Raw genomic sequence first — 57,671 nt, forward strand, 5'->3', positions numbered from 1 at the left:
GGGTCATGTTGTCGGGGCGCTCGGACAGGTTCTTCGAGTCGATCTGTGCCTGGGCGAACTGTTCCTGCAAACTCATGGGATGCTCCTTGTATTCTTGTGTGTTGGCTTGCCGGTGCGGCAACGGAGCGGCCATCTTAGCGCAACGGGCGCGCAATTGACGGCAAATTAGAGGAAATGCTCAAAGCATGGCGGCATCGTGGCCGCGTAGGGTGGGCTCTCGAGCCCACGCCGTGGTGCGTCGCGTGTGCCCGCGTGGGCTCGAGAGCCCACCCTACGGCTGCTACTTCTTGGTGTTGTCGCTGTCGCTGCTGCGGAACGGGTAGGTGGCGACATTGACCGCGCCCTTGCCGACCGCAACCCCGGCATCGACCGCGGTGCCGGCGACCGTGACCGCGCCGCCCACCACCGCGCCGCCGACCGCCATTGCCATGCAGCCGCCCAGCGCGGGCAATAAGGCGGCCACAAGCGTCAACCGCAGGAGCGGGCGCATCGTTATACCGCCAGCAGTTCGACGTCGAAGATCAGCGTGGCGTTCGGCGGGATCACGCCGCCCGCGCCGCGCGCGCCGTAACCCAGGCTGGCCGGGATGACCAGGCGGCGCGCACCGCCCACCTTCATGCCCTGCACGCCTTCGTCCCAGCCGCGGATCACGTGGCCGGCGCCGAGCGGAAACTGGAACGGGTCGTTGCGGTCCTTGCTCGAGTCGAATTTGGCGCCGGTGGTGCCATCGTCGTTGCGCAGCCAGCCGGTGTAATGGACGGTGACGAAGTTGCCGGCCTTGGCTTCGGGGCCGTTGCCGACCACGGTGTCTTCGTACTGCAGGCCGGAATTGGTGGTGATCAGGGACATGGTTTTCCTTAGATTGCTGAGGTTCGAACGGCGATTGTAGTGCATGCCCTGCAAGGGGTCCATGGCCGGTTTTTTCATTGTGTTGCGACGGCGCGCCGAATCTGCGTAATGCCAGTCATCGGGCCGTCATTTTCCACGTAGAATATGTGTTCTGTTCCCTCGGGCCAACAAATCTTTATGCTCCGCAGTTTCCGTAAGCTCGTCCTCTCCAGTTTTTGCCTGCTGTCGGCCCTGCCGGCGGCGCATGCGAACGTGGTGGTGATCCTCAATTCGCGCGACGCGACGGTCCAGCTGCTGGACCAGGCCAGCGGCGCCGACCAGGGCACGTTTGCAGTCGGCAAGGAACCGCACCACCTGATGGCCACGCCGGACAACAAGTCGCTGATCGTGGCCAGCTCGGTCGGCAACGAGCTGATCTTCCTGGACCCGCTCACCGGCAAGATCCAGCGCAAGCTGTCGGACGTGCTCGACCCCTACCAGATCGGCTTTTCGCCGAACCAGAAGTGGTTCGTGTCGGCCTCGCTGCGGCTGGACCGCGTGGACATCTACAAGTACGACGGCGCCAACCTGGCGCTGGCCAAGCGCATCCCGCTGCCGCGCCTGCCCAGCCACATCGCCTTCAACGCCGACAGCACGATGGCTTTCGTCACCCAGCAGGGCAGCGACCAGGTCAGCGGCATCGACCTGAACACGCAGACGATCAAGTGGACCATCCCGGTCGGCAAGCTGCCGGCGGGGATCGTGATGACGCCGGATAACAAGTACCTGCTGGTCGGCATCATGGGTTCGGACTATGTCGAGGTGATCGACTGGCGCACCCAGAAGTCGGTCAAGCGCATCAAGGCCGGCGACGGCACCCACAATTTCCGCTCGCTGGGCGACAAGCGCCACGTGTTCGTGTCCAACCGGGTCTCCAACACGATCAACATCATCGACACCGTGACCCTCGAAAACGTGGGCACCATCAACGTGCCGGGCGGCCCGGACTGCATGGAGCTGACCAACGACGGCAAGACCCTGTGGGCGACGCTGCGCTGGATTAAGAAGGTCGCCGTGATCGACGTCCCGTCGCGCAAGGTGATCAAGCTGATCCCGGTCGGCCGCTCGCCGCACGGCGTGTTCTTCGCCAACTCCGCGCCGAGGTCGTGATGCAGGCACGGCGTGCAGTCGCCGCCGTGCTGCTGATGGCGGCGTCAACCAGCGTGGCGCTGGCGGGCACCACGCCGCCGGCCTGCCACGGCACGATTTACCTGACCTTCGACACCGGCAGCCAGTCGCAGGCCGAATTCATCGCGGGCGTGCTCCGCAAGCATGCGATCCGCGCCACCTTTTTCCTGGCCAACGAAGAGACCGTGCGCGGCGACTGGTCGCTCGATCCGTCCTGGGCGCCGTTCTGGAAGCGGCTGGCGGCCGAGGGGCATGCGTTCGGCACCCACACTTTCGACCACGTGTACTGGCAGCGCGACCTGGCCGGCGGCAAGATGGTGGTCAAGCCGCAGTTCGGCGCCCACGCCGGGCAGAAGCTCACCTGGGATGCACAGCAGTACTGCGATGAGCTCAAGCGGGTGGACGCGCGCTTTGCCGAGCTGGCCGGGCGCCACCTCGACCCGCTGTTTCGCGCGCCGGGCGGGCATACCTCGCCCAACTTGCTGGCCGCGGCGCGCGCCTGCGGCTACGCGCACGTGGGCTGGGCCAAGGCCGGTTTCTCGGGCGACGAAACGCCATCCGAGACCTATCCGAACGCCGTGCTGCTCAAGCGCGCACTCGACAACCTGAAGGACGGCGACATCTTCATGGCCCACCTTGGCATCTGGTCGCGCAAGGACCCGTGGGCGAGCGCCGACCTGGAACCGATGATCGAAGGACTGGAGCAGAAGGGCTTCTGCTTCGGCACCATACCCCAACACCCCGCGTACTCAAGCGCTACCAAATGATCCAGCATTTCATCGATTGGTTCGGCGTCGTGCAGGGCTGGCTGTTCCAGGCCGTGGTCGAGCCTTTCCTGTTCGTGACCGGCCTTGGCGAGTACACCGAGGACGCGTTCGAGGGCGTCGAGTGGTTCCTGGCCGGCTTGTGCGAGCTGGTGGTGCTGTTCGCCGTGCTGCGCCCGCTCGAATCCCTGATCCCGGTGCACGAGATCACCGACAAGCGCGCCCGCTGGAACGACTTCATCTACACGATCATCAAGCGCGCCGGCCTGTTCTCGATGGCCGTGTTCTTCACGCTCGACCCGCTGATGGACCACGTGGCCGGCCTGCTGCGCTTCGAGGGCGTGCACCCGTTTAACCTTGAATCCCTGTTCCCGGGCATGCCGCCGGCCGCGAGCTTTTTGCTGTACCTTATGGTGCTGGACTTCTTCGAATACTGGTTCCATCGCGGCCAGCACAAGCTGCGCTGGTGGTGGGGCCTGCACAGCCTGCACCACAGTCAGCGCAACATGAATTTGTGGACCGACGACCGCAACCACCTGCTGGACGACCTGCTGCGCGACGTGTACCTGGCCGCGATCGCGCTGGCGGTGGGCGTGGCGCCGGCGCAGTACGTGCTGCTGGTGTCGGTGTCGCGCGCGCTGCAAAGCCTGCAGCACGCGAACGTGCGCATCCATTTCGGGTGGCTGGGCGAGCGCCTGCTGGTGTCGCCGCGCTTTCACCGCCTGCACCATGCGATCGGCGTGGGCCACGAATCGAAGGGCACGGGCTCGCTGGGCGGCTGCAACTTCGGCGTGCTGCTGCCGTGGTGGGACATGCTGTTCGGGACCGCCCGCTTCACGCCCGAATTCGCCGCCACCGGCGTGCGCGACCAGCTGCCGCGCCAGGACGCCGCCGGCAACCAGGTTCCGGGGCGCGACTACGGCCGCGGCTTCTGGCGCCAGCAGTGGCTTGGCCTGGTGCGCATGGTCGAATTCTCGCGCAGGAAGCCGGCCCGATGAACATGATCGCCCGCGCCTGGAGCCGCGCGCTGCGCTCGCAGTTTTCTGGCCGCATCCTGCTGCTGTCGCTGCTGCCGCTGGCGCTGTCGGTGCTGCTGTGGGGCGGGTTGTTGTGGATGTACCTGCAACCGCTGCTCGACTGGCTGCACGCGCTGTTCGCCGACTATGGCGGGTTCGCGGCGAGCGGCAGCATCCTGTCCATGCTCGGGCTGACCATGCTCAAGGCGATGGTGGTGCCGATCGCGGCGATGCTGCTGCTCCTGCCGCTGATGATCGTCACCTCGCTGCTGTTCATGGGCGTGGTGGCGATGCCGGCCATCGCCCGCCACGTGTCGCGGCGCCAGTATCCGGACCTGGAGGCAAAGCAGGGCGGCAGCATGCTCGGCAGCCTGGGCGTGAACCTGTTCGCGATGGTCGTGTTCATCGCATTGTGGCTGGTGTCGCTGCCGCTGTACGCGGTCCCGCCGCTGGCGCTGGCGGCCCATGCGCTGCTGTGGGGCTGGCTGACGGCGCGCGTGATGGGCTACGACGCGCTCGCTGCCCACGCCAGCGTCGAGGAGCGCCGCGAACTGCTGCGGCGCCACCGCGGCCAGCTGCTGGCGATCGGCACGCTGTCGGGGCTGGCCGGGGCGCTGCCGGGCATCGCGTGGATCGGCGGCGCGGTGCTCTCGGTGGTGCTGTTCCCGCTGCTGGCGATGCTGGCCATCTGGCTCTACATCGTGATCTTCCTGTTCACCGGCTTGTGGTTCCAGTATTTCTGCCTGGAAGCGCTGGCCGCACTGCGGGCGGAGTCCGCGGGTTGACCTTGATCCCTTGACGCCGCGCCAGCCAGCGCGGCCGATTCATGGCAAACTGATTATCCTGTTTGACGTTCTGGAGCGCACATGGCAATTGGCCTCATCATCATCGGTGACGAAATCTTGTCCGGCAAGCGGCGCGACCAGCACTTTCCCAAGGTGGTGGAGTTGCTGGCCGAGCGCGGGCTGCAGCTGGCCTGGGCCGAGTTCGTCGGCGACGACCGCGAACGCATCACCGCTACGCTGCGCCGCACCTTTGCCGGTGGCGACATTGTGTTTTCGTGCGGCGGCATCGGCGCCACGCCGGACGACCACACGCGCCAGTGCGCGGCGGCGGCGCTGGGCCGGCCGCTGGTCATGCACGCCGAGGGTCGCGCCAACATCGAAGAGCGTATCCGCGAGACCGCGCGCGAAGCCGGGGGCGAGGCCGACATGAACGCGCCGGACAACCTGCAGCGCCTGAAGATGGCCGAGTTCCCGGAAGGCGCCAGCCTGATCCCCAATCCGTACAACCGCGTCGCCGGCTTCACGGTCGGCCACCACCATTTCGTGCCGGGCTTCCCGGTCATGGCCTGGCCCATGATCGCCTGGGTGCTCGACACGCATTACGCCCACCTGTTCCACCAGGAGGCGCGCGCCGAACGGGCGCTGCTGGTGTACGGGCAGGCCGAGGCCGCGCTCACGCCGCTGATGGAGCTGCTGCAGGTGAGCTACCCCGGCGTGCGCGTGTTCAGCCTGCCCAGCGTGGGTGACGCCACCACGCGCCGCCACATCGAACTGGGCGTCAAAGGCAACCCCGAACAGGTGGAGCGCGCGTTTGCCGCCATGTGCGCCGAGCTCGACCGTGTAGGCGCGGAATACCAGCGCTTGTAGGTGGAAATGCCGTCGGGTAAACGCAGTCGTTGTTTTTTTGCGAAAATTAAACATCATCAGCGTTTTTGTTGAACAGCGTTTCGTGCGCAACCTGTTGATGTGGTGGAATGGTGTCAAGCGGAACGGCAACTTGTCGCTGTGCAGTACGCCTTTCGCCCTATGAAACAAACGACGCCCTCGAGCAGTCGAACAGACCAGCAGCACTGGACGGCGAGCAGGTCGGTGACGGGTTCGCAGGGTTATTGATTCACACCAGTTGAGCCATCATGGAAAGTATTCGCCGTTCTTTGCGGCCTCTCGTCGAGCGCGCCGCGCGCCTGCTGCGCCCCAGCGCCGTCTTTGTCCACGCCAGCGCCGGCCCGGTGCCGGTGGCGATCATGTCGCAGGGCGCAGTGCCGCAGGAAAAATTTCCCAAGCCCCAGTTGTCGGTGATTCCCGGCGGCCCCGACGCGCCGCCGCCCGATGGCGACGGCCCGCAACCGGGCAAGAAGCGTAAAAAGGGCCGCATCACGCGCATCCTGCTGCTGGCCTTCATGGTCATCTTCGTGGTGTTTGCGTGGCTGGTGTACGAGGAGACGCGCACGTCGGCCCTGCAGGCGAAGTTCTTTGCCGACCTGGTCGGCAAGCTCCATTACCGGGTCGAGCCGGGGCCGAGCGACGCCATCCGCTTCCCGTCCGACAGTCCCTATGACGAGCGGCTGGGCTACGCCAACCTGCCCGACTACCTGGGCAAGCTCAAGACGCGCGACTACGTGGTCGATGCGCAGGCGCGCATCTCGCCCAAGATGGTCGAGATGGCCGACCTGGGCCTGTTCGCGACCTATCCCGAAAAGACGCGCGTGGGCCTGGACATCCTGGACCGCAACGGCCAGATGCTGTTCTCGGCGCGCTACCCCGAGCGCACCTATGCGCGCTTTGACGATGCGCCATCGCTGCTGGTGCAAAGCCTGCTGTTCATCGAGAACCGCGAGCTGCTCGACCCGGCCTACCCCAAGCGCAACCCGGCGATCGAGTGGGACCGCTTCTCCAAGGCGGTGTTCGACAAGACGCTGCATTCGGTAGGCCTGGGCGGCGGCGGGCGCGTGGCCGGCGGCAGCACGCTGGCCACCCAGATCGAAAAGTACCGCCACTCGTCGGAAGGGCGCACGTCTTCGCTCACCGACAAGCTGCGCCAGATGGCATCGGCCACGCTGCGCGCCTACCAGGGCGGCGAGGACACGACCGACGCGCGGCGCCGCATCGTGCTCGAATACCTGAACACCGTGCCGCTGTCGGCCAAGGTCGGCTACGGCGAGGTGAACGGCATCGGCGATGGCATGTGGGTCTGGTACGGCCACGATTTCGCCGAGGTCAACCGCCTGCTCAACGCGCCCAAATGGACGCCTGAAGCCGTGCAGGCCTACAAGGAAGCGCTGTCGCTGATGATCGCGCAGCGCCGCCCGGCCTATTACCTGGGCGCCGGCACGCAAGACCTGCAGGTGCTCACCGACAGCCACCTGCGCGTGCTGGCCCAGGCCGGCGTGATCACGCCGCAGATCCGCGACGCCGCGCTCGCGGTCAAGCTGCACCCGTCCGCCGCGTCGGGCGTGGCGCCGCCGGCCGCCAACGCCTTCGTCTCGCGCAAGGCCGCCAACGCTGTGCGCAACCACCTGGCCACGCTGCTGGGCGACCCGCGCCTGTACAACCTCGACCGCCTCGACCTGTCGGTCAAGACCACGCTCGACGCCGACGCGCAAAAAGCGGTGACGGCGATGCTGCGCAAGCTCTCCAGCGCCGAGGCGGCCGAACAGGCGGGCCTGACCGGCAAGGGCATGCTCGGCAACGGCGACCCGTCCAAGGTGGTGTACAGCTTCACGCTCATGGAGCGTGGCAAGGACATGAACTACCTGCGCGTGCAGACCGATAACTTCGACCAGCCGCTCGATATCAACGAGGGCGCCAAGCTCGACCTGGGATCCACCGCCAAGCTGCGCACGCTGGTCACCTACCTCGACATCATCGACCAGCTGCACGAGCGCTACGGCCAGATGAGCAAGGAGGACCTGGCCCAGGTGCACATCGATCCCAAGGACCACCTGTCGCAGTGGGGCGTGGACTACTTCCGCCAGCTGCCGGCCGGCGCCGACCGCGGCCTGCCCGCGATGCTCGACGCCTCGCTCGAGCGCAAGTACTCGGGCAGCCCGGGCGAAGCCTTCTTCACCGGCGGCGGCGTGCACACCTTCGGCAACTTCAGCAAGCTGGACGACCATCGCATCCTGACCGTGCGCCAGGCGCTGCAGAACTCGACCAACCTGGTGTTCGTGCGCCTGATGCGCGACGTGGTGCGCTACTACATGTTCCAGCTGCCCGGCTCGTCGGCGCAGCTGCTGGCCGACGCCGACGATCCGCGCCGCGCCGAATACCTGGCGCGCTTCGCTGACCGCGAAGGGCAGACCTTCCTTGCCAAGTTCTGGAACAAGTACAAGGGCAAGTCGTTTGCCGAGGCCGAGAGCCTGCTGCTGTCGGGCCTGCACCTGACGCCGGCCCACCTGGCCGCCGTGTACCGCTCGATCCATCCGGACGGCACGCTGGCCCAGTTCGGCGCCTACATCAACGACAACCTGCCGTCCAAGAACGAAGTCGAGGACGACAAGCTGGCCAGGATGTACGAGACCTACGACCCGGCAAACATGTCGCTGGCCGACCGCGGCTACGTCTCGTCGGTACACCCGCTCGAGCTGTGGCTGGTGGACTACCTGCGCACCCACCCGAAGGCGGGCTGGGACGAGGTGGTGAAAGCCTCGGTCAACGAACGCCAGGAGGTCTATTCGTGGCTGTTCAAGACCCACCGCAAGCATGCGCAGGACAAGCGCATTGCCGGCCTGATCGAGGTCGAGGCCTTCCTCAAGATCCACGCCCAGTGGAAGAAGATGGGCTACCCGTTCGATTCGCTGGTGCCGTCGTATGCGACCACGCTGGGCGCGTCGGCCGACCGCCCGGCCGCGCTGGCCGAGCTGATGGGCATCCTGGTCAACGGCGGCGTGAAAAAGCCGGTCGAGCGCATCGACTCGCTGCATTTTGCCGCCTCCACCCCGTACGAGACCCTGGTCAAGCGCGCACCCAAGGTGGAGGGCGAGCGTGTGCTGTCGGCCGACGTGGCGCGCGCCACGCTGGACGCGATCCGCGGCGTGGTAGCCGAGGGTACGGCCAAGCGCGCCAAGAACGCCTTCGTGCAGGCCGACGGCAAGGTGATCGCGGTAGGCGGCAAGACCGGCACCGGCGACCAGCGCTTCGACGTGTTCGCCAAGGGCGGGCGCCTGATCGAGTCGCGCTACGTGAACCGTTCGGCGACCTTCGTCTTTAACATCGGCGAACGCTTCTTCGGCACCATGACCGCCTACGTGCACGGGCCCGAGTCGGCCAACTACGACTTCACCAGCGCGCTGCCGGTGCAGCTGCTAGTGACGCTGGCGCCGAGCCTGATGCCGATGATCGAACCGAACCACGCGGCGCTGCTGGCGGCCAAACAGAAGGCGGCCGAGGCCGCGCAGGCTGCTGCCGAGGCGCCGGACGTGCAGGCCACTGCGGCGCTGGCGCCGGCAGGGCCGGCTGCCCCTGCGGCGGCGCCGGCGGCCGGCCCCAAGGCCAACGTCGTCGAGGTGGACGAGAAATCCGTGGCCGCGGCCGTGGCGGCGAAAAAAGCGGCCGAGACGGCGCGCACGGCCGCCAAGCCTGCGGCGCCGGCTGCAGAAGCGCCCAAGGCCGCAGTGGCCAAGCAGCCGCGCGAAGCCGAGCCGGCTGCCCCCGCCAAGGCGCGCGTGCACGAGGAGCCGGCAGTGGCCAAGGCCCCCGCGAAACCGCGTGCAGCCGATGCAGAGGCACCGCGGCCCGCGGCCAAGCGCCCGGCCAAGGTGCGCGAGGAGCAAGCGCCCGCCAAGCGTGAAAAGCCGGTCGAAGGGAACCCGCTGTTTTGAGTAGCCCGCGTCCATGCAGCCAGTGCGCCGCGTAATGTCGAACGTGCGCAAGTTCAGCACGATCTCGCTGCGCGACATGCTGGTGGCGCTCGGCCCCACCGTGGTGCTGGTGATCGCGGCCTGCGTGGCCGCATGGCTGCTGGTCGATCCCGCGCCGCCGCGCCAGGTGGTGCTCGTCACCGGGCAGGAAAACAGCGCCTACGAGGAGTTCGGCCGCCAGTACGCCCGGCTGCTGGCCAAGAACGGCATCCAGGTCACGCTGCGGCGTTCGCTCGGTTCCCAGCAAAACCTGCAGCAGCTCGTAGAAGGCCGCGCCGACATCGGCTTCGTGCAAAGCGGCTCGACCAACGAGGCGCAGGCCGAGCGGCGCGGTCTGGTCTCGCTGGGCAGCCTGTTCACCGAGCCGGTGTGGCTGTTCCTGCGCGACCCGGTCAAGGTGGACAACCTCACCCAGCTGCGTGGCCTGAGCATCAACGTCGGCCCAGAAGGCACGGGCGTGCCCAACCTGTTCCGCCAGATCCTTTCCGTGAACGGCGTCGAGCCGGGCGAGCTGCGCCTTGGCGCGCTGGAAAACACGCCTGCCACCGTGGAGCTGCTGGCGGGCCGCATCGACGGCCTCGTGTTCAGCTCCGCGCCGGAAGCGCCGCTGATCCAGATGCTGCTGCAAACGCCCGGCATCAAGCTGTTCGACTTTACCCAGGCCGAGGCCTACACGCGGCGCCTGCCGTTCCTCACCCACGTGGTGCTGCCGCGCGGGATCGTGGACCTCGGGCGCGACATCCCGTCCAAGGACTACCAGCTGATCGCGCCCACCGCCACCCTGGTCGCGCGCGAGGGCCTGCATCCTGCACTGATCGACCTGTTCGTGCAGGCCGCCACCGAGATCCACGGCGGCGCCGGCTGGTTCCAGCAGCAGGGCCAGTTCCCGACCCCGCGCTATACCGAGATCCCGGTCGCGCACGAGGCCGCGCGCTTCTACCGCGACGGCCCGCCGCTGCTGCAGCGTTACATGCGCTTCTGGCTGGCCAACCTGTTCGAACGGATGTGGGTGGTGATCGTGCCGCTGCTGGCGCTCCTGATCCCGCTGTCGAAGGTGGTGCCGCCGCTGTACGTGTGGCGCATCCGCTCGCGCGTGTACCGCTGGTACGGGCAGCTGCGCGCGGTCGAGCAGGCGCTGGAGGCGGCGCAGGCAGACAAACGCCCCGAGGCGCTGCCCGACCTGATGCGCCGGCTCGACGACATCGAGCGGCGCGTCAACCAGACCAGCATCCCGCTGGCCTTTGCCGATGCGCTTTATGAGCTGCGCAGCCACATCAACTTCGTGCGGCAGCGGGTGAGGGCGGCGCTGGCCTGATCGCGTAGGGTGGGCTCTCGAGCCCACGCGGTGCATTCGCGGCGTGCGAACGCGTGGGCACAAGCCCTCGGCGGTCCCGCCCACCCTACGTCCACGCAGTGCATCCCTACCCGGCGGCGCGGCCGGCGAACACCAGGCTGGTGAGCTCGCCCTGCGGCAGCAGCTCGGAAAAGCCGCCCGAGAATTCGCGGCACTCCTTGATCAGGTGGCTCTGGTCGTAGTAGCCGCAGGCCGCCGCCAGGTCGGCAACCGAGCTGGCCTGGCCGATTTTTCCCAGCATGCGGTGAAAGCGCGCGAGCCGCGCAAATTTTTTTGGCGAGATGCCGACCGCGCGCGTAAAGCGCCGTTCGAGCTGGCGTTCGCTCACGTGGTGCGCCGCGGCCAGCCGCGCGATCGACACCTCGCCGCCATGCCGTTCGATGACGGCGGCAGCGCGCCGCGCGAGCAGGTCGGCCGCCTGCTCGGTGCGCAGGCGCGTGAGGAAGCGCTCCACAGCGGCCACCTTGGCGCCGTCTTCACGCGCGCGCGACAGCGCCTCTTCGATGCGTTCCTGTTCGCCCGGCGGCAGCAGGTCGGAAAGTTCCACGTTCAGGTGCAGGAGCTCGTGCGCGCCGAGCCGGAAGAACTGACCGACGGCCCCGGCGCGAAAGGTGACCAGCACGATGCCGACCTGGCCGTCGGTGCCATAGGTGCGCGGCGCCGTGTGCATGCCGGTGAGCGCGCTGCCAACCGCGTCGGTCTGGCTGCGGTAGCCCGCCAGCACGCGGCCGCCGTAGTGCAGGCACAGCGAGATGGACAGGGGCGGCAGCATGCGCAAGGGCTGCGCTGCCGTGCCCTTGTCCATTTCGAGCAGGGTGTACGCCTCGACCGCGTCGTCGAGCGCGACGCCCGGCAGGTAACGCCTCACACGCATGGTTTCCCCCTTGTGTGACCAATTGTAGACGTCCTGTGCCGGGCTGTGCAAACAAGCGTCATGGCACGCATTCGGGTGCGCCTTGCATGATCGCGCCCAGGTTGGCAGGGTCGAAGAACTCCGGCACGGTGACCGAACCGGCCATCACGCCGAAAAAGCGCGCCAGCGCCTGCGGCTGGCTTTGCATGGCCAGCGCCAGCGCGCGCATCTCGGGCGGCGGGCTGGTGAGCTGGGCCAGGGTGCAGGTGTAGTCGAACATCGGCGCAATCGTGCGGTTGCGTGCGGCCTCGTAGGTGCCGGCGGCGGCGTTGAGGTTGGCGCCGCTGGTGAGCGAGATCGCGTCGGCCAGCATCTCGGCGTCGCGCAGCGCGTCGGCCATGCCCTGCGCCGTGACAGGGTCCTTGTGGCAGCCCGCGTCGCCGATGAGGGCCCAGCCCGGCCCCGCCGATTGGCGGATGAAGTTCGGGTTCTTCACCAGTCCCTGCAGGCGCGGCTCGCGGGTCGCGCCATCGAGCTTCTCCCACAGGCCGGGCAGGGCGCGCAGCGTGGCCAGGTAGGCGCCTGCGATGTCGCCGCGCAGGCGTTCGTGTTCCTCCTGCGGCCAGGCCACGTTGATGATGGTGGCGCCGTCGTTGGTGGGCGCCGCCACCGCAAAGCGGCGCACGCCGTCGCCGCGCACGTACAGCTCGGCCCTGCCCAGCTCCAGGCCATCCCAGTAGGCGTAGTAATTGCAGGCGTAGCTGGGCCGTTCTTCGACCATGCGCGCGCCGGCCAGGCGCGCCACGGTGGACTGCATGCCGTCGGCGCCCACCACCAGGCGCGCGTTCCATTCGAGCCGCTCGCCTGCGCGCGAGCGCCCGACGACGCCGCGCACGCGCTCCGCGTCGCACAGCAGGCCGTCCACCCGCACGCCCGTGTGCACATGGGCGCCCGCCGCGCGCGCCTGCTCCAGCAGCCAGCTGTCGAACAGGTGGCGGCGCGGGCAGAACGCAAAGCGCTCACCGCTTACTGCCAGTGGCTCGCCCTCCAGCACCACGCCGTCCAGGTCCAGCAGCATGCCCTGCAGGGCGGGCGCACCCAGCGCGGCCAGGCCGTCGCGCAGGCCCCAGCCAGCCAGGCGCGCGACCGCGCACTGGTGCAGGTAATGGCCGGACAAGGTATCGCTGGGGAATTCGTCGCGGTCCAGTACCGCGACGGTCATGCCGCGCCGCGCGAGCAGCAACGCGAGGGCGGCGCCGGCGCAGCGCGCGCCGACGATCACTACGTCATACATCGCTTGTTCTCCTTTATTGTGGAAGCTACATGGACGAGCCGTCGCCCCGGCGAAAGCCGGGGTCCATACTGAGCGTGCGACTCCGGGTGCTCAGCATGGGTCCCGGCCTGCGCCGGGACGACGGCGATGGATGAGATCGTAGTGGCGCAGGGGCCGGCGGTGATTGTAAAAATCCGACGACTTTTGGTGATTGGATTTACACTGGCGACTTTTCTTTTATTAATCAAAGGAAACCATGCCCCGCCTGCCTTCCGTCCTTGCCCTGAGCCTCGCGCTGGCCTTCGGCGTCGTCCATGCGGCCGGCGTCGATGCGGTCCACGCCGATGCTCCCGCCGCCAAGCGCAGCCTGCGCGAGACCTACACCAAGTACGAATTCCGCATCCCGATGCGCGACGGCGTGCGCCTGTTCACGACCGTGTACGTGCCCAAGGATTCCTCGCGCCCGTACCCGTTCCTGATCAACCGCACCCCGTACAGCGCCGGCGTGCAGGCCGAAGGCGAGCTGCATTACGGCGAGGACTGGGTACCGGAAGCGATCGGCCCGTCGAAGGAGTTCGAGGATTCGGGCTACATCTTCGTCAAGCAGGACGTGCGCGGCCGCTACATGTCGGAAGGGAAGTGGCAGGAGATGACGCCGCACGTGAACGCGAAGCTGGCGGCAGGCGAGGGCACCGAAAGCCAGGACATGCACGACACCGTCGAATGGCTGCTCAAGCACGTCCCCAACAACAACGGCAAGGCCGGCATCTACGGCATCAGCTACCCCGGCTTCTACACGGCCGCCAGCATCATCGACTCGCACCCGGCGATCAAGGCGGCCTCGCCGCAGGCGCCGATCGCCGACCTGTACATGGGCGACGACTCGTACCATGGCGGCGCCTTCATGCTTGCCGCGAACTTCGGCTTCTATTCCGCGTTCACGGTCGCGCAGAATCCGACCGCGCTGCCCAAGAAGTGGGAAGGCTTCGACTACGGCCAGGCCGATGGCTACGACTTCTTCCTGCAGCACCTGACGCTGCCGAACATCCTGTCCACCATGACCGACAAGCAGCGCGCGCTGCTGGTGCCGACCATCGAGCACGATACCTACGACGAGTTCTGGAAGATCCGCGCCATCACCCCGCACATGAAGAACGTGAAGGCAGCCGTGCTGTCGGTGGGCGGCTGGTTCGACGCCGAAGACCCCACCGGCCCGTTCAGCATCTACCACGCGGTCAAGAAGTACAACCCGGCCACCTTCAGCGGCCTGGTGGTCGGCCCGTGGGTGCACGGCGGCTGGGCGCGCGGCGAAGGCAAGAGCCTGGGCCACGTGCAGTTCGACAGCAAGACCTCCGAGTACTTCCGCAAGGAGATCCAGTTCCCGTTCTTCGAAGAGCACCTCAAGGGCGCCAAGCCGGCGCGGCCGATCGCCGAAGTGACCGCGTTCGAAACGGGCTCGAACATCTGGCGCCGTTACAGCGCGTGGCCGCCGGTGCAGGCCAAGCCGCGCACGCTGTACTTCGGCGCCGACGGAAAGCTCAGCTGGCAGCAGCCCGCAGCCGGCAGCGCGTACGACGAGTACGTGTCCGACCCGAGGAAACCGGTGCCGTACATCGGCTATGCCACCACCGACGTGCCGCAGGAGTACCCGGTGTCGGACCAGCGCTTCGCCGCGCACCGCCCGGACGTGCTGGTGTACCAGAGCGATGTGCTGGAAGAGGACGTGACCATCGCCGGCCCGGTCAGGCCGCAGCTGTTCGTCTCGACCACCGGCACCGATGCGGACTGGGTGGTCAAGCTGATCGACGTGTATCCGCAGGAGTACCCGGCTTCGGGCGAGCAGCACGGCCGCCGCGGCGATGTGCCGCCGCCGTCAACGACGATGGCCGGCTACCAGATGCTCGTGCGCGGCAATCCGCTGCGCGGCAAATTCCGCCACAGTTTCGAGAAGCCCGAGCCGTTCACGCCGGGTGAAGTGGAGGAAATCAGCTACGACATGGGCAACGTGAACCACACCTTCCGCCGCGGCCACCGCATCATGGTGCAGGTGCAGAGCTCGTGGTTCCCGCTGATCGACCTGAACCCTCAGACCTTCACCTCGATCCCGAAGGCGAAGCCGGAAGACTTCAAGAAAGCGACCCAGCGCGTGTACCACGCACCGGGCACGCCGTCCGGCCTGCAGGTGCTGGTGATGCCCACGCCGTAATCGCCAGGCGGGCCGGCCGGCCCGCCCAGGTGCTCACTGCATCGCGATCCGGATGACGGCGTTGCCCGAGGTCGCGTAGATGGCGCCGGTCTTCCTGTCCACCGCGACACTGGTGACCGGGCCAACGCTGCCCGGCAGCGGGCCCGGCACCACCGTGGCCGAACCGCGCGTGCCGGCGTAGGTCGTGACCACGCCTGCCGGGGTGATTTTCCGGATCAGGTTGTTGAACCTGTCGGCGGCGTAGAGATTGCCCGCGCTGTCGGTGGCGAGCGAGGTGACGCCGTTGAAGCTGGCCGCCGTGCCGGTCCCGTCGGCGTCGCCCGTCTGGCCCGGTGTGCCCGCCACCAGCACCAGCTTGCCGTCAGCGGCGACCTTGCTCACCGCCTGCTGCAGGTCGGCCACATACACCGTGCCGCTGCTGTCCACCGTGATGCCGCGCGCGGGCGGGAACCTGGTTCCGAACACGCCGCTCATCGTGTCCACGCCTTCGATGATGGTGGTGCCCGTCGCGGTGATCCTGCGCGTGCCGATGCCGGTCGTTGCGTACACGTCGCCGTTGGGCGCCACCGCCACCGCTTGCGCCACGAACTGCTGCATGCTGCGGCCGTCGTTGTTGGTGCCAAGCGGGATGGTCGCGATCGTGGTCACCGCGCCCGCCGGGCTCACCTTGCGGACGTGGAGGTAATCGGCCACGAACAGGTTGCCGCCGGCGTCGATCGCCAGCCCGGCCGGCTGCGCGAAACGGGCGGCCGCGCCGATGCCGTCGTCGCTGCCGTATGCGGTTGCGGAGCCCGCCAGCGTCGAGACCTGGCCGGCAGGGGTGATTCTGCGTATCGTATTGTTGTGGGTGTCGGCGACGTAGAGGTTGCCGCCGTCGCCGATGGCGATGCCGGACGGGCCGGCGAAACGGGCGCCGCCGCCGGTGCCGTCCGCGCTCCCGCTTTGGATCGGATCGCCCGCCACCACGGTAATGGCCAGCCGGTGCTCGGGCTCGACGACGGGTGCCGGCTTGCTGTCGCCACCGCCGCCGCAGCCTGCCAGCAGGGCCAGCGCGGTCAATACGAAGGCGCGCCGGCGCGCCAGGCCCGATCGCTCGATGCTTGTGCTGTACATGGGAACTCGCTGTATTCAGGAGTGGCCATGGTAGCAGCGCATGTGCGGGAACTCATCCCCCCGCGATGGGGGCAAGCGATTCAGGCGCCGATCCAGGGCAGCCCGTGCTTGCACCAGCCGCCGACGGTCTTGCGGTGGCCGTCGGCGTCGCGGTCGCCCTCGAAGCCTTCGAGGATGTCGAACGCGTTCGGGTAGCCGATCTCGGTGGCCACGCGCGCGGCGTGGCGCGAGCGCACGCCCGAGCGGCACAGGAACAGCAGCACGTCGTCGTGCCCGGCAACCTGCGCCAGCTGCTGCGCGAACTCGGGGTTGGGCACGCCGCCCGGGTACAGGTTCCACTGCACCGCGGCGTGCTGCGCCTCGGGCACGGCCGGGCGGCCCACCCAGTCGCGCTCGGCATTGGTGCGCACGTCCACCAGCTTGACCTTGGGGTCGGCCTGCAGCAGCGCATACGCCTCGTGCGGCGTGACGGCACCCGCGTAGGGCTGGCCCGGGGCGCGGGTTCGGGCCTCTTCCAGGATGTGTTCGATAGTGCTCATGTCAGGCTCCCTGAGTGGATGCTGCGCGGCAGTGCATGGCGCACCACTTTGGTGCTGCTTCAAGAAATTGCACCAATTCGGTGCATGCACCGCCATGGCGCACGCTTCATTTTGTAAGGTGACGCAAAGATTTTATGGGTAAACTGCACGGTTTCCAAAGACAGATTGCGCATTTATTCATGCGCGATGGCTGGCACGGAACCTGCTTTAGTTCAGGCAGTCAACAGTCGCCCGCTGGACCCCACCTCAGGCTGACACCCGTTTTCACTTAGGAGATACGAATGGCAAAGACCGCCGCAGACGTAATGGACATGGTTAAGGAGCACGAAGTCAAGTTCGTGGATTTCCGTTTCGCGGACACCCGCGGCAAAGAGCAACACGTGACCGTTCCCGTGTCTCACTTCGACCTGGACAAGTTCGAGTCCGGCCACGCCTTCGACGGCTCGTCGATCGCCGGCTGGAAGGGTATCGAAGCATCGGACATGCTGCTGATGCCGGACCCGTCCACCGCCAACATCGACCCGTTCATGGAAGAGACCACCCTCTTCATGCAGTGCGACGTGATCGAACCGTCGGACGGCAAGGGCTACGACCGCGACCCGCGCTCGATCGCCAAGCGCGCCGAAGCCTACCTGAAGTCGTCGGGCGTGGGCGACACCGCCTACTTCGGCCCGGAACCCGAGTTCTTCATCTTTGACTCTGTGCGCTGGAAGATCGACATGTCGGGCTGCTTCGTCAAGATCGATTCGGAAGAGTCGTCGTGGGCCACCGACAAGGAAATCGAAGGCGGCAACAGCGGCCACCGTCCGACCGTCAAGGGCGGCTACTTCCCGGTCCCGCCGGTCGACAGCTTCCAGGACATGCGCTCGGAGATGAGCCTGATCATCGAATCGATGGGCATCCCGGTCGAAGTGCACCACCACGAAGTGGCCGGCGCCGGCCAGAACGAACTGGGCACCAAGTTCTCGACCCTGGTCGAGCGCGCCGACTGGACCCAGACCATGAAGTACGTGATCTGGAACGTGGCCCACAGCTACGGCAAGACCGCCACCTTCATGCCGAAACCTATCGTCGGCGACAACGGCTCGGGCATGCACGTGCACCAGTCGATCTGGAAGGACGGCAAGAACCTGTTCGCCGGTGACGGCTATGCCGGCCTGTCGGAGACCGCGCTGTACTACATCGGCGGCATCATCAAGCACGCCAAGGCCCTGAACGCGATCACCAACCCGGGCACCAACTCGTACAAGCGCCTGGTGCCGGGCTACGAAGCGCCGGTCAAGCTGGCCTACTCGGCCCGCAACCGCTCGGCCTCGATCCGCATCCCGCACGTGGCCAACCCGAAAGGCCGCCGCGTCGAAGTGCGCTTCCCGGACCCGCTGGCCAACGTCTACCTGTGCTTCGCCGCGCTGCTGATGGCGGGCCTGGACGGCATCCAGAACAAGATCCACCCGGGCGAGGCAGCATCGAAGGACCTGTACCACCTGCCGCCGGAAGAAGATGCAAAGATCCCGACCGTGTGCGCATCGCTGGAAGAAGCGCTGGCTGCACTGAACGCGGACCGCGAGTTCCTGACCCGCGGCGGCGTGTTCACCGACTCGATGATCGACGCTTACATCGAGCTCAAGATGCAGGAAGTGCAACGCATGCGCATGACCACGCACCCGGTTGAATTCGACATGTACTACTCGTCGTAATCGATGTTGGGTGGGCGGGTTCCTCGCCCACCCTGCAACATAAAACGGGGAAGGCCGGCAGGCATTCCCCGTTTTTTTTCGTGGATGCGGTATATTCGGGCTGGTTCGAATTCATGCACGGGTTCGCCGTGCCGCTTGACAGATGGGAATGACAACACTGATGCGCCGCCTGCCTGGCGCCGCGCCGCTGCTGGCGGCCGGGCTGTTCGCGCTCGTTCCGGCGCAGGCCCAGTCGACGGTGTACAAGTGCGTCGACGACCGTGGCCGCATCGAGTTCACCGACACGGCCAAGCGCGGCTGCAAGCCGCTCGACCTGCCGGGCTTCATCTCCGCGCCGCCGCTGCGCCAGGCGCCCGCGCGCCAGGCTGGCAACGGCCGTCCGGCGGCACCGCCGCCTGCGGCCAGCAGCCCGGCCAGCTTCCCGCGCGTGAGCAGCTACGAACAAAAGGCGCGCGACGACGACCGCCGCGGCATCCTCAACGAGGAACTGCGCAACGAGGAGAAGAAGCTGGCCGACCTCAAGCGCGACTTCAACAATGGCGAGCCTGAGCGCCAGGGCAACGAGAAGAACTACGCCAAGTACCAGGAGCGCGTGGCCCAGATGCGCGACGACATCGCGCGTTCCGAGCGCAACGTCGAAGCCCTGAAGCGCGAGATCGCCAACATCAAATGATCAATCAATGAGCGCACCCGACCCGGCCCCCGGCCGCTTCAACGGCCTCGAACTGCTGGCCTCCGCCGTGCTGCTGGTGGACGGCGAAGGCGCGGTGCGCTACGCGAACCCTGCCGCCGAAAACCTGATCGAAACATCGCACAAGCAGCTCACGCGCTCGACCCTGCTCACGCTGTTTTCCAACGGCGCCGAGCTGGCCGGCCTGTGCCGCGAGGCGCTGGCGCACCGCTGGTCCGACCGCCGCCAGGACCTCACGCTCGAGCGCACCGGGCGCGAGCCGCTGCACGTGCACACGATCGTCTCGAGCGCGGGCGAGAACGAGGTGGTCATCGAGCTGCGCGAGAACGTGCAGCAGAAGAAGCTCGACCGCGAAGAGCGCATGCTCGACCAGAGCCAGGCCAACAAGGAGCTGATCCGCAACCTGGCGCACGAGATCAAGAACCCGCTGGGCGGCATCCGCGGCGCGGCTCAGCTGCTCGAGCTGGAGCTGCCGCCGGCCCATGCGGCCGAGCTGTCCGAATACACGCAGGTGATCATCAAGGAGGCCGACCGCCTGCAAGTGCTGGTGGACCGCCTGCTGGCGCCGCACCGCCGCCCGCACATCGTGGGCGACGTCAACATCCACGAAGTGTGCGAGCGTGTGAGGAGCCTGATCCAGGCCGAGTTCCCGACCGGCCTGACCATCAAGCGCGACTACGACACCTCGATCCCCGAGTTCCGGGGCGACCGCGAGCAGCTGATCCAGACCGTGCTCAACATCGCGCACAACGCCGCCCAGGCGCTCGCGCCGCGCATTGCGGCCGGCGACGCCGAGATCATCCTGCGCACCCGCGTGGCGCGCCAGGTCACGCTGGCCAAGGTTCGCTACGGGCTGGCATTAGACTTGCATATCATTGACAATGGACCGGGCATCGCACCCGAAATCCGCGACCGCATGTTCTACCCGCTCGTGTCGGGCAGGTCGGGCGGCAGTGGACTGGGGCTGACACTGGCACAGACCTTCGTGCAGCAGCACATGGGCGTGATCGAGTGCGAAAGCCGGCCTGGACTGACGGATTTCCGCATTCTGCTGCCGCTGCCATAAACGCGGCGCGCCGGTGTCCCTGTCCAATGTCGAACCACACAAGCGCGGGAACACGAAACACATGAAACCAATCTGGATTGTCGACGACGACGCATCGATCCGCTGGGTGCTGGAAAAGGCGCTGGCGCGCGATGGGCTGGACACGAAGAGTTTCGCCAGCGCGCGCGAGGCACTGGCCGCGTTCGAGCGCGAGACGCCGCAGGTGCTGGTGTCGGACATTCGCATGCCCGGCGAATCCGGGCTCGACCTGCTGCAGGCGGTCAAGGACAAGCACCCGGGCCTGCCGGTCATCGTGATCACGGCATTCTCGGACCTCGATTCGGCGGTCGCCTCGTTCCAGGGCGGCGCCTTCGACTACCTGGCCAAGCCGTTTGACATCGACAAGGCGGTGGCCCTGATCCGGCGCGCGCTCGAGGAGAGCCTGCGCGAGGAAGCCAGCGTCGAGAACATGCCGGCCGAGACGCCCGAGATCCTCGGCCACGCGCCGGCGATGCAGGAGGTGTTTCGCGCCATCGGCCGGCTGTCGCAGTCGAACGTGACGGTCCTGATCACCGGCGAATCGGGCAGCGGCAAGGAGCTGGTGGCGCGCGCGCTGCACAAGCACAGCCCGCGCGCAAGCGAGCCGTTCGTGGCGATCAACACCGCCGCCATCCCCAAGGACCTGCTCGAATCCGAGCTGTTCGGCCACGAGCGCGGCGCTTTTACCGGCGCGCAGGCGATGCGGCGCGGCCGCTTCGAGCAGGCCGAGGGCGGCACGCTGTTCCTCGACGAGATCGGCGACATGCCGTTCGACCTGCAGACGCGGCTCTTGCGCGTGCTCTCCGACGGCCACTTCTACCGCGTGGGCGGCCACCAGCCGGTCAAGGCCAATGTGCGCGTGATCGCGGCCACCCACCAGAACCTGGAACAGCGCGTGCGCGACGGGCTGTTTCGCGAGGACTTGTACCACCGCCTGAACGTCATCCGCCTGCGCCTGCCGCCGCTGCGCGAGCGACGCGAGGACATTCCGCTGCTGGCGCGCCACTTTTTGGTGCAAAGCGCGCACCAGCTTGGGGTGGAGCCCAAGCGCTTGTCGGACGAAGCGGTGAACTACCTGGCCACGCTGGAACTGCCCGGCAACGTGCGCCAGCTCGAAAACCTGTGCAACTGGATCACGGTGATGGCGCCGGGCCAGATGGTCGAGGTCAAGGACTTGCCGCGCGACCTGGCCAACGAGACGGCGGGGCTGCCGGCCGCCACCACGCAGGCCGCGCCGGCGCAAGCCGAAGCGTTCGCCGCGCCCATGACCGTGCCGCCGGCGCCCGACGGCTGGACCGGGCTGCTGGAGCTGCAGGCGGCCAGCATGCTCAGCGCCGGCAACCACGAGATCATGGACGTGCTGGGGCGGCAGTTCGAGTCGGCGCTGATCAAGGCCGCGCTCAAGTTCACGCACGGGCGCAAGAACGATGCCGCGCAGCGGCTGGGCATCGGGCGCAACACCATCACCCGCAAGATCGCGGAGCTGGGCATCGACGGCGCACGCGACGACGGCTGATCGGTTCACGCAGGCCCGTAGGGTGGGCTCTCGAGCCCACGCGGATGCACGCGCCGTGTGCCCACCCGCGTGGGCTCGAGAGCCCACCCTACGGCAGCCGTGCGGCCGGGCCGGATGGTGTAAGCTCCGCTTATCCGTGTCTGCCCTTCGTCCTCATGCTGATCAACTGCGTCGCCTACCAGGAAGGTAAAAAGCTCTCCGACATCCCGGTCGAGGACATCAGCGACTACCTCGCCAAGCCCGGCTGCTTTGTCTGGGTGGCGCTGCGCGACGCCGACGAGGCCGAGATGGCCAAGATGCAGGAGGAGTTCGGCCTGCACGAACTGGCCGTGGAAGACGCAATGCGCGGCCACCAGCGTCCCAAGATCGAGGAATACGGCGAGTCCGTGTTCGCCGTCATGCATACGGTCGAACTGAAGGACGGCGAGCTGGCGGTGGGCGAGGTCGCGGTCTTTGTCGGGCCCAACTACGTGCTGTCGGCGCGGCGCGATTCGCTGCAGGGCTTCCTGGGCGTGCGCGCGCGCGCAGAGCGCGAGCCGCACCTCTTGAAAAAGGGCTCCGGTTTCGTGCTGTACGCGCTGATGGACGCGGTGGTGGACCGCTACTTCCCGGTCATCGAGGCACTGGAAGAGGAGCTGGAACAGATCGAGGAGCGCATCTTTCGCGGTCGCGCCCAGCGCGAGAACGTGGAGCAGCTGTACGACCTGAAGCGCAAGACGCTCACGCTGCGCCACGCCGTCACGCCGCTGCTCGAGGCGGTCGGGCGCCTGCACGGCGGGCGCGTGCCCACGCTGGCGCTCAAGGTGCAGGACTACTTCCGCGACGTGCAGGATCACCTGCACCGCATCAACGGGCGCCTCGACACGATCCGCGATACGATCAGCATCGCAATCCAGGTGAACCTGTCGCTGGTGACGATCAGCGAGGGCGAGGTGACCAAGCGGCTGGCGTCATGGGCGGCCATCTTTGCCGTGTTCACCGCGTTCGCCGGCCTGTGGGGCATGAACTTCGAATTCATGCCCGAGCTGCACTGGCACTACGGCTACCCGGTCGCGGTGGCGATCATGGTGGTGGTGTGCGGTTACCTGTACTACCGCTTCAGGAAATCCGGTTGGCTGTAGGGTGTGCTCTTGAGCGCACGCGGTTCACGCGGCGCGTACCATCGCGTGGGCACAAGTGCCCACCCTACCGGTGCGCGCCGGTGAAGATCTTCTTCGGACACATCGCGTGCACTCCCACATTGCCGTCCACCAGCTGCGTGATTTCCATGTCCACCGCCGCGCTCGAGAGCATGTAGGCGTCGTCGCGCGACAGGTGCTTTTCCTCCATCAGGAACTTGATCATGTCACGCAGCGCGAGCTCGGTCGCTTCCTTCAGGTCCTTGGAAAAGCCCATCGAGATGTAGTGGGTCGGCGTTTCGGCGCGCGGCCACACCAGGTGGCGGTTCTTGTGCACGACAAAGCGGAAGGTGCCGGACAGGTAGGTCTCCAGCGCCGTGATGTCCACCTCGCCGTTGCCCTGCGCCGCGTGGCCGTCGCCGGCCTCGAACAGCGCGCCCTTCACCGCCACCGGGATGTACAGCGTGGTGCCGGCCACCAGCTCCTTGTTGTCCAGGTTGCCCGCGTGCGCGAACGGCGGCGCGCTGTCGATCTTGCCGCCGGCCGGGGCCACGCCCATGCTGCCGAAGAACGGCTTGAGCGGGATCTCGATGCCGGGACCGAAGTGGCCGATCATGTTCTTGCGATCGAGCGGAATGATCTTCGAGCCGCTGTACGGGTAGTCCATCGGCAGGAAGCCCTTGCCCAGGCCGAAGGCGTTGCAGGCGAAGTCCGCGTCCAGGTCCACCTTCAGGATCTGCACTTCGAGCACGTCGCCCGGCTCGGCCTCGGCAATCGCCACCGGGCCGGTCAGGATGTGGCCGCCCGGCCCCTTGTCCGTCACCTCCTTGTAGATGGCGGCGGTGTAGGGCGGGATCTGCTCGGGCTTCACGCCGCGCTCGATCATGCGCTCGGGCGAGCCGCAGGTGGACAGGGTTTGCATGCGCACCGTGTCGCCCGAATGCACCGTCAGCGCGGGCTTGGCCAGGCCCGAGTAGTAGCCCCATGCCACCGTGGAGGGCGTGGCGGGCAACACGTAGTCGGCGGCAAACAGCGGCGAGCAGGCGAAGGCAAGAAGGGGCAGGGCAAGGCGGCGCATCGGCAAGGCTTTCTTGGACGGGTTGGCAACCGGGCTAGTCTACGCACCGGCCCGGTTGCTGTCCACACGCTCAGGCGTCGCGCGTGCCGGTCCAGGCGCTTGCGCCTGAGGCCAGCATCACCAGCGCGATCGCGAGCCATTGGATGGCGCCCAGGCGCTCGCCCAGCACCGCGAAACCTGCCAGGGCGCTGACCGCCGGCGAGGAGCTGACCATGATGCCGAACACGCGCCGCGGCAGGCGCCGCAGCGCGATCATCTCCAGCGTGTAGGGCAGGGCCGACGACAGCACCGCCACCGCCAGGCCGCCCAGCAGCACGCTTGGGGCCAGCAGGCTCGGTCCGGCATAGTAGGCGCCGACCGGCACGATGAACAGGCTGGCCGCCAGCATGCCCCAGGCCACCACGCCGCCGCCCTGCACGCTGGATGCGCGCTTGCCGAACACGATGTACAGCGCCCAGCACGCCGCCGCGCCGAACGCATACGCGATGCCTTTCGGGTCGAGCTGCGCGGCGCCGGCGTGCAGCGGCAACAGCAGCCACAGGCCGAACGCGGCGCAGGCCAGCCAGCCGAAGTCGCGCGGGCGGCGCGAGGACAGCAGCACCAGCGCCAGCGGCCCGGTCACCTCGATCGCCACCGCGATCCCGATCGGGATCAGCGCGAACGCGCGGTAGATCAGCAGATTCATGCAGCCGAGCGTGACGCCGTATAGCAGCAGCGTGGGCAGCTCGGCGCGCGTTGGCGGCGTTCGCCACGGCCGCAACCAGCCCAGCAGGATCAGCGCGGACAGGCCCACGCGCAGCGCCACCACGCCTTCGCTGCCCACCAGCGGGAACAGGTGCTTGGCGAAGGCCGCGCCGGCGTACTGCGACACCATGGCCGCGGCCACCGCCAGCGCGGGAACGAAGGGATTGCCGGTGGTGCTGGCCACGCCTTACGCGACCATCGAGCGCGCCACCGCTTCGGCCACGCGGATGCCGTCGATGGCGGCCGACATGATGCCGCCCGCGTAGCCCGCGCCCTCGCCGGCCGGGAACAGGCCGTGCGTGTTCAGGCTTTGCAGCGTGTCGTCGTCGCGCTTGATGCGGATCGGCGACGAGGTGCGCGTCTCCACGCCAGTCAGCACCGCGTCCTGCTTGTAGTAGCCCTTGATCTGCTTGTCGAAGGCGACGAAGGCCTCGCGCATGGCGGTGATCGCATACTCGGGCAGGGCGGTGGACAGGTCGGTCAGGTGCACCGCCGGCTTGAACGACGGGATCACCGAGCCGAACTCTTTCGACGGCCGGCCGGCCACGAAATCGCCCATCAGCTGGCCCGGCGCGTCGTAGTTGCCGCCGCCCAGCACAAAGGCGCGCGACTCCAGCTCGCGCTGGAACGCGATGCCTGCCAGCGGGTGGCCCGGATAGTCGGCCGGCGTGATGCCGACCACGATCGCGCTGTTGGCGTTGCGCTCGTTGCGCGAGTACTGGCTCATGCCGTTGGTGACCACGCGGCCTTCCTCCGACGACGCTGCCACCACCGTGCCGCCCGGGCACATGCAGAAGCTGTACACCGAGCGCCCATTGGAGGCGTGGTGCACGATCTTGTAGTCGGCCGCGCCGAGGATCTCGTTGCCCGCGTTCGGGCCGAAACGGCATACGTCGATCAGCGACTGCGGGTGCTCGACCCGGAACCCGATCGAGAACGGCTTGGCCTCGACGTACACGCCGCGCTCGTACAGCATTTCGAAGGTGTCGCGCGCGCTGTGGCCCACCGCCGCGACCAGGTGGCGCGTGGGGATCGTCTCGCCATTGGCCAGCACCACGCCGCGCAGCTGGCGCGCCGCGCCTTCGCCTTCGACCAGGATGTCGGTCACGCGCGTTTCGAAGCGGATTTCGCCGCCCAGGTCGATGATCTTCTGGCGCAGGTGCTCGACCATTTTCACCAGGCGGAAGGTGCCGATGTGCGGCTTACTGACGTACAGGATTTCCTCCGGCGCACCGGCCTCGACGAACTCGGTCAGCACCTTGCGCCCGTAGTGCTTGGGATCCTTGATCTGGGTGTACAGCTTGCCGTCCGAGAAGGTGCCGGCGCCGCCTTCGCCGAACTGCACGTTCGACTCGGTGTTGAGCTTGCGCTGGCGCCAGAAGCCGAAGGTGTCGACCGTGCGCTCGCGCACGATCTTGCCGCGCTCGAGCACGATCGGGCGCATGCCCATCTGGGCCAGGATCAGCGCCGCGAACAGCCCGCACGGGCCCATGCCGATCACCACCGGGCGTTCGCTGCCCGGCGGCAGCATGCTGGCGTTGGCCACGAAGTGGTAGGCCATGTCCGGCGTGACGCCGATGTGCGGGTCGCCGTGGTGGCGTTCCAGCACCGCGTGTTCGTCGGCAACCTCGGCATCGATCGTGTAGATCAGCACGATGGCCGATTTGCGGCGCGCGTCGTAGGCGCGCTTGTGCACGGTGTAGTGGCGCAGCGCTTCCGGGCCGATGCCAAGCCGCTCTGCAATCGCGCGCGGCAGGGCGTCGTCGGCGTGGTCGAGGGGGAGCTTCAGTTCAGTGATTCGCAGCATGTTCGGTTCCTGGGGCAATCCGCTATTTTACCTGCGGCGCCCATACTGCGGAAAACCTTCTCAGCCGCAAAAACGGCGCGGTATGAGAGGTATGTATGTTTCGATAATCAACGGTTTTGGCGTGCAGTTCTTACTTCAAAGTGTTGGTTTTTAATCGTGCATTAATTGTTTCATTGACATTGCGCAATTGATTGTGTTCCCATTCAGCCCTCACGTATGGACAAAATACAGATCCATACCGAGCCGGCACCGGAATGGTCGGGCAACCGGCAGGAAGAGAAAAAACAGCAATCCCAAGCAAATGCCAAGGAGATGTAAATCATGTTGAAAATGAAGTCGATGCCCTTCGCGATCGCGTCCGTGATCGCCAGCGGCGCGCTGTTTGCGACCCCTGCGTTCGCACAGCAAGATGGCCAAAACATCCAGCGCGTGGTCGTGACCGGCTCCCTGATCAGCCGTACCGACACCGAGACCACGGCCCCGGTGCAAGTGCTGACCGCCGCCGACATCCAGAAGAGCGGCAAGACCTCGGTCGCCGAGCTGCTGACCGACCTGGCCGCCAACGGCGCCGGTACCCTGGGCACCGGCTTCGCTGGCGCGTTCGCGAACGGCGCCACCGGCGTGTCGCTGCGCGGCCTGACCGTCGGCGCAACCCTGGTGCTGATCGACGGCCACCGCATGGCCTCGTATCCGCTGTCGGACGACTCCCAGCGTTCCTTCGTGGACGTCTCCTCGATCCCGTTTGACGCGATTGAATCGATCGAAATCCTGAAGAGCGGCGCATCGTCGCTGTACGGTTCGGACGCAATCGCCGGCGTGGTCAACATCAAGCTGAAGAAAAACCTGACCGGCACCCGCCTGGGCGCCGAGACCGGCAACACCCAGCACGGCGGCGGCAAGACCCACCGCGCTTCGTTCAGCACCGGCTTCGGTGACCTGGACACGGACGGCTACAACGCCTACGTGACGGCCGAATGGCGCCGCCAGGGCGGGATCAAGATGTCCGACCGCGAGATGTTCCAGTGGGACAACGCGGACTGGCGTTCGCGCGGCGGTAACAACCTGACCTTGGGCGTGCCGACCAGCCTGAACGGCAAGCTGACCGCGGCCAGCGTTCCGTTCCTGTACAACCCGGCAGGCACCAACCCGGCTGGCGTGGCCAACGTCGACAACCCGGCCAACTACCAGTTCCTGACCTCGGACTGCGATTTCGTCAAGTACCGTGCCGGTGCCTGCGCCGTGCGCAACACCTTCTCGTACATCGCGCCGCCGACCGAGAACGTCAACGTGATGGCCGGCTTCACCAAGAAGCTGGCTGGCGACTGGGAACTGGGCCTGAAGGCCTCGATGTTCCAGCGTAACAGCATCAACAACCGCGGCGCCAACCCGCTGGCCTACAACCCGACCACCTTCGGCGGCACCACTTCGTACTGGAACGGCGTCCTGACCAGCGGTATCGGCCGCGTGGCAAGCACCCTGATCCCGGCCACCGCCTCGTTCAACAAGCTGGGCGCTGCCGCACGTATGTACGGCTACGTCCCGGGCGTGGACCCGACCATCACCCGCGACAACACCTCCAAGAGCACCCGCTTCGCGGCTGACCTGAAGGGTAACGCTTTCGGTTGGGACATCAACGCTGCTGCCGGCCTGACCAAGGTTGCGCTGGACATCGACTACAGCGGTTACCTCGACCGCTCGGCCCTGTACGCCGCCATCAACGCGTACGGCGCGAACCCGAACGATCCGAACGGCTGGAACCCGGCCGGCGGCAACTCGCCGGCCCTGGTCGACAAGATCTCGCCGCGCTTCTCGAACCACATGGAATCGAAGCTGAACTACGTCGACGTGGTCGGTTCGCGCGAGCTGATGCAACTGGGCGCAGGCCCGCTGGCCCTGGCAGTGGGCGCACACTGGCACAAGCGTGAGCAGAACGCGCCGCCGTCGGAGATGTCGCGTATCGGCCGCACCGGCAACACCGACGCCTTCGTGATCGGCAAGGAAACCAACAGCGCGGTCTTCGCCGAGCTGCAGGCCACCCCGATCAAGAACCTGGAACTGGACTTCTCCAGCCGTTACGACCACTACGACACCTACGGCAACTCGTTCACCCCGGCTGCCAAGTTCAAGTGGACCCCGTCGCAGATGATCGGCTTCCGCGGCAGCTACGAGCGCGGCTTCCGTGCCCCGAACCCGGCCGAGACCGGCAATGCCGGTTCGTTCTTCACGTTTAACGTGATCAACGACCCGATCAACTGCAAAGGCGGCAAGAACACCAATGCAGGCAGTGTCGTGACCGGCGCTTGCGCGATCAACCCGACCTACGTGCAGACCACCGGCGGCAACCTCGAGCCGGAGAAGTCGAACTCGTATAACTTCGGCATCATCATCGAGCCGCTGAAGAACCTGAACGCCTCGCTGGACTACTACAACATCCAGGTGAAGAACCAGATCGTGACCGCAGCCGGTAACGACCCGACCTTCTTCCCGGATTTTGCCCGTGGCCCGATCACCCCGGTCGACATCTCGAACGGCGACGGCACCAGCCACGTTGGCCTGCCGGCTGCCGGTCCGATCCTGTACGCGAAGTCGCCGTACATCAACCTGGGCGGCACCAAGACCAGCGGCGTCGAAGCTGACGTGCGCTACCGCTGGAACATGGGCGAGATGGGCACCCTGCGTGCTGGCCTGTCGGTCAACCACGTGTTCAGCTACATCACCGAAGCGGCTGATGGCGTGACCTACCAGCTGGCCGGCACCCACGGCCCGTCGGTCGTCGGTGGCGCCACCGGTAACCCGAAAGACCGCGCCCAGTTCACCCTGGGTTGGACCCGCGGCCCGCTGGACGTGACTGGCACCATGAACTACGTCAGCGACTTCTCGAGCCTGGATCCGTCGGTGGGCGGTACTGACTGCGCATCGACCGCCGGCGACGTGGGCGGCCGTAACTTCTTCCAGAACCTGGTCCAGCCGGGCAACTACTGCCACGTTGCGTCGTTCACCACGACCAACCTGAACGTGCAGTACAAGCTCAGCAAGAACCTGACCCTGAAGGGTTCGATCCTGAACCTGTTCGACCGTCAGCCGCCGATCGACGTGTCGACCTACGGCAACGCTGGCGCGCAGACTGCGTATAACGCATCGCTGCACCAGGCTGGCGCAATCGGCCGCTTCTACAGCCTCGGCCTGAACTACACGTTCTAACCGACGGCAGGCACGGCGGCGCAGCTGCCGCCGTGCACGGGTGGCCCAATGGCGGGCCGGCCCGGTCCTCGTGACCGGCCGGCCCGCCATTTTTCTTTCTGCGGTGACTATTGGTTGCAATCCAATACAATTTCTGTAGCGCGCCCTGATAGACTCGTGGGTTGGCAGGCTTTCCAGCTCGTCGCCCAGATCACCCGATTAACTGAAGGAGTAGAACTTGAGGAAATTGATTTTTGCCGCGGTTGGTGTTGCCGTACTGGCTGGCTGCGCGGCCACCGAAGGCGGCCAGGTGGCCAGCCACGAGGAGACCTATACCCCGCTGGGCACGCATCTGCCGCGCAAGAACACGCGCGCCATGGCCGACGAGCGCAAGTTCGTGGACAAGGAAGACTTCAAGCGCCAGCAGGAGATGATGCCGGAGATGCAAGGCGGCAAGTAAGGCGCCGCGCCAGCCGCCCGGCTGGCCCGCTGCGCCAATCCCGGCGCACCACATCGCCCCGCCAGGGGCGGTTTTCATTTGGGCGGCCGGCGGCGCGCGCGGGGCTGGGGAAGGGCCAAATGTGATGCAATGTCACAAGATTGTCAAACAAATCTTCCCCACAATGTATTTATATTTTTACAATCTGTTGTTTTTAACGGCAGCTACAAATTGTTACTTGATTCGCGATTATTAGCATGTTCACATTGCCGACTTGTTACCGGTCGTGAGGGACACACGCGGCACCGGACGCAATCCGGGCGCCAGGCCGGTAGCGGCTGAACCGGGCCTATGTTGGGCACGGGGCATTACCTAAAGGAAATCAAATGCTAAGAAAAACCGTGTTGGTACATGCTTTGTCGATTGCCTTTGGCGCTGCGGCGCTCAGTGTTGCGGTGGTGGAGCCCGCAATGGCGCAATCGAACGCTTCGGGTAACGTTTACGGTCGTGTCGACGGCGCTGCCGGCGCCACGGTCGTGCTCAGTAACACGGAAACCGGCCTGCGCCGCACCGTGACGCCTGACGCCAGTGGCCGCTACCAGGCCTCTGCCATGCCGCCGGGCCACTACAAGGTCGAGTTGATGCGCGAGGGCAAAGTCGTCAACACCACCGAGGTGGACGTGCTGATCGGCCAGGGCGTGGATGCCTCGTTCAGCAACGTGGCGAAGGTCGAAATCACCGCCCGCCGCAGCCGCATCGACGTCTCGAGCGCCAACAACGGCGCCACCTTCACCGCCAAGGAACTGGCCCAGCTGCCGATCGAACAGAGCGTCTCGGCGATCGTCCAGCTCGCCCCGAACACCACCCGCGCCGACCCGCGCTACGCGGCCGGCGCCTCGTTCGGCGGCGGCGGCGCTTCCGAGAACGCCTACTACATCAACGGTTTCCCGGTCACCAACCCGCTGACCCAGCTGGGCGCGTCCGAGCTGCCGTTTGGCGCGATCGCCCAGGCCCAGGTGCTGACCGGCGGCTTCGGCGCCGAGTTCGGCCGCTCGATCGGCGGCGTGATGAACATCACCACCAAGTCCGGCACCAACAACTGGGAAGCCGGCGCCCAGGCCAGCATCGAGCCGAACGCGCTGCGTTCGAAGGCGCGCAATGTGTACTACGCGCACAACGACCAGGCCACCGACGGCACCCTGTACGCCAAGAACGACCTGACCAGCGACAGCCAGCACCGCGTCGGCGCCTACGTGGGCGGCCCGATCATCGAGGACAAGCTGTTCATGTTCATCGCCGCTGAGCGCACCAACCAGAAGCGCAACGGCGTGGCGCGCACCTCGGACGAAGCCGACACCGACGGCAGCCTCCCGTCGGGCTGGCTGGACCGCAAGAACACCACCACCCGCTACCTGGCCAAGTTCGACTGGAACATCACCGACAACCACCGGCTGGAGTGGACCTCGATCGGCGACAAGCCGGAATCGGACCTGCGCTACTCGGACTTCAACTACAACACCTTCGCGCACACCGGCAAGGTGGTCTCGGGCGGCCATTTCGAGAGCGTGGCCAACATCACGCCGACCATCGGCGCCAAGACCAACATCCTGCGCTACACCGGCAACCTGACCGATGCCCTGACCCTGCAGGTGCTGTACGGCGAGAACAAGACCGACCACGTCAACGACCGCATGGGCTACAACCCGACGGTGCCGGGCATCGCCTTCGACAGCCAGGCCGCCAAGGCCCCGGGCCTGGTCTACAACAACCCGCAGCCGTTCGCGGGCCAACGCATCAACACGGACTACTCGTACGACAAGGTCAAGTCCACCCGCGTGGACCTGGAGTGGAAGCTGGGCGACCACACGCTGCGCGCAGGTATCGACGACAACAAGCTGTCGTCCTACGGCGCGGGCGACGTGACCGCCGGCGGCTTCACTTGGACCTACTTCAAGACCGACACCCCGAACGACCTCCAGTCGCTGACCGGCTACAAGACCAAGGTCAACAACGGTTCCGGCCCGCTGGCTGCGGCCGGCTACTACGTGCGCAAGCAGATCTTCGAAGACGTGACCGCCGCGTTCTCGAACCAGTCGGCGCAGTACCTGGAAGACCGCTGGCAGCTGACCAAGGACCTGCTGGTCACCGGCGGCGTGCGCATCGAGCAGTACAAGAACCTGAACGGCGACCGCCAGCCGTTCCTGAAGATGGACAACCAGATCAACCCGCGCCTGTCGGCGGTCTGGGATGCCTACGGCGACGCCAGCCTGAAGGTGTTCGGCTCGCTGGGCCGCTACTCGATCCAGATCCCGACCCACATCGCGATCCGCGGCGCTTCGCGTTCGACCTACACCCGCACGTTCTACACCTACACGGGCGTGGGCGCGGACGGCCAGCCGACCGGCCTCACCGCGCTGACCCCGCTGGTGTCGCCGGACAACGAGTTTGGCCAGGCCAAGCTGCCCGAGACGGTGGCCGCGCAGAACCTGAAGCCGTCCTACCAGGATGAGTTCACGCTCGGTTTCGAGCGCATGTACTCGCCGGAGATGAACTTCGGCGCCAAGGTCACCTACCGCAAGCTGCGCACCACGATCGACGACTGGTGCGACCAGCGTCCGTTCGACGCCTGGGCGGCCGCGCATAACGTGAACGAGGACAACTGGAACGGCTTCATGTGCGCCTCGATCAACCCGGGCGAGACCAACGACTTCCTGGTCGACTTCTCGGGCACCGGCAAGAACCTGACCCCGGTGACGCTGTCGGCCAAAGACATGGGCTTCGGCAAGCCCGAGCGCACCTACACCGCGCTGGACCTGTTCCTCGAGCACCCGATGCGCAACGGCTGGTACGGCAAGGTGAACTACACCTGGTCGCGCAGCAAGGGCAATACCGAAGGCCAGACCCTGTCCGCGGTGGCCCAGACCGACGTGGCGGCAACCCAGACCTGGGACCACTACGAGATCATGGAGTACGCCAACGGCCTGCTGCCGAACGACCGTACGCACCAGATCAAGGCCTACGGCTACTGGGAAATGACGCCTGAGTGGATCCTGGGCGGCAACTTCCTGGCCGCCTCGGGCATGCCGATCACCTGCCTGGGTACTTACCCGATCGACAAGCAGACCGACGGCTTCCCGGACTACGGCGCGGCCTACCACTACTGCTTCGGCCCGTCCGGCAAGAACCCGCCGTCGCCGCAAGGCTCGGCCGGCCGCCTGCCGTGGGATGTGCGCCTGGATGCGTCGCTCACCTACCGTCCGGCCGCGGTCAAGGGCCTGTCGTTGAAGGTGGACGTGTTCAACGTGCTCAACAAGCAGACGGTGCAGCAGGTCGACCAGCTGTACAACACCGACGACGGCAGCCGCAACGCGACCTGGAATACCCCGGGCGCTTTCGTCGGCTACACCGCGCCGCGTTCGGCCCGCTTCACGGTGGAGTACAACCACCGCTTCTGATCAACCAGCGTCACCGGCAAAGCCGCCCCTCGGGGCGGCTTTTTTTTCGCCTTCAGCGCCCGCGCATGCGGCGCGAATAGTTACTGTTGTTTATATGCATTTCACGGTTGTGCAAAGTTGACACTTGAAGTTTCGATATGTTTCTATGTTTAAGTTCACTTTCTTTGACAAATCGCAAAGAGAATGAATTTTTCACCTTCAGGTGGAAGAGAGAAATAAGTTGGGACAAAAAGCATTACAGGTGATTCAAAACGCATAACCTTCCCGGCGCTGAATAGTGATTTATTCGTCCGGAAAACAAATAGGAAATCACATGTTACGAAAAACTGTTGTAGCTCGCGCTTTGTCGATCGCATTTTCCACGGCCGCGCTGTCGGCCGCGGTGATGCAGCCGGCGGCCGCCCAGTCGAACGCCGCCGGTACCGTGTACGGTAAGGTTGCCCCGGGCGCCGCCACCTCGGTGGTGCTCCGCAACCTGGACACCAACCAGCAACGTACCGTCCAGGTGGACGGCTCCGGTTCGTTCACCGCGTCGGCGCTGGCCATCGGCCGCTACCGCGCCACCCTGCAGGGCGGCAGCATGAACGGCCAGACCTCGGAGGTCGAGGTCATCGCCGGCCAGGGCGTGGAAGCCGTCTTCGTCAGCGGCGGCGTGGCCAAGGTCGAGGTGACCGGCCGCCGCAGCCGCATCGACGTCACCAGCGCCTCCAATGGCGCCACCTTCACCGCCAGGGAACTGGCCAAGCTGCCGGTCGCGCGCAACGTCGATGCGATCATCCAGCTGGCCCCGAACACCACCAAGAGCGACCCGACCTACATCGCCGGCGCCTCGATCGGTGGCGGCGGCCCGTCGGAAAACGCGTACTACATCAACGGTATGCCGGTCACCAACCCGCTGACCCAGCTGGGCGCTTCCGAGCTGCCGTTCGGCGCCATCGCCCAGGCCGAGATCAAGACCGGCGGCTACGGCGCGGAGTTCGGCCGTTCGGTCGGCGGCGTGGTCAACATCACCGGCAAGAGCGGTACCAACAACTGGGAAGTGGGCGCGCTGGCCAGCACCGCCCCGAACCGCCTGCGCAGCAAGCAGAAGGACGCCTACTTCGCCGACACCAGCCCCAACAAGGGCATCTCGCGCACCGACTACCACGTCAACGAGGTCACGACCGACCAGCTCGGCGCGTATGTCGGCGGTCCGATCGTCAAGGACAAGCTGTTCATGTTCGCGGCGGTGGAAAACACCAAGTCCGACCAGCACAGCATCAACCGCAACCAGAACGACTCGGCCAGCCTGCTGGCCAGCCAGGGCTACCGCGACCGCATGGTCAAGACCCTGCGCTACTACACCAAGTTCGACTGGAACATCACCGACGAGCACCGCCTCGAGTTCACCCAGCTGGGCGACCTGCCGACCGTGGACACCTCGTACCGTGCCTATGACTACAAGACGCACACCCCGGGTGGCGTCGTGAAGTCGACGCTGCACGAGGAGTCCCCGGGCACCGCGGCCGCGCCGAACGGCGCCGAAGTGCAGATCCTGCGCTATACCGGCAACCTGACCGACAACCTGACCGTCACCGCGCTGGGCGGCCGCAGCCATACCGAGCACATCACCGAGCCGGGCGGCTATGACCCGACCATGCCGGGCGCGAACGCCTCGCCCGAGTTCCAGGCGCCGGGCCTGAACTACCTCAGCCCGCAGAAATTCACCACCCTGGCCTCATCGCCGTCGTACGACGACGTTGACTTCTTCCGTGCCGACCTCGAATACAAGCTGGGCAGCCACACGCTGCGCGCCGGTATCGACAAGATCAAGGTCTCCTCGCTGGCCGCGGGCACGGTGACTGCCGGTGGCTGGACCTGGACGTACGGCAAGGTGGACGATCCGACCAAGTCCACCCCGGTGCCGGGCGGTAATATCCCCGCGTTCTCCGGCAACGGCCCGCTGGCATCGCAGGGCTACTACGTGGCCAAGACCATCTCGTCCACCGCGTCGGACGCGTTCTCCAAGCAGAGTGCCCAGTACATCGAGGACAACTGGAAGGTGACCAAGGACCTGCTGGTGACGATCGGCGTGCGTAACGAGAGCTTCGAGAACCAGAACTCGGCCCATGTGTCGTACCTGGAGCAGAAGAACATCATCCAGCCGCGCGCCAGCGCCGTGTGGGACGTGAACGGCGACTCGTCGCTGAAGGTGTTCGGCAGCGCCGGCCGCTACACCGTGCAGATGCCGACCGTGGTCGCGCTGCGCGGCGCCAACGGTTCGCAGAACACCAGCCAGTACTACAGCTACACCGGCACCGACAAGAACGGCCAGCCGACCGGCCTGACGCAGTTGACTGTGCCGGTCTCGGCCAACGGCGAATTCGGCCAGCCGAAGGATCCGAAGACGGTCGCTTCGCTCAACCTGAAGCCGTCGCGCCAGGACGAGCTGACCCTCGGCTTCGAGCAGGCCTACTCGCCGTCGCTGAACTGGGGCGCCAAGGTGACCTACCGCACGCTCAAGTCGACCATCGACGACTTCTGCGACGGCCGCCCGTTCCGCCGCTATGCGCTGGCCCACGGCATCAAGATGGCAGGGGAGGCCGACTTCGACCCGGCTGACAACCCGATCTACCCGTACTTCCAGTGCGCGTCGTTCAATCCCGGCGAAGACCAGGACTTCATGATCGACTTCATGCAGAACGGCCAGTACACCAAGGTGCACCTGACCGCCGCCGAGCTGGGCTTCGAGAAACCGAAGCGCGTGTACAAGGCGCTGGACCTGTTCCTGGAGCACCCGTACCGCAACGGCTGGTACGGCAAGGTCAACTACACCCTGTCGCGCAGCACCGGCAACACCGAAGGCCAGACCCTGTCCGACCTGAACACCGGCCAGGGCGACGTGGCGGCGACCACGACCTGGGACTACTCGGGCATCATGCGTTACGCCAACGGCCTGCTGCCGAACGACCGCCTGCACCAGATCAAGGCGTTCGGCTTCTACGACATCACCCAGGAATGGACCGTGGGCGGCAACCTGTCGATCCAGTCGGGCCGTCCGCGCGGCTGCCTGGGCTGGGACCCGAACCCGGCCTCGGATCCGGACTGGCAACAGGTGGGCCAGTCGCCGAACTACGGCGTCGAGCACTTCTGCTTTGGCTCGACCTGGGACAAGAATGTGCCGGCACCGCGTGGCACCATGGGCCGCCTGCCGTGGACCAAGAGCCTGGACCTGAACCTGGTGTACCGTCCGAAGGTCTTCGAGGGCCTGGCCCTGAAGCTGGACGTGTTCAACGTGTTCAACAGCCAGGACGTGGCCAAGTACAACGAGCAGTACAACAGCGGCTCCGGTGGCATCAGCGTGAACTACAACTCGGTGTCGTCGTACACGCCGGCGCGCTCGATGCGCCTGTCGGCCGAGTTCAACCACCGGTTCTGATGAACCAGGCTTGAACGCCAAGACGCCCCGGCTTGCCGGGGCGTTTTTTTTACCGGCCCGGCGTGCCTGTGGCGGATGACATGCCGCCCCACAGCGCGGCCAGCGCCGCCAGCGCCGCCAGCCCCGCCGTCTCGGTGCGCAGCACGCGCGGCCCCATCGACAGCATCAGCGCGCCGCCGGCCACGGCCAGATCCTCTTCCTGCTCGGAGAACCCGCCCTCGGGCCCGATGACGATGCACACGTCCTGCGGCTGGTTGGCCGCCGCCCATGCCGGCAGCGACTGCGACGCGCGCGGCGACAGCAGGATGCGCGGCTGCGCCGCCGGCTGCGCGATCCACTGGCCATATTGCGCCAGCGGCGCGACCCGGGCCAGCCGGTTGCGCCCGCACTGCTCGCTGGCCGCCACCACCACGGCTTGCCAGTGCGCGATACGCTTGTCGGCGCGCTCGCCGGCCAGCTTGACCACCGAGCGCTGCGCCGCCAGCGGCTGCACCGCGGCCACCCCCAGCTCGACCGCCTTCTCGACGATCCAGTCCATCTTTGTACCTTCGGGCAGCCCCTGCGCCAGCGTCACCGCAAACGGCAGCTCGGCCTCGCGCTCATCGAACCCGGTCACGCTGGCTTGCGCGCGCTTCTTGTCGAGGAAGGCGAGGGCGGCGCGCCAGCAGCCACCCTGGCCGTTGAACAATTTGAGCGGGTCGCCCGGCGCCATGCGCAGCACCTGCAGGTGGCGCACCACCGTTTCCGGCAGGTCGACCGTGGTCCCGACGGCGAGGGGCAAAGGGCAGTAAAAGCGGGGCATGCGGCTCCTGGATGACGATTCGACAAAAGCTGCATTTTAATTCGGCAGCACCCTGCTCTGGTAGAATAATGGGTTAAGGCACCGCGCCGCCGCTTTCCAATCCAGACTTACGCATCCATGAAACCTACCCAAACCACCACCCTGATGGCCAATGCGATCCGCGCGCTGGCGATGGACGCTGTCCAGAAGGCCAACTCGGGCCACCCCGGCATGCCGATGGGCATGGCCGAGATCGCGGTTGCGTTGTGGGACGGTCATTACCGCCACAACCCGGCCAACCCGCACTGGGCCAACCGCGACCGCTTCCTGCTGTCCAATGGCCACGGTTCGATGCTGCACTACGCGCTGCTGCACCTGGCCGGCTACGACCTGTCGATGGACGAGATCCGCAACTTCCGCCAACTGCATTCGAAGACCCCGGGTCACCCGGAAGTGGGCATCACCCCGGGCGTGGAAACGACCACCGGCCCGCTGGGGCAGGGCATCTCCAACTCGGTGGGCATGGCACTGGCCGAGTGGCTGCTGGCGTCGGAATTCAACCGTCCGGGCTTTGACATCGTCGACCACCACACCTACGCCTTCCTGGGCGACGGCTGCCTGATGGAAGGCATCTCGCACGAGGTGGCGTCGCTGGCCGGCACCCTGGGCCTGAAAAAGCTGGTCTGGCTGTACGACGACAACGGCATCTCGATCGACGGCAAGGTGGAAGGCTGGTTCACCGACGACACCCCGAAACGCTTCGAGGCCTACGGCTGGAACGTGATCCGCAACGTGGACGGCCATGACGTGGCCGCGCTCGACGCCGCGATCGCCAAGGCCAAGACCTCGGACAAGCCGACCCTGATCTGCTGCAAGACCATCATCGGCAAGGGCTCGCCCAACCTGCAGGGCGGCGACAAGGTGCACGGCGCGCCGCTGGGCGACAAGGAAATCGCGGCCGTGCGCCAGCACCTGATCTGGGACGCGGTCCCGTTCGACATCCCGGCCCCGATCTATGAAGCCTGGGACGCGAAGGCGCGCGGCGCCAAGGTCGAGGCTGAGTGGAACGCGCTGTTCGCCGGCTACCGTGCCCAGTACCCGCAGCTGGCTGCCGAATTCGAGCGCCGCATGAAGGGCGAACTGCCGGGCAACTTCGAGCAAGTGCTGGCCGCCGCGGTCGCGTCCTGCATCGAGAAGAAAGAAAACATCGCCACCCGCAAGGCCAGCCAGAACGCGATCCAGGCGCTGGCCCCGGCGCTGCCGGAATTCTTGGGCGGCTCGGCCGACCTGACCGGCTCGAACCTGACCAACTGGAAAGAATGCAAGGCCGTGCGTTCGGGCGTGCCGGGCAACCACATCAACTACGGCGTGCGCGAGTTCGGCATGGCCGGCATCATGAACGGCGTGGCCCTGCACGGCGGCTTCATCCCGTTCGGCGCGACCTTCCTGACCTTCTCGGACTACAGCCGCAACGCGCTGCGCATGGCCGCGCTGATGAAGATCCGCTCGATCTTCGTGTTCACCCACGACTCGATCGGCCTGGGCGAAGATGGCCCGACCCACCAGTCGATCGAGCACGTCTCGTCGCTGCGCCTGATCCCGAACCTGGACAACTGGCGCCCGGCCGACACCGTGGAGTCGGCGGTGGCATGGGGCGCGGCGGTCAAGCGCCACGACGGCCCCTCGACCCTGATCTTCTCGCGCCAGAACCTGCCGTTCCAGGAGCGCGACGCACAGACCGTGGCCAACATCGCCAAGGGCGGCTATGTGCTGCGCGACGCGGCCGACGCCAAAGCCATCCTGATCGCCACCGGTTCCGAAGTGGAGCTGGCCATCAAGGCGGCGGACGCGCTGGCGGGCGAAGGCATTGCGGTGCGCGTGGTGTCGATGCCGTCCACCGACGTGTTCGAGCGCCAGGATGCGGCCTACAAGGCCAGCGTGTTGACCCGCGGCACGCCTCGGGTTGCCATCGAAGCAGGCGTCACTGATTTCTGGTACAAGTACGTTGGACTCGACGGCGCGGTCGTCGGGATCGACACCTTCGGCGAATCGGCGCCTGCGGGCGTACTGTTCAAGTATTTCGGCTTCACGGTCGAGAACGTGGTCGCCAAGGTCAAGTCGGTTATCGGTTGAATGGTAGGGTGGGCTCTCGAGCCCACGCGCGAGCACGCGGCGCCTGAACACAGCGTGGGCACAAGTGCCCACCCTACGGTTGACGCAGCTGCCCACAGTTTTTTTTAATCAGGAGCTAAGAATGACGATCAAAGTCGCAATCAACGGTTATGGCCGCATCGGCCGCAACATCCTGCGCGCGTTCTACGAAGGCGGCAAGAAGCAAGACATCCAGATCGTGGCGATCAACGACCTGGGCAATGCCGAGCACAACGCCCACCTGACGCGCTATGACACCGCCCACGGCAAGTTCCCGGGTACCGTCGCTGTCGAAGGCGACAACATGATCGTCAACGGCGACAAGATCCGCGTGTTCGCGCAGCGCAACCCGGCTGAAATCCCGTGGGGCGAGCTGGGCGTGGACGTGGTGCTCGAGTGCACCGGCTTCTTCACCAGCAAAGAGAAAGCCTCGGCCCACCTGAAGGGCGGCGCCAAGAAGGTGATCATCTCGGCACCGGGCGGCAAGGACGTCGATGCGACCGTCGTGTACGGCGTGAACCACAACGTGCTCAAGAGCACCGACACCGTGATCTCGAACGCCTCGTGCACCACCAACTGCCTGGCACCGCTGGTCAAGCCGCTGAACGACACCATCGGCCTGGAAACCGGCCTGATGACCACCGTGCACGCCTACACCAACGACCAGGTGCTGACCGACGTGATGCACGAAGACCTGCGCCGCGCCCGTTCGGCCACGATGTCGATGATCCCGACCAAGACCGGCGCCGCCGCCGCGGTCGGCCTGGTGCTGCCTGAGCTGAACGGCAAGCTGGACGGCTACGCAATCCGCGTTCCGACCATCAACGTGTCGATCGTGGACCTGTCGTTCATCGCCAAGCGCGACACCACGGTGGAAGAGATCAACAAGATCATGAAGGACGCTTCGGAAGGCGCATTGAAGGGCATCCTGACCTACAACACCGAGCCGCTGGTGTCGGTGGACTTCAACCACAACCCGGCATCGTCGAACTTCGACGCGACCCTGACCAAGGTGTCGGGCCGCCTGGTGAAGGTGTCGTCGTGGTACGACAACGAGTGGGGCTTCTCGAACCGCATGCTCGACACCACCGTCGCGCTGATGAACGCGAAGTAATCCCGCACCCGCGCGCTTGCGCGCGGTGAAGAAGAGGTGCCAATGGCGACATTGGCGCCTCTTTTTTTTTGCCGCCAGCACCAGAATACCTTTGTATAAATATGTATTGTCAAAACAACAGAAAGTGAAGGATGTCTATACATATGTAAGAAAATGTTTCCGCGATGCAGCTGTCTCTGAGAGACTGGCGGGCGCCGTTGTCATGAGCAACGTGCACCAAGAGCAAAACAACTGACCTCAGAGAGACCAAAAACAGTGGAAATGCAATTCACTTTGAAACGCAGCGTGATCGCGGTCGCGCTGACGCTTGGCGCAGCGCCGCTGGCGTTCGCCCAGACCAGCGACGACAACACGAACAACGGTAGCATGCAGCGCGTTATCGTCACCGGCTCCAACATCAAGCGCATCGACGGCGAAACCGCCTCGCCGGTGCAAGTGCTCAAGCGGGAAGACATCAAGGCGACCGGCGCCAACACCGTGCGCCAGGTGCTCGATACCATCACCGCCTTTGATTCCGGCACCCTCAAGGATGACGGCAGCCAGACCAGCTTTGCCAAGGGCGCATCCGGCGCCTCGATGCGCGGCCTGGGCAAGGCCGCCACGCTGGTCCTGGTGAACGGCCGCCGCGTGTCCAACTACGCCTATGCGGACGGCGGCCAGACCACCTTCGTGAACGTGGATGCGATTCCGGCCGACGCCGTCGAGCGCGTGGAAATCATGAAGGATGGCGCGTCCGCGGTGTACGGTTCGGACGCGATGGCCGGCGTCATCAACATCATCACCCGCAACACCTATGAAGGCGTGCGCGTGTCCGGCAGCGCCGAGCGCAACGAGAGCCACCACTACGGCGGCCAGGACACCGCCGCCATCCTCGGCGGCAAGGGCGACCTCGAGCGCGACGGCTACAACGTGTTCGCCAACCTCGAACTGTACCGCCGCAAGGAAGTGTATGTGTCCGACGTCATGGGCTTTTACCCGGCCTGGTTCCGCCAGTACGTGAGCCCGGCGTTCGGCGACCCGAGCGTGTATTCGTTCCCCGGCAACCTGAACGAGCCGGCCGGCGCCGGCCACGCCGCCGTGCGCACCGCGGTGGCCTCGTGCCCGGCGGCGCAGCGCAACTCCGGCGGCCTGTGCACGAGCGACCTGAACGGCATCAACCCGTGGAGCGACCCGGCCGAGCGCGTGAACTTCTTCAGCCAGGGGCGCCTGAAGATCAACAACGACCTGCGCGCCTTTGCCGAGGTGTCGTACTCGCGCACCAAGACCACCTACCATCCGCTGCCGTACGCGAACTCCGCCGGCAGCCCGAGCACCTGGTTCGACGGCCTGAAGAAGATCTCGCAGTCGGTGGCCAAGCCGAAACTGGGCGTGGGCAACCCGGCCAACCCGTATTCGTTCCCGGTGGGTATCGACTACCGCTTCATGGACAACGTGGGCATGTGGGAAGCCCCGACCACCGCCAACCAGTACCGCGTGATGGCCGGCCTGAATGGCTCGCTGCGCAACGGCTGGGAGTGGGAAGTGGCGGCCGGCCGGATCGGCGCGGACGCCAAGTCGCGCGATCGTGGTCCTGACCGCGATGCGTTCCCGGCGGCCGTGGCCAGCGGCGAGTACAAGATCGGCGGCCCGAACACCCAGGACCTGCTGGACCGTATGTTCCCGACGACCGGTACCGACGGCAAGAGCTCGCAGGACTTCGCGGACGCCAAGATCAGCGGCGAGCTGATGCAGCTGCCGGCCGGCCCGCTGTCGTTCGCCGTGGGCGGCGACTTCCGCCGCGAGCACATGTACGTCAAGTCCACCGACAACGTGGTCAACGCCCAGATCGTCGGCCGCGGCTCGCTGTGGATCGACGGCCAGCGCAACCTGTCGGCCCTGTACGCCGAGCTGAGCGCGCCGGTGACCAAGAAGCTGGAAGCGGAAGCGGCAGTGCGCCTGGACAAGGCGGACGGCTTCGATTCGCACGTGTCGCCGAAGGTTGGCCTGAAGTACGTGGCCACGCCGTCGTTGATGCTGCGCGGCACGATGGCAGGCGGCTTCCGCACCCCGAACATCCCGGAAACGCTGGGCAAGGTGGGCCTGACCGGCTTCTTCAACAGCACCCTGGACCCGAAGCGTTGCGACACCGCGACCGCGATCCGTGACATCCTGAAGGGCGGCAACTCGACCGACAAGAGCGATGCGACCACGGCCTACAACTCGGGCTGCCTGACCTCGATCCCGGCGATGATCTCGGCCAACAAGAACCTGGTGCCGGAAACCTCGCGCAGCCTGACCCTGGGCTTCGTGTTCGAGCCGATCAAGAACACCAACTTCGCGGTGGACTACTGGCGCATCGAACGCCGCAACGAGATTTCGTACCGCGGCCCGTCGTACGTGCTGCAGCGCGAGTCGAACCCGGACTACGCCAAGCTGCTGGTGCGTAACCCGGTGAGCGAGCAGGACATGCGCCTGGCCGCCCGTGCCAACGAGCTCTCGCCGGGCGCCAACCTGGCCTTCACTGCCGGCACCGTGCAGTCGCTGCTGATCCAGTACGAGAACTTCGGCAAGACCGAGACCTCGGGCATCGACTTCGACGCCTCCACGCGTGTGAATTTCGGCAGCTATGGCGTGCTGAACCTGGGCATGACCAATACGCTGAACCTGAGCTATCGCCAGTGGGATCCGGACACGCAGGATTACCGCCCGAACATCATCGGTCTGCGCGGCAGCCCGCGGCTGGTCTCGGTGTTCTCCGCCAACTGGAAAAAGGGCGACCTGTCCACCACGATGCGTGTGAGCCGCAGCTCGGCAACGGCGCTCAACAACGATGAGACCGACGTGACGACCTGGAACGAGGCTGGCTGCACGGCGCGCATCAAGCCGGGCGCCGACTATCCTTGCTACCGTCGTGCGGACGTGCGCACCGACCTGAACTTCGTGTACACCGGGTTCAAGAACCTGCGCCTGACCATGAACATCCGCAATGCGCTGCTGCAGTCGGCCCCGATCGACCTGCGCAGCACGACCTACGCACTGCGTCCGCGTTCGGTGAAGATCGGCGCGGAATACGAGTTCTAAGCTGACGGAAAGCACTCCCCGCGGGGAGTGCGCTCCGGTTCGAGGCCCGCCCTGGCGGGCCTTTTTCTTTCAGTCGCCACCGCCGGCGTCGCCACCGCCGTCGCAGCCGCCGGCGTCGCCGCAGTCGCTGTCGCCGCTGCCCCAATCGATGCCCCAGGCGTCGTCGCCGGTGGCCCCGCCACCCGCTCGCAGGCGCGCGAATATGGCCTTGATCAGGGCGCCCATGAACAAACCGGACACGGTGCCCGCGAGCACGCCCATGCTGGCCGACATGTAGCCGAGTCCCGCGCCAGCCATTCCCATCAACACAAACCACACCATGTGCCGCTCCTGTCGGGGTGAGACATTTTGTTCCTGCTCCGCATGAACGAAGTGTAGCAGGCGCAGGCGGGCGCTGATCAGGACCGGCGGCAAGGCTTCATCGCTGGGGGACGCAGCAAAGAAAAATGCCCGCCGGGCAAAGCCGGGCGGGCATCGGTCAGCTGTTCACTGGAGGGGCCTTGCGGCCCCGCCCGATCAGAACGACTGGTTGTAACGCACGTAGAAGAAGCGGCCCAGCGACTGGTCCGGATCAACCGACGAGCTCGACGACTGGGCGCCGGCCTGGTACACGATGCGCGGCTGCTTGTCGAACAGGTTGTTGATACCGGCCATGATCTTGCCGTTCCACGAGGTCTTGTACGATACGTTCAGGTCGTGGTACATGACGGAACCGATCTTGTTCACGTCGGTGCCCCACGATGCCTTCATGCCCGGGTTGGAGCACTCGATATCGGTATCCCAGCACTGGTCCTTGGTCGGGCTGTAGTAGCGCACGCCCCAGGTGGCGCCCCAGTTGCCCAGGGTCCAGTTCAGTTGGGTGTTCGACTTCACGCGGTTGTAGAAGTACTCGCCGGCGTATTCCTGCCAGTCCGAAGTATCGGTGCTCTTGATCTTGAACGAGTCAACATACGAGGTCTCGTTGTGGATCGTGAACTGGCCGTACTTGGAACGCGGGAAGCGGTAGTCCAGCGACAGGTCCAGGCCCTCGGTTTCCATCTTGCCCAGGTTGGCGTTGCCGCGTGCCAGGGAGGTGATTTCACCGGTGATCGGATCACGCTTGATCGAGCCGCAGAACGTGTTCACACCAGCCACGTAGCACTGGTTGGCGACATAGGTTGCCGACACGCTGGTGATACGGTTGTTGATGTTGATGCGGTACCAGTCCAGCGAGCCCGAGAAGCCCGGCAGCCACGACGGGCTGTACACGAAGCCGACCGTGCGGGTGTAGGCGGTTTCCGGCTGCAGGTTGGCGTTACCGGCGCCGGCCTGGAACGGGTAGGCGCCTTGTGCGCCGCCCGGGTTGGTCAGCGCGGTGCCGGTCTGGGTCAGCTGGCGGAAGTTCGCCGGCACGCCAGCGGCGGCGCAACGCGCGGCCACGGCCGGATCCTTGGCTGCCGAACCGTACTTGGTGTCGCACGGATCCAGGTAGGTGTCGAACGACTGCTGGCCGCCGCCGAAGGTGTCACCCACGTACGGTGCGCGGAAGCCCTGGGCCCAGGTACCGCGGGTCAGCAGGTCCTTGACCGGCTTGTATTCGAAGCTGACTTTGCTGTTGTTGGTCGAGCCGAAGTTCGAGTAGTCCGAGTGGCGGGTAGCCAGGTCGAACACCAGCTTCTCGGCCAGGAACTGCTTGGCCAGCACCGGGATGCGCAGCTCGGCGTAGGCTTCCTTGACGTTGTACTTGCCCGAGGTCGGGTTGCCAGCCAGGTCGGTCGAGTAGCCCGATTGCTCGAACTGGCCCGGACGGTCGTAGCCGGACACCGAACGGTGCTCGTAGCCTGCGGCGAACGACAGCGGGCCAGCCGGCAGGGTGTACAGTTCGCCGCCGATGTTGGCGGTGGCGCTGTTGACGGTGCTGCCGTAGGTAGCCTGGCCGGTCGACATCACGTAGTTCAGCGCAGCCTGGCTCGAGGCCGACGGGCCGCCCAGGATGTTGAACGGTACGCATTCGGTCAGCGAGACCGGCTTGGCCGCGGTGCCGCACTGGACCACGCCCGAAGCGTTCATGAACGACGGGCCGAGGGCCTTCTTCAGGTTGACCAGGTTCAGGTTGCCGGTCGACAGGGTCGAGCCCGTCACGGCGCTGTGGTTGTAGTTCACATCCCAGTTCCACGGCAGGCCGCGCACTGCGAATTCGCCTTCGAAGCCGGCGTCGATGTGCAGCGTGCGGTTTTCGCTTTCGGTGTTACGCGGCACTTCGATGGTACGGCGCCAGAAGTACAGGTCCTGGCCCTTGCCGGCGCCGGCAACCTGGTTGCCGTACGGGTTGAAGTAGCTGTCCTTGTCGACGTAGACCGGGTAGGTGCTCTGCGAGGTCGAGTTCAGCGGGTAGCCGGCCACGGTGGCTTCGGCGGTGCGCTGCGAGAACATCGCGGTGGTGGTGAAGCGCAGGTCGTCGCGCAGGTTGACCACGCCCTTGGTGAAGATGGTGTCCAGGCGGTTAGGCATGTTGAACATCATCTGGCTGGTCGAGTTGAACTTGTCAGCCGCGGCGCCAGTGTACTTGTGGTAGCTGTTCGGGTCGCGCGAGTTCGAGCCGGTGCCCACGCCATCGTAGGTGCCGGTGTGGTTCAGGACCTGGTTGATGACCGAGGTGTCGGCGCCGCCGCTGGCCGAAACGCCGGCGATGCGGCCCCACGGGCCGGTGCCCAGGGCGGCGGTGGCGTGTGCCGGACCGTACGAGGTCGAGGTGATGTCGCGCGAGTTCGCCCACACCACGCCCTGCTCGGTGTGCGACAGGCCGAACATCAGCGAAGCCTTGTCGTTCGAGGCGCCGTAGGTCAGCGAGAAGTCCTTGGCCTTGGCGTCGCCGTGCTTCTGGTTGGCGCCTTCGTAGACCGACAGCTGGCCGCCTTCCATCTTCTTCTTCAGGATGATGTTGACCACGCCGGCGATCGCGTCCGAGCCGTACACGGCCGAAGCGCCGTCTTTCAGCACTTCCATGCGCTCGACCATCGACGACGGGATGGTCGACAGGTCGGTGTAGCCGTCCACGGTCTGGGTCCAGCGCTTGCCGTCCACCAGCACCAGCAGGCGGTTCGAGCCCAGGTTGCGCAGGTTGATGTACTGGCCGCCGTTTTCACGGTTCGACACCAGCGAGCCACCCTTCGAGAAGTCCGGGGCGCCGGCCGACGACAGGTTGTTCAGGATGTCGCCGACGGTGACCAGGCCCGACTTCTGGATCTGTTCCTGGGTCATCACCTGGACCGGCTGCGAGGTCTCGAGGTCCACCGCGCGGATGCGCGAACCGGTCACTTCGACGCGCTGCATCGATTGCGGCTGCGCTTCTTGCGCGTATGCCGCCTGCATGCCGAGGGCCATGCCGCCCAGGCAGATCACGCGGATCGACCGGGACAAGATTTTTTCCATCATTTTGCAAACTCCTAGGTAAAAACGGCGGCAGCCTATGTCAGCCGCCGCATCGGGTCGCTTTTGGCGAGTTGTTTTCGAAGAAATTACTGAATTAGCGTTCAGCAATTTTTTCAAACCAACAATGGAATCACTCGGGGTGGCATGCTGTCAACGGAACTCGCGTGAAAATGCACAACTGTTGCGAATCGGCGTATGTACGTAAATACTCACGGAATTCCACTTGACGAGTCCGGCCGGGAAGGTTCAAACGTGACATCTGCATGACAAAAAATGCCCGCCGGCAGGGCGCCGGCGGGCATTTTCAGGAGGCGTTCGCCAAGCGGGCCGGGTGGCCCGCCGGGATCAGAATGCCTGGTTGTAGCGAACGTAGAAGAAGCGGTCGATTGGACGTTCCGGGTCCACCGAAGCGCCCGACGAGGTGCCGCCCAGGCCGCTTGCAGCGCTGTAGTTCACGCGCGGCTTCTTGTCGAACACGTTGTTCGCGCCGACCAGGAGCTTGCCCTTCCACGGGAACGCGTAGGCCACCGACAGGTCGTTGTAGATCTCGGCACCCAGGTGGTTTACGTTCGGGCCCCAGCTGGCGCGCTCGGTCGGTGCGTTGCACTCGGTGGTCGAATCCCAGCACTGGGCCTTCACGCCGCTGTAGTAGCGGGTAGCCAGCGTGGCGCTCCAGTTGCCCAGGTTCCAGTCGAGCGAGAAGTTGGCTTTCCACTTCGGAATGCCGAATTCGCCCGCGTAGTCAACCCAGTCCGAGGTCGCGGTGCTCTTGATGCTGTAGTTCTTGACGTAGGTGGACTCCGAACGCAGGTTGAACTGGCCGTAGCTGGTGCGCTTGAAGCGGTAGGCGACGGTCAGGTCCACGCCCTTGGTGCCCAGTTCGCCCAGGTTGGCGTTGCCGCGGTTCAGGCTGGTGATCATGCCGGTGACCGGATCACGCTTGAACTTGTCGCAGAACGACTGCACGCCGTTCACGTAGCACTGGTTGACCTCGTAGGTGGCCGAGACGCCGGTGATACGGTTCTTGACGTGGATGTCGTAGTAGTCGACCGAGCCCGAGAAGCCAGGCAGCCACGCCGGGCTGAACACCAGGCCAGCGGTCTTGGTGGTCGCCGTTTCCGGTTCCAGCGCGTCGTTGCCGGCGCCGGTGTTGAACGGGAACGGGGTCTGCGCGCCGGCGCTGGTGATCGGGGTGCCCGACTGGCCCAGCTGGCGGAAGTTGGCCGGCACGCCGGCGGCGCGGCAGCGGGCCAGCACGGCCGGATCGCTGGCGGCGGCGCCGAACTTGGTGTCGCACGGGTCAAGGTAGCTGTCGAACGACTGCGAGCCGCCGCCGAACGTGTCGTTCAGGGTCGGGGCGCGGAAGCCCTGGGCGTAGGTGGCACGCGCCAGCAGGTCCTTGATCGGCTTCCACATCACGCTGGCCTTGCTGTTGGTGGTGGTGCCGAAGTTCGAGTAGTCCGAATGGCGGCTGGCCAGGTCCAGCGACAGCAGCTCGGCGAACGGCACGCCCTTGAGCAGCGGCACGTTGAACTCGAGGTACTCTTCCTTGACGGTGTACTTGCCGGTGGTGGCGTTGCCGGCCAGGTCGGTCGAGTAGCCGGACTGCTCGAACTGGCCCGGACGGTCGTAGCCCTTCTGGGTGCGGTGCTCGACGCCCGCGGCGAAGCCGACGGCGCCGGCCGGCAGGTTGAACAGCTCGCCGGTGATGTCGGCGGTGGCGCTGTCCACGTTGCTGCCGTAGGTGGCCTGGCCGGTGGACATCACGTAGTTCAGCGCTGCCTGGCTCGAGGCCGACGGGCCGCCCAGGATGTCAAACGGGACGCACTCGGTCAGCGACAGCGGGGCGGCCGGGGTGCCGCACTGGACGGTGCCGGCGGCGTTCTTGAACGACGGGCCCAGGGCTTTCTTCAGGGCCAGCAGGTTCAGGTTACCGGTCTGCAACACGTTGCCGGTGATGGCGCTGTGGTTGTAGCCGACGTTCCAGTTGAAGGTCTTGCCCAGGGCGTTGAATTCGCCTTCGAGCACGGCGTCGATGTGCAGGGTCTGGTTCTTGTTGTCGGTCACGCGCGGCACCTCGATGGTGCGGCGGTAGAAGAACAGGTCCTGGCCCTTGCCGGCACCGGCCACCTGGTTGCCGTACGGGTTGTAGTAGCTGTCCTTGTCGATGTAGACCGGGTACTTGCTCTGGGTCATCGAGTTGAGCGGATAGCCGGCGTTCTGGCGCGACGAGCTGCGTTCGGTGTACATCGCCGTGGTGGTCAGGCGCATGCTGTACGGCAGTTCGATCGAGCCCTTGGTGAAGATGCTGTTCAGCTGCGTCGGCATGGTGAACATCATCTCGTCGGTCGAGTTGTAGGTGTCCGCGTCGGCGCCGGTGAAGGTGTGGTAGCTGGCCGGATCGCGCGAATTGGAACCGGTGCCGTCACCCAGCCAGCCGCCGGTGTGGTTCAGGTACATGTTCATGCCGGTGGCGCCGCCGCTGGCGCTGACCGCGCGGATACGGCCCCACGGGCCGGTGCCGCCGGCGCCGGCGGTGTGCGCCGGGCCGTAGCTGGAAGCGGTTTCCGGACGTGCATTGGCCCACACCACGCCCTGTTCGGTGTGCGACAGCGCGAACATGATCGAGGCCTTGTCGCTGCCGGCGCCGTAGGACAGCGCATAGTCGTTGCTCTTGCCGTCGCCTTTTTCGTTGCGGCCCTGGTAGACGGACAGCATGCCGCCTTCCATCGTTTTCTTCAGGATCACGTTCACCACGCCGGCGATCGCGTCCGAACCATAGATCGCCGAGGCGCCGTCTTTCAGGATCTCGATGCGCTCGATCATCGACGCCGGGATGGTCGACATGTCGGTGTAGCCCGCCACGGTCGAGGTCCAGCGCTTGCCGTTGACCAGCACCAGCAGGCGGTTGGCGCCCAGGTTGCGCATGTTGATGTACTGGCCGCCCTGCTCGCGGTTCGAGGTCAGCGTCGAGCCCTTCGAGAACGCCGGGGTGCCGGCCGAGGACAGGTTGTTGACGATGTCGCCGACGGTGATCAGGCCGCTCTTCTGGATCTGTTCCTGGGTCATCACCTGAACCGGCTGGGCGGTTTCCAGGTCCACCTGGCGGATGCGGGAGCCGGTCACTTCGACGCGGGCGACATTGCTGTCGGTTTGCGCGAAGGCGGCCAGGGAGTGCAGTGCGACGGCCACGGCCATTGCGATCTTGGTACGTTGTTGCATGTAATCTCCGGGTTTGTGGTGCGTTCCGGTCGTGCCGGAATGCGTCTTATTGGGTTTGCTACAACACACGCCAAATGACCACCCAAGACGCCGGTGAGGCTTCTTGAGTGGGGGTAAAGACGTGTATGTATCAGATCATCACGTATTGACCCGTGTCAATAAATTGGCAATGCTTGATGGCCGGAAAACAACAGTTCCGGCCGACACATCCCGGAGTGGAGGATTCAGGCGGCAGGTTCGCCCAGGCACTGGCGCCACAGCGCCACCACGGCGGCGGCGTGGCCGGCCACCAGGGACGGCTCGACGCGGGCGTTGTCCTGCCCTTGCAGGCGCACCTGGTGCTGCAGCCGGCGCAGCGCGCGGTAGGCATCGGCACAGGCTGCCGCGAGCGCGGCATCGACCAGGCCGAGCTCGCCGCAAAGGCGCAAAAGCGCGATGTTGCCCGAATTTGCCGTCAGTTGCGGGTGCTGGTGGGCGTGGCGCAGCACCAGGTACTGGACCATGAACTCGATGTCGATCATGCCGCCGGCGTCATGCTTGAGGTCGAACAGGGCGCTGGGGTTGGGGTGGGCGTCGTGGATGCGCTGGCGCATCTTGCGCACTTCGTCGCGCAATTCGGCCTCGCGCGCGCTGCGGTCCTGGCGCAGCACGCTTTCGCGGATCGCCTCGAAGCGCGCGCCGATGGCCGGTTCGCCGGCGCAAAAGCGCGCCCGGGTCAGCGCCTGGTGCTCCCACACCCAGGCCGACTTTTCCTGGTAGCGCTCGAACGCGGCCACCGAGGACACCAGCATGCCGGAGGCGCCGTCCGGGCGCAGCGCGGTGTCGATGTCGAACAGGATGCCGGCCGGGGTGTGGCTGGTCATCCAGGTGATGAAGCGCTGCGCCAGCTTGGCGTAGTTGGCGGGCGCGTCCTGGTCGTCGTCGTCGAACAGGAAGATCACGTCCAGGTCGGACACGTAGCCCAGCTCCTTGCCGCCCAGCTTGCCGTAGGCGATCACGGCAAACGCGGGCTCCTCGCGGTGGCGCGTGGCGATGGTGCGCCAGGCCCATTTGACGACGGCGGCGACGATGGCGTCGGCCAGCGCCGACAGGTGGTCGGCCAGGCGTTCGACCGACAGCTCGCCGGCCAGGTCCAGTGCCAGCAGGCGGAACAGCTGGGCGTGGTGGGTTTCGCGCAGGATGTCGAGCTGGCGCTCGGTGTCGCCCAGCGCGCCTTCCAGCTCGGCGTCCAGGCGCGCGGCCAGGAGCGGGATCTCGTCGGCGGCGCCGCCGCGGTCGTCGAGCAGCTCGTCGAGCAGGATCGGGTGCTGGGTCAGGAAGGTGGCGGCCCAGCCGCTGGCGTTGAACATGCGGATCACGCGCTCGAGCGTGTGCGGGTACTCGGTCAGGAGCGACAGGTAGGCCGAGCGGCGCGCGATGGCCTCGAAGAAGTCGAGCAGGCGGCCGAGGGTGGCGGTGTCAACCCCCACGCCGGCCTCGCGCACCACCGCCACCACCTGGGGCAGGGCGGCGTTGACCAGGCTGGCGAGCCGGTTGCGGCTGGCCTCGGGCAGGGCCTGCAGGCGCGGCGACTGCAGCGTGCCGGCCAGGCGCTGGGCCGCATCCTGCGGCGCGCCAAAGCCGAGCGTGGCCAGGTGCTGCGCGATCGCGTCGCGGTCGGCCGCCTCGCCCATCACCACGGCGGCCTCGGGCGTTTCCGCCGCGCTCGGCTCGGGGTCGGCGAACATGTCGTCGAACTGGGCGGCCACGAACGCGCGCTGGCGTTCCAGCGCATCGAGCAGGGTGGCCACGTCGGGCATGCCCATCATGCGCGCCACCACCATCTGGTCGTCCGGATTCGCGGGCAGGCTGTGGGTCTGGGCGTCTTCCAGGTATTGCAGCCGGTGTTCGAGGTTGCGCAGGAAGGTGTAGGCGGCCAGCAGGCCATCGACCGCTTCCCTGGGCATCAGCTCGCGCTCGGCCAGCAAGCGCAAGGTGGCGCGGGTGGAGCGCTCGCGCAGGGCCGGGTCGCGCCCGCCGCGGATCAGCTGGAACACCTGGGCCAGGAACTCGATCTCGCGGATGCCGCCGCGGCCAAGCTTGACGTTGTTGCTGCGCTCCGGGTGCAGGCGTTCCTGGCGGCCGACCTCGGCGCGGATCTGGGCGTGCATGTTGCGGATCGCGTCGATCACGCCGAAGTCCAGGTAGCGCCGGTAGCAGAACGGGCGCACGATGGCGTCCAGCGCCGCGATGTCGGCAGCGTCGCCGGTGACGGCGCGCGCCTTGACCCAGGCATAGCGTTCCCACTCGCGGCCCTGCACCACCAGGTATTCCTCGACCATGGCCAGGCTGGCCGCCAGCGGCCCGGACTTGCCGTTCGGGCGCAGCGCCATGTCCACCCGGAAGGTGAAGCCATCTTCAAGGATTTCGGACAGCGCCGCGATCAGCTTGCGCCCCAGGCGCACGAAGAACTCGTGGTTGGACAGCTGGCGCTGGCCGGGCCCGGCGGCGGTCTCGCCGTCTTCCGGATAGACGAAGATCAGGTCGATGTCGGACGACACATTGAGCTCGAACCCGCCCTGTTTGCCCATGGCCAGCACCATCATCTGCTGGGCCCGCCCGGATTCCTCGCCAACCGGCTGGCCGTGCGCGGCCACCATGTCGTCCATCAGTTCGGCCAGGTGGGCCTGGATGGCGAAATCGGCAAAGCGGGTGATCGCGGTGACAACTTCGTCCAGGTCGGCCTGGCCCTCCAGGTCGCGCCGGATGATTGCGGAAAGTAACAAATTGCGCAGGCGGCGCATCGCCCGCACCAGCGGCAGGCCGGCCGCAAGATCTGGCTTCAATACCGCGCCGAAATCGAGGGAAGCCAGCGATAATTGGGCCAGCTGAGCGACTTGCGGCCCCCGTGCCGGATCAGCGGCGAGCCAGCGTTGATAAAAGCGCGACGCGCACGCCGGAGATGGAACATTCATGGGTGGGCCTGAAGTGTAAAACAATGCGTTCCGGCAGGCGTGCTATGCGGTAGAATTGCCCGCCATGCTGGCTGGGGTCAGCATGATGGTAAGGTAGACGCCGCGAATGTTGCAAGCGCTCTCTTATTCAGGAATTATTAAACGGCGAGCCTTTTTATTAGCAACCTGATGCACAATCCGGACCCGCAGACAGCGCACGAGCACCTGCCGCTCGCCGAGCGCTGGCGCCGGTTGCGCGCGGCGTACCGCTATGCGAACCGCGCGTCGCACCACGTGCTGGGCTTTACGCTCAAGCTGGTGCTGCTGGTGTACTTCGTGTTCACCGCGCTGTTCCTGTTCCTGCGCTATGCGGTGCTGCCCAACATCGACTATTACAAGCCCGATGTCGAGCGCGCCGCCAGCCGGGTGCTGGGCAACCAGGTCACCATCTCGCGCCTGTATGCATCGTGGCACGGGCTGCATCCGAACCTGTTCCTGGGCGACGTGTCGCTGCATGACCGCCAGGGCCGGCAGCTGCTGGCGCTGCCGTCGGTGTCGGCCACGCTGTCATGGTGGAGTGTGTTCGCGGCCGAACCGCGCTTCGAGTCGCTGGAGCTGATCCGGCCCGAGCTGGACGTGCGGCGCACGCCCGACGGCACGCTGTTCGTGGCCGGGGTGCGCCTGGAGCAGGGCAAGCCGGGCGCGCCAAGCGGGCCGGACTGGCTGTTCCGCCAGCGCGAGATCGTGCTGCGCGAAGGCCGCCTGCACTGGACCGACGAGGCGCGCGGCGCGCCCGAGCTGGCCTTGTCCGGCGTGAGCCTGGTGCTGCAGAACCACTGGAATACCCACCGCTTCGCGCTCAAGGCCACGCCGCCGGCCGCGCTCGGCCAGCCGCTCGACGTGCGTGCGCGCTTCACCCATCCGAGCTTCGGGCGGCCGACCGACATCGCGCGCTGGAAGGGCGAGCTGTACGCCGACATGCGCGAGACCGACCTGGCGGCATGGCAGCAATACGTCGATTACCCGTTCCAGCTGAACCGGGGCCGCGGCTCGGTGCGCGCCTGGATCAACCTCGACCACGCGCGTCTGGCCGGGTTCACCGCCGACGTGGCGCTGGCCGGCGTGTCCACGCGCCTGCGGCCGGACCTGCCGCCGCTGGAGCTGGCGCGCGTGTCCGGCCGCCTGTCCGCCTCCGAAACGCTCAAGCCCGGCGAGGGCGACGGCAAGCCGACCTTTGGCGCCAACGGCCACTCGCTGGCCCTGACCGATTTCACCGTCGCCACCCGCGACGGGGTGCTGCTGCCGCCGGCCACGGTGACGGAAACCTGGCGCCCGGCCGCGCGCGGCAAGCCGGAACAGACCGAGGTGCAGGCGCGCAGGCTCGACCTGGCGGCATTGGCCAAGCTGGCCGCCGACCTGCCGCTGGCGCCGTCGCAGCGCCAGCTGCTGGCCGATTTTGCCCCGCGCGGGCAGTTGCAGGATGTGACGGCGCAGTGGGAGGGGCACTATCCCGACCTGGGCAGCTACCGGGTGCGCGGCAAGGTCGCCAACCTGTCGCTCAAGCCGCAGGCGGCGCGTCCGGCCCAGCCGGCCAGCGGCACGCTGCCCGCGCAGCCGGCGCAACCGGCCCTGCCGGGCTTTGACAACCTGACCGGCAGCATCGACGCCAGCGACCGCGGCGGCAACGTGCAGCTCGATTCGGACAAGCTGGTGCTGTACATGCCGGCCTGGTTTGCCGACCCCGCGATGCCGTTCGATAAAGTGGCGCTGCAGGCGCGCTGGTCGTATCCGCAGCAGGACCAGCTGCTGGTCGAGGTGGACAGCCTGCATGCCGAGCAGGGGCAGCTCAAGGCCACCCTGTCCGGCCACCATGTGCTGCCGCTTGGCGCCGGCAAGGGACCGGGCAGCGCCGATTTCGCCGCCACCGTGGACGGCTTCGAGATCAACCAGGTGGGGCGCTTCCTGCCGCTGGCCACGCCGCCGCACCTGCGCGAGTGGCTGACCGGGGCGCTGCAGGGCGGCACCCTGCAGAACGCGGCGCTGCGCCTGCGCGGCGACCTGTCGCATTTCCCGTTCCGCGCCGACAATGCGGCCGAGCGCGCGGCGGGCGAGTTCCGCGCTGCCGGCCGCATCGAGAACGGTCGGCTCGAATACGCGCCGGGACACCTGGCGGCGGACGGCAAGGCGCCGCTGTGGCCGCTGGCCGAGCAGATCAACGGCAGCATCGTGTTCGACCGGGCGCGCATGGAGATCCGCGGCGACAACCTGCGCACGCTGGGCGTGGCGCTGTCGAACGTGAAGGCGGTGATCCCCGACCTGGGCGCGCCCGAACTGATGCTCGACATCGACGGCAGCGCGGCCGCGCCGCTGCAGGAATTCCTGCGTTACGTGGCGGCCAGCCCGGTGCTCGAATGGATCGGCCACTTCACCGAAGACACGCGCGCGGCCGGCAATGCGCGCCTGGCGCTCAAGCTGCACATGCCGCTCGACCACCTGCCGGAGACGAAGGTGCAGGGCGCGCTGGCGCTGCAGGGCAACGAGGTGACGCTGTTCCCCGAACTGCCGCCCCTGGCCGGCTCGAACGGGAAGATCGAATTCAACGAACGCGGCTTCAACCTCTCCGGCGTGGCCGGTAACTTTTTGGGCGCGCCGCTGGCGGTGTCCGGCGGCACCCAGCGCGACGGCGCGATCGTGGTGCGGCTGGCCGGCACGCTGGCCGGCGAGGGCATGCGCCGCACCGCGCCGGAGCCGGCGCTGCAGCGGCTGGGTCGCCACCTGTCGGGCAGCACGCGCTACACTGGCACGGTGGTGGTCAAGGACCGCCAGCACACGGTCACGCTGGACTCGAACCTGGCCGGGCTGGGCATGGAACTGCCGGCGCCCCTGAACAAGGTGGCGGGCGACGCGCTGCCGCTGCACTTCGTGCTGGCCGGCGGCCCGGCCAACGACGCCGGCGTGGCGCGCGACGAGATCCGCATCGGCCTTGGCAATGGGGTGGCGGCGCGCTACCTGCGCGAAAAGCAGGGGCGCGGCCCGTGGCTGGTCAAGCGCGGCGGCATCGGCGTGAACCTGCCGGCGCCGGAGCCGGACAGCGGCATGATGCTGAACGTGAACATGAAGGCGCTGGACGTGGACCGCTGGGTCGCCCTTGGCAACGAGCTGGCCGGCAGCGACGGCAAGGCCGATGCTTCCGGCACGGCGAGCGCCACGGCCTCGTCGGGCTTTGCCCAGTACGTGGTGCCGGACACGGTCGCGGCGCGCGCCTCGGAGCTGATGTTCGACGAGCGCAAGCTGGTGGACGTGGTGGTCGGCGCCTCGCACCAGAAGGCCAGCTGGCAGGCCAGCATCCACGCGCGCCAGATCGTCGGCTACCTGACCTGGGACGAGTCGCCCACCGGGCAGGGGCTGGGCAAGGTGACCGCGCGCCTGGCCTCGCTGGTGATCCCGGAATCGGCCGCGAACGAGGTCAAGGACCTGCTGGTGCCGGACAAGCCGCACGCCTCGTCGATCCCGGCGCTGGACATCGTGGCCGACCGGTTCGAGCTGTTCAACAAGCAGTTCGGGCGCCTGGAGCTCAACGCCAGCAACGTCGCGGCGGGGGCGGCGGCCGGGCGCGAGTGGCGCATCGACCGGCTGGCGCTGTCCAACCCGGACGGCGTGCTGCGCGCGACCGGGCGCTGGCTCACGCGCGAGGGCAACAGCAACACGGGCATGAACTTCACGCTCGACATCAACGACGCGGGCAAGCTGCTCGACCGGCTCGGCTTTCCCGAGACGCTCAAGCACGGCAAGGGCAAGCTCTCCGGCGACATCGCCTGGAACGGGCTGCCGTACTCGCTCGACATCCCCAGCCTGTCGGGCAAGATCCAGATGAACGTGGAGGACGGCCAGTTCCTCAAGCAGGACCCGGGCGCGGCCAAGCTGCTTGGCGTGCTCAGCCTGCAGGCCCTGCCGCGCCTGCTCAAGCTGGACTTCCACGACGTGTTCGCCGAAG

The 57,671-nt window shown here is 66.5% G+C and carries 36 protein-coding genes (2 of these 36 running past the window's edge); 21 read left to right on the top strand and 15 right to left on the bottom strand.

The window, feature by feature from the left end:
• The 3 genes from NX774_RS20030 to NX774_RS20040 form a co-directional block, all read right to left on the bottom strand.
• Positions 1 to 76, bottom strand: the 5' end (the start) of a protein-coding gene (locus NX774_RS20030; protein ID WP_258824040.1) for an acyl-CoA-binding protein. Its footprint begins 179 nt before the window's first position; only the first 76 of its 255 coding nucleotides appear in the window; its start codon is at positions 74 to 76; the stop codon falls past the left edge of the window.
• Positions 77 to 280: 204 nt separating this feature from the next.
• The gene (locus NX774_RS20035; RefSeq protein ID WP_258824041.1) at positions 281 to 430 is read right to left on the bottom strand and encodes a hypothetical protein; all 150 of its coding nucleotides are present in this window, start codon (positions 428 to 430) and stop codon (positions 281 to 283) included.
• A 62-nt stretch (positions 431 to 492) separates the two neighbouring features.
• Positions 493 to 849, bottom strand: a complete 357-nt coding sequence (locus NX774_RS20040) for an FKBP-type peptidyl-prolyl cis-trans isomerase (RefSeq protein WP_258824042.1) — start codon at positions 847 to 849, stop codon at positions 493 to 495.
• Between the two features lie 177 nt (positions 850 to 1,026).
• Here NX774_RS20040 and NX774_RS20045 point away from each other — a divergent pair, with 177 nt between their 5' ends.
• The 7 genes from NX774_RS20045 (at position 1,027) to NX774_RS20075 (ending at position 10,755) form a co-directional block, all read left to right on the top strand.
• Complete coding sequence (locus NX774_RS20045; protein ID WP_258824043.1) at positions 1,027 to 1,998, top strand: YVTN family beta-propeller repeat protein; 972 nt, start codon at positions 1,027 to 1,029, stop codon at positions 1,996 to 1,998.
• A complete protein-coding gene (locus NX774_RS20050) occupies positions 1,998 to 2,783 on the top strand; it encodes a polysaccharide deacetylase family protein (protein ID WP_370660456.1) in 786 nt (261 codons plus the stop codon). Before NX774_RS20045 ends, NX774_RS20050 begins: the two co-directional genes overlap by 1 nt.
• A complete protein-coding gene (locus tag NX774_RS20055; protein WP_258824044.1) occupies positions 2,780 to 3,778 on the top strand; it encodes a sterol desaturase family protein in 999 nt (332 codons plus the stop codon). Before NX774_RS20050 ends, NX774_RS20055 begins: the two co-directional genes overlap by 4 nt.
• Positions 3,775 to 4,581, top strand: coding sequence for an EI24 domain-containing protein (locus NX774_RS20060; protein ID WP_258824045.1), 807 nt, complete (start codon positions 3,775 to 3,777; stop codon positions 4,579 to 4,581). Before NX774_RS20055 ends, NX774_RS20060 begins: the two co-directional genes overlap by 4 nt.
• Before the next feature lie 81 nt (positions 4,582 to 4,662).
• A complete protein-coding gene (locus NX774_RS20065) occupies positions 4,663 to 5,448 on the top strand; it encodes a competence/damage-inducible protein A (protein WP_258824046.1) in 786 nt (261 codons plus the stop codon).
• Positions 5,449 to 5,981: 533 nt separating this feature from the next.
• A complete protein-coding gene (locus NX774_RS20070) occupies positions 5,982 to 9,401 on the top strand; it encodes a transglycosylase domain-containing protein (RefSeq protein WP_258824083.1) in 3,420 nt (1,139 codons plus the stop codon).
• Between the two features lie 34 nt (positions 9,402 to 9,435).
• Positions 9,436 to 10,755: a TAXI family TRAP transporter solute-binding subunit gene (locus NX774_RS20075; RefSeq protein WP_370660460.1), complete on the top strand. Its 1,320-nt coding sequence runs from the start codon at positions 9,436 to 9,438 to the stop codon at positions 10,753 to 10,755.
• Positions 10,756 to 10,861: 106 nt separating this feature from the next.
• On the opposite strand, the gene NX774_RS20080 is transcribed toward NX774_RS20075, so the two are convergent.
• Together NX774_RS20080 and NX774_RS20085 are read right to left on the bottom strand one after the other, a co-directional pair.
• Positions 10,862 to 11,668 carry a helix-turn-helix domain-containing protein gene (locus tag NX774_RS20080; protein ID WP_258824048.1) on the bottom strand — a complete coding sequence of 269 codons (807 nt, stop codon included), beginning with the start codon at positions 11,666 to 11,668 and terminating at the stop codon, positions 10,862 to 10,864.
• A 58-nt stretch (positions 11,669 to 11,726) separates the two neighbouring features.
• Positions 11,727 to 12,941, bottom strand: a complete 1,215-nt coding sequence (locus NX774_RS20085) for an NAD(P)/FAD-dependent oxidoreductase (RefSeq protein ID WP_258824049.1) — start codon at positions 12,939 to 12,941, stop codon at positions 11,727 to 11,729.
• A 235-nt stretch (positions 12,942 to 13,176) separates the two neighbouring features.
• Between NX774_RS20085 and NX774_RS20090 the strand changes: the two genes are divergently transcribed.
• Positions 13,177 to 15,126 carry a CocE/NonD family hydrolase gene (locus NX774_RS20090; protein WP_258824050.1) on the top strand — a complete coding sequence of 650 codons (1,950 nt, stop codon included), beginning with the start codon at positions 13,177 to 13,179 and terminating at the stop codon, positions 15,124 to 15,126.
• A gap of 33 nt (positions 15,127 to 15,159) precedes the next feature.
• On the opposite strand, the gene NX774_RS20095 is transcribed toward NX774_RS20090, so the two are convergent.
• Positions 15,160 to 16,239 (bottom strand): NHL repeat-containing protein, encoded by a 1,080-nt coding sequence (locus tag NX774_RS20095; protein WP_258824051.1) that lies wholly within the window; start codon positions 16,237 to 16,239, stop codon positions 15,160 to 15,162.
• Between the two features lie 80 nt (positions 16,240 to 16,319).
• On the bottom strand, positions 16,320 to 16,778 hold the full coding sequence (locus tag NX774_RS20100; protein ID WP_258824052.1) for a rhodanese-like domain-containing protein: 459 nt from the start codon (positions 16,776 to 16,778) through the stop codon (positions 16,320 to 16,322).
• Positions 16,779 to 17,059: 281 nt separating this feature from the next.
• Between NX774_RS20100 and glnA the strand changes: the two genes are divergently transcribed.
• From glnA to corA, 5 genes are all read left to right on the top strand, one after another.
• The gene (gene glnA, locus NX774_RS20105) at positions 17,060 to 18,475 is read left to right on the top strand and encodes a type I glutamate--ammonia ligase (RefSeq protein WP_258824053.1); all 1,416 of its coding nucleotides are present in this window, start codon (positions 17,060 to 17,062) and stop codon (positions 18,473 to 18,475) included.
• A gap of 148 nt (positions 18,476 to 18,623) precedes the next feature.
• Positions 18,624 to 19,148: a DUF4124 domain-containing protein gene (locus NX774_RS20110; RefSeq protein WP_370660457.1), complete on the top strand. Its 525-nt coding sequence runs from the start codon at positions 18,624 to 18,626 to the stop codon at positions 19,146 to 19,148.
• A 7-nt stretch (positions 19,149 to 19,155) separates the two neighbouring features.
• A complete protein-coding gene (gene glnL / locus NX774_RS20115) occupies positions 19,156 to 20,232 on the top strand; it encodes a nitrogen regulation protein NR(II) (protein WP_258824054.1) in 1,077 nt (358 codons plus the stop codon).
• A gap of 61 nt (positions 20,233 to 20,293) precedes the next feature.
• Positions 20,294 to 21,766 (top strand): nitrogen regulation protein NR(I), encoded by a 1,473-nt coding sequence (gene ntrC, locus NX774_RS20120; protein WP_258824055.1) that lies wholly within the window; start codon positions 20,294 to 20,296, stop codon positions 21,764 to 21,766.
• 155 nt (positions 21,767 to 21,921) lie between these two features.
• On the top strand, positions 21,922 to 22,887 hold the full coding sequence (corA, locus tag NX774_RS20125) for a magnesium/cobalt transporter CorA (RefSeq protein WP_258824056.1): 966 nt from the start codon (positions 21,922 to 21,924) through the stop codon (positions 22,885 to 22,887).
• Positions 22,888 to 22,951: 64 nt separating this feature from the next.
• On the opposite strand, the gene NX774_RS20130 is transcribed toward corA, so the two are convergent.
• From NX774_RS20130 to NX774_RS20140, 3 genes are all read right to left on the bottom strand, one after another.
• The gene (locus tag NX774_RS20130) at positions 22,952 to 23,962 is read right to left on the bottom strand and encodes an acetamidase/formamidase family protein (RefSeq protein WP_258824057.1); all 1,011 of its coding nucleotides are present in this window, start codon (positions 23,960 to 23,962) and stop codon (positions 22,952 to 22,954) included.
• Positions 23,963 to 24,032: 70 nt separating this feature from the next.
• Positions 24,033 to 24,836, bottom strand: a complete 804-nt coding sequence (locus tag NX774_RS20135) for an EamA family transporter (protein ID WP_258824085.1) — start codon at positions 24,834 to 24,836, stop codon at positions 24,033 to 24,035.
• Between the two features lie 57 nt (positions 24,837 to 24,893).
• Positions 24,894 to 26,513, bottom strand: a complete 1,620-nt coding sequence (locus NX774_RS20140) for an NAD(P)/FAD-dependent oxidoreductase (protein WP_258824058.1) — start codon at positions 26,511 to 26,513, stop codon at positions 24,894 to 24,896.
• A gap of 321 nt (positions 26,514 to 26,834) precedes the next feature.
• On the opposite strand from NX774_RS20140, the gene NX774_RS20145 reads away from it, so the two are divergent.
• The 4 genes from NX774_RS20145 to NX774_RS20160 all read left to right on the top strand — a co-directional run bounded on the left by NX774_RS20145 (position 26,835) and on the right by NX774_RS20160 (position 37,005).
• A complete protein-coding gene (locus NX774_RS20145; RefSeq protein WP_258824059.1) occupies positions 26,835 to 29,714 on the top strand; it encodes a TonB-dependent receptor in 2,880 nt (959 codons plus the stop codon).
• A 217-nt stretch (positions 29,715 to 29,931) separates the two neighbouring features.
• Positions 29,932 to 30,153: a membrane lipoprotein lipid attachment site-containing protein gene (locus NX774_RS20150; RefSeq protein WP_258824060.1), complete on the top strand. Its 222-nt coding sequence runs from the start codon at positions 29,932 to 29,934 to the stop codon at positions 30,151 to 30,153.
• Positions 30,154 to 30,602: 449 nt separating this feature from the next.
• Entirely contained in the window at positions 30,603 to 33,587 is a 2,985-nt protein-coding gene (locus NX774_RS20155) for a TonB-dependent receptor (RefSeq protein ID WP_258824061.1), read from the top strand.
• A gap of 313 nt (positions 33,588 to 33,900) precedes the next feature.
• Positions 33,901 to 37,005 carry a TonB-dependent receptor gene (locus NX774_RS20160; RefSeq protein ID WP_258824062.1) on the top strand — a complete coding sequence of 1,035 codons (3,105 nt, stop codon included), beginning with the start codon at positions 33,901 to 33,903 and terminating at the stop codon, positions 37,003 to 37,005.
• Between the two features lie 49 nt (positions 37,006 to 37,054).
• On the opposite strand, the gene NX774_RS20165 is transcribed toward NX774_RS20160, so the two are convergent.
• Complete coding sequence (locus NX774_RS20165) at positions 37,055 to 37,807, bottom strand: 16S rRNA (uracil(1498)-N(3))-methyltransferase (protein ID WP_258824063.1); 753 nt, start codon at positions 37,805 to 37,807, stop codon at positions 37,055 to 37,057.
• Positions 37,808 to 37,924: 117 nt separating this feature from the next.
• Between NX774_RS20165 and tkt the strand changes: the two genes are divergently transcribed.
• From tkt to NX774_RS20180, 3 genes are all read left to right on the top strand, one after another.
• The gene (gene tkt / locus NX774_RS20170) at positions 37,925 to 39,919 is read left to right on the top strand and encodes a transketolase (RefSeq protein ID WP_258824064.1); all 1,995 of its coding nucleotides are present in this window, start codon (positions 37,925 to 37,927) and stop codon (positions 39,917 to 39,919) included.
• 121 nt (positions 39,920 to 40,040) lie between these two features.
• Entirely contained in the window at positions 40,041 to 41,051 is a 1,011-nt protein-coding gene (gene gap, locus NX774_RS20175; RefSeq protein WP_258824065.1) for a type I glyceraldehyde-3-phosphate dehydrogenase, read from the top strand.
• Between the two features lie 261 nt (positions 41,052 to 41,312).
• Positions 41,313 to 44,111, top strand: a complete 2,799-nt coding sequence (locus NX774_RS20180; RefSeq protein ID WP_258824066.1) for a TonB-dependent receptor plug domain-containing protein — start codon at positions 41,313 to 41,315, stop codon at positions 44,109 to 44,111.
• A 69-nt stretch (positions 44,112 to 44,180) separates the two neighbouring features.
• On the opposite strand, the gene NX774_RS20185 is transcribed toward NX774_RS20180, so the two are convergent.
• From NX774_RS20185 to glnE, 4 genes are all read right to left on the bottom strand, one after another.
• Positions 44,181 to 44,432 (bottom strand): hypothetical protein, encoded by a 252-nt coding sequence (locus tag NX774_RS20185; RefSeq protein WP_258824067.1) that lies wholly within the window; start codon positions 44,430 to 44,432, stop codon positions 44,181 to 44,183.
• 195 nt (positions 44,433 to 44,627) lie between these two features.
• Positions 44,628 to 47,525 (bottom strand): TonB-dependent receptor plug domain-containing protein, encoded by a 2,898-nt coding sequence (locus tag NX774_RS20190; protein WP_258824068.1) that lies wholly within the window; start codon positions 47,523 to 47,525, stop codon positions 44,628 to 44,630.
• A gap of 342 nt (positions 47,526 to 47,867) precedes the next feature.
• Positions 47,868 to 50,744, bottom strand: coding sequence for a TonB-dependent receptor domain-containing protein (locus tag NX774_RS20195; RefSeq protein ID WP_258824069.1), 2,877 nt, complete (start codon positions 50,742 to 50,744; stop codon positions 47,868 to 47,870).
• 224 nt (positions 50,745 to 50,968) lie between these two features.
• Positions 50,969 to 53,698: a bifunctional [glutamate--ammonia ligase]-adenylyl-L-tyrosine phosphorylase/[glutamate--ammonia-ligase] adenylyltransferase gene (glnE, locus tag NX774_RS20200; RefSeq protein ID WP_258824070.1), complete on the bottom strand. Its 2,730-nt coding sequence runs from the start codon at positions 53,696 to 53,698 to the stop codon at positions 50,969 to 50,971.
• A 168-nt stretch (positions 53,699 to 53,866) separates the two neighbouring features.
• Here glnE and NX774_RS20205 point away from each other — a divergent pair, with 168 nt between their 5' ends.
• Positions 53,867 to 57,671, top strand: the 5' portion of a protein-coding gene (locus tag NX774_RS20205) for a YhdP family protein (protein ID WP_258824071.1). It continues 383 nt past the right edge of the window; the window shows 3,805 of its 4,188 coding nt (coding positions 1-3,805); its start codon is at positions 53,867 to 53,869; the stop codon falls past the right edge of the window.

The sequence above is a fragment of the Massilia agilis genome (assembly GCF_024756255.1).
Classification (GTDB): Bacteria; Pseudomonadota; Gammaproteobacteria; order Burkholderiales; family Burkholderiaceae_D; genus Telluria; species Telluria agilis.

What these genes read in the sequence shown, in the direction of transcription:
- NX774_RS20045 (WP_258824043.1), top strand. Translation starts at nt 1,027, where the DNA reads ATGCTCCGCAGTTTCCGTAAGCTCGTCCTCTCCAGTTTTTGCCTGCTG.
- NX774_RS20160 (WP_258824062.1), top strand. Translation starts at nt 33,901, where the DNA reads ATGTTACGAAAAACTGTTGTAGCTCGCGCTTTGTCGATCGCATTTTCC.
- NX774_RS20075 (WP_370660460.1), top strand. Translation starts at nt 9,436, where the DNA reads ATGTCGAACGTGCGCAAGTTCAGCACGATCTCGCTGCGCGACATGCTG.
- NX774_RS20080 (WP_258824048.1), bottom strand. Translation starts at nt 11,668, where the DNA reads ATGCGTGTGAGGCGTTACCTGCCGGGCGTCGCGCTCGACGACGCGGTC.
- NX774_RS20090 (WP_258824050.1), top strand. Translation starts at nt 13,177, where the DNA reads ATGCCCCGCCTGCCTTCCGTCCTTGCCCTGAGCCTCGCGCTGGCCTTC.
- NX774_RS20195 (WP_258824069.1), bottom strand. Translation starts at nt 50,744, where the DNA reads ATGCAACAACGTACCAAGATCGCAATGGCCGTGGCCGTCGCACTGCAC.
- NX774_RS20135 (WP_258824085.1), bottom strand. Translation starts at nt 24,836, where the DNA reads ATGGTGTCGCAGTACGCCGGCGCGGCCTTCGCCAAGCACCTGTTCCCG.
- NX774_RS20060 (WP_258824045.1), top strand. Translation starts at nt 3,775, where the DNA reads ATGAACATGATCGCCCGCGCCTGGAGCCGCGCGCTGCGCTCGCAGTTT.
- tkt (WP_258824064.1), top strand. Translation starts at nt 37,925, where the DNA reads ATGAAACCTACCCAAACCACCACCCTGATGGCCAATGCGATCCGCGCG.
- glnL (WP_258824054.1), top strand. Translation starts at nt 19,156, where the DNA reads ATGAGCGCACCCGACCCGGCCCCCGGCCGCTTCAACGGCCTCGAACTG.
- NX774_RS20085 (WP_258824049.1), bottom strand. Translation starts at nt 12,941, where the DNA reads ATGTATGACGTAGTGATCGTCGGCGCGCGCTGCGCCGGCGCCGCCCTC.
- NX774_RS20070 (WP_258824083.1), top strand. Translation starts at nt 5,982, where the DNA reads ATGGTCATCTTCGTGGTGTTTGCGTGGCTGGTGTACGAGGAGACGCGC.
- NX774_RS20140 (WP_258824058.1), bottom strand. Translation starts at nt 26,513, where the DNA reads ATGCTGCGAATCACTGAACTGAAGCTCCCCCTCGACCACGCCGACGAC.
- NX774_RS20155 (WP_258824061.1), top strand. Translation starts at nt 30,603, where the DNA reads ATGGCGCAATCGAACGCTTCGGGTAACGTTTACGGTCGTGTCGACGGC.
- glnA (WP_258824053.1), top strand. Translation starts at nt 17,060, where the DNA reads ATGGCAAAGACCGCCGCAGACGTAATGGACATGGTTAAGGAGCACGAA.
- NX774_RS20180 (WP_258824066.1), top strand. Translation starts at nt 41,313, where the DNA reads ATGCAATTCACTTTGAAACGCAGCGTGATCGCGGTCGCGCTGACGCTT.
- NX774_RS20050 (WP_370660456.1), top strand. Translation starts at nt 1,998, where the DNA reads ATGCAGGCACGGCGTGCAGTCGCCGCCGTGCTGCTGATGGCGGCGTCA.
- ntrC (WP_258824055.1), top strand. Translation starts at nt 20,294, where the DNA reads ATGAAACCAATCTGGATTGTCGACGACGACGCATCGATCCGCTGGGTG.
- NX774_RS20145 (WP_258824059.1), top strand. Translation starts at nt 26,835, where the DNA reads ATGTTGAAAATGAAGTCGATGCCCTTCGCGATCGCGTCCGTGATCGCC.
- NX774_RS20095 (WP_258824051.1), bottom strand. Translation starts at nt 16,239, where the DNA reads ATGTACAGCACAAGCATCGAGCGATCGGGCCTGGCGCGCCGGCGCGCC.
- NX774_RS20110 (WP_370660457.1), top strand. Translation starts at nt 18,624, where the DNA reads ATGACAACACTGATGCGCCGCCTGCCTGGCGCCGCGCCGCTGCTGGCG.
- glnE (WP_258824070.1), bottom strand. Translation starts at nt 53,698, where the DNA reads ATGAATGTTCCATCTCCGGCGTGCGCGTCGCGCTTTTATCAACGCTGG.
- NX774_RS20165 (WP_258824063.1), bottom strand. Translation starts at nt 37,807, where the DNA reads ATGCCCCGCTTTTACTGCCCTTTGCCCCTCGCCGTCGGGACCACGGTC.
- NX774_RS20035 (WP_258824041.1), bottom strand. Translation starts at nt 430, where the DNA reads ATGGCAATGGCGGTCGGCGGCGCGGTGGTGGGCGGCGCGGTCACGGTC.
- corA (WP_258824056.1), top strand. Translation starts at nt 21,922, where the DNA reads ATGCTGATCAACTGCGTCGCCTACCAGGAAGGTAAAAAGCTCTCCGAC.
- NX774_RS20130 (WP_258824057.1), bottom strand. Translation starts at nt 23,962, where the DNA reads ATGCGCCGCCTTGCCCTGCCCCTTCTTGCCTTCGCCTGCTCGCCGCTG.
- NX774_RS20055 (WP_258824044.1), top strand. Translation starts at nt 2,780, where the DNA reads ATGATCCAGCATTTCATCGATTGGTTCGGCGTCGTGCAGGGCTGGCTG.
- NX774_RS20100 (WP_258824052.1), bottom strand. Translation starts at nt 16,778, where the DNA reads ATGAGCACTATCGAACACATCCTGGAAGAGGCCCGAACCCGCGCCCCG.
- NX774_RS20065 (WP_258824046.1), top strand. Translation starts at nt 4,663, where the DNA reads ATGGCAATTGGCCTCATCATCATCGGTGACGAAATCTTGTCCGGCAAG.
- NX774_RS20190 (WP_258824068.1), bottom strand. Translation starts at nt 47,525, where the DNA reads ATGATGGAAAAAATCTTGTCCCGGTCGATCCGCGTGATCTGCCTGGGC.
- NX774_RS20185 (WP_258824067.1), bottom strand. Translation starts at nt 44,432, where the DNA reads ATGGTGTGGTTTGTGTTGATGGGAATGGCTGGCGCGGGACTCGGCTAC.
- NX774_RS20040 (WP_258824042.1), bottom strand. Translation starts at nt 849, where the DNA reads ATGTCCCTGATCACCACCAATTCCGGCCTGCAGTACGAAGACACCGTG.
- gap (WP_258824065.1), top strand. Translation starts at nt 40,041, where the DNA reads ATGACGATCAAAGTCGCAATCAACGGTTATGGCCGCATCGGCCGCAAC.